Raw genomic sequence first — 57,671 nt, forward strand, 5'->3', positions numbered from 1 at the left:
GGCCGGGTGGGGGCGGGCGTTCGGTCCTGACGCCGGTTTTCTTCCCAGGACACGCCCAGCCGGTCATCCAGGGTCCGGGTCCAGGTGCGCTCAGCCAGGCGGCGCAGGCGTTGCAGATCAGCGTCGGCCATGGCTTCGCCACCGAGATTGCAGCGGGCAACGAAGGCGAAATCATCATCCAGCCCGGCCAGGCTGGCATTGCGCAGTTCTGCCAGCGATTGTTCGTCACCGCCCAGGGCAATGGCCTGCCAGTAGCTGATCCAGACATCGCGCTTGAGTACCTCGAAGCGGGTACGGATTTCGTGGATGCGATCGGTCAGGGTTTCCAGCTTCGTGGCTTTGTCTACGACGTATTCCGGCGTGGTGACCTTGCCGCAATCGTGCAGCCAGGCGGCGATGTGCAGTGCCTCCCATTCATCGTCGGTCGGCTGATAGGCGCTGAAGGCGGGTTCCTGGCTGGCTGCCGCCGCCCGGGCAAGCATCAGGGTCAGTTCCGGCACGCGCTGGCAATGGCCGCCGGTATAGGGGCTTTTGGCGTCGATGGCACCGGCCAGCAGTTGAATGAAGGCGTCCAGCAGCTGTTTTTGCCGGGCTTGCAGGCGCTGGCTTTCGATGCACACGGCAGCTGCGCCGGACACTGCCTGGAGAAACGCAATGCGGTCCGGCCGCAGTTTGTCCAGATCGCTCTGATCGCCGCTGTCGGCCAATAGCAACACCAGCAGGCCCACGGTTTCGTTGTGACGATTGTGCAGGCGGATTCCGATCAGATGGACCCGAGGACTTTTCAGCGCGAGCAGGATTTTCTGCAGATCACCCGCCTGCTCGAAACCCAGATTGCTGACGACATTGTCGACGTTTGCCAATTGGTGCAGCCATGGGGGGCTTTGTGCGTTATCGAGCGAGTGTCCGCGGATGTCGAAGGATTGCAGGTTTTCGGCGGCGTTATTGATGACCAGCCCGTGGGGTTTCATGTGCTGGCCATCACCTTCGCGCAGATAGATCAGGCCGGCCTGGGCCTGGCCGATTTTCACGGTTTCAAACAACACCCGCTCCAGCAGCGGGGCGAAACGGGTTTCGGCACTGAGGCTGTCTGTGATCTGGAAGAAGCTCGCCAGTGTGTCTTTCATCCGTGCCATCGACACACTCAGTTGGTCGACTTCGAGCACCAGCGAGCGACGGGAAAGCGGAAAATTGAAATCGAAACTGCGAATCGCATCGGACTCCTGCACCAGGGCGCGCAAGGGTTTGACCAGGACTCTTGATGTCAGCCAGCCCAGCGGCACGCATAACAGCAGCGTTGCCAGGGTAATGAGCGCGCCTTGCCAGCGCATCCGGTAAGCGTCGACAAGCAACTCGTCTTCCGGTACCAGCAGAGCCAGTTGCAGGCCTTGGGGGCCACCTTCCTGCATGCTGCTGCGGGCCACGATCCACTGCCGGCCATTGGCGTTCAGGCGACTGCCTTGAGGGGGGGTGTTGAGCAACGCACCCAGGCCGGGGCTCAGATCCGCCGCCTTGATCAGGCGGGACGTCTGATCATCGATGATCAGTCTGCGGCTGTCAGGGTAGGCAATGGCATTGCCTTGGGCATCGAACAGCACGATTTCGGTATTGGGGGTCACGACGTGCTTGGCCAGAGTTGCGCTGAGTTCGGCCAGGGTCAGGTCAGCGGCCATGATTGCCTTGTCGCCATTGCGTCGCGCCAGCGTCGTGCCAATGTTGTGGGTGGAAAAAAAGATATAGGGTTCGGTCGTGATCTGGTCGTTTTCGTTGCGCGCGCTGATAAACCAGGCGCGATTGCGCGGGTCATACGTGTCGTTCAGGTTTTCCAGACGGGCTGCAAGTGCCAGGTTCCGGTCGAAAAACAAGGACTGGGAATGGGCCTGGCCACTGCTGTTGTGCTCGATGCTCCAGACCTGGTAAGCCGCCGTGTCCGGAGCCCCGACCAGGGCTTTGACCTCTGGGGTGCGCAGCGGGCGGACCATGAAAAAGTCTCCATTGTCGTAGCCCAGGTACAGCGAAGCCAGATTGGGGTTGTCCTCGAGTGACTGGCTGAACGGTCCGAGCAGTGCCAGGCGTTGTGCCAGATCAGGGGACTGGCCTGCCGGATTGAGTGCCAGCAGGCTCAACAGATGACGAATGGGTTCATAGGTTGCGTGCAGGTCCAGGCGGACATCCTGCTCAATGCGATTGAACAGTTTTTCACTGCTGGACAGTATGATCTGTGTGGTTTGCTGATAGTTGAACAGACCCAGCACCACCCCGGTCAGCAGCAACAAAAAGGTGAACATCACGCTGATATGGACATGCAGTGGAAACCGGCGTGGATCCGTGCGCAGTGGGTCAGGCATTACGGGTTTCTCCATGATGGTCAACACCCTGCCGAGGGTCCAAGCATAGTTAAGGCTCTGTCACTTTGCCTTCGTCGTACTCCTCGATCTGACGTAGTAACGCGTCCTCCAGCTCCAGCATGGTGCGCTCCATGGATTTGCAGCATTCAGCCAATGTTCCGCGATCGAAACCCCCATGGCAGGCTGCTTCGAGTGCCTCGCAGCGGTCGATCAGGCGGGAGGCCTGCACTATCCGGGCTGCGCCTTTGATTTTGTGGGCAATGTCCTGCAGCGCCTGCGTATCCCCGAAACTGGATAGCGATAGCAGCGTTTGCAGATCCTGGCGGTTGCTGCTCACCAGTTCGTTCAGCAATCGCCGGTTCAACATCGGGTTTCCCCCGGTCAGCAGTTTCAATCCGTGCAGGCTGAACGCCGGGACTGCATGGGTGGGTTCAATGCCCTGCAGCCATTGACTCAAGGCGCCGAGGCTGAGGGGTTTGAACAGGCAGTCGTTCATTCCGGCCTGTTTGCAGCGTTGCACTTCTTCCGGCTGGGCGTTGGCGGTAAAGCCGAGAATAGTGCAGGGAGGACGATGGTTTTGTCTTTCATGCTGGCGAATGGCACGGGCCAGCTCGTAACCGTTCATGACCGGCATGTTGCAATCGGCGATCACCAGATCAAACGGTTGGTCTTTCCATGCCTCCAGTCCTTCCTGGCCATCGGCCGCGACGGAAAATCGATGTCCAAGAAACTCCAGCTGCTGGCACGTGAGCAAACGATTGGCCGAGTGATCGTCGACTACCAGGACATTCAATGGGATTGTGGCGACGACGGTTTGCGTTTCGGCCACCAGGGCTGACTGTTGCAGTGGCAACGTTTCCAGTTGCAGCAACAACTCCACTTGAGTGCCGAGGCCCGGCTCGCTGCGTAATTGCAGACTGCCGCCCATCATTTCGCAGAGATTGCGGCTGATCACCAGCCCAAGCCCGGCGCCCCCCCTGGCCGATTGCATGGCGTTGTCTGCCTGGGCAAAGGGTTCGAACAGGCGCTGTTGATCCTGTTCGCTGATCCCGATACCACTGTCGTGAACTTGCACCCGCATTTGCACGTGCTCGGGTTGCGTTGCCGGGTGCAGGTCGACAACGACCCGGACCTGGCCTTGCTCGGTAAATTTGATGGCATTGCTGATCAGGTTGGACAGCACTTGCTTGAAGCGCAAGGGGTCCAGCAACACGTCGAAGGTCGGGTTGGCCGATGAAAACTCCAGCACCAGTTCGAGTTCCTTCTGTCGGGCCAGGCCATCGAAAATCCGCACGACCGAGGCCACGAGTTCACCCGGATTGACGCGCTCCGGGCTCAGGCTCAAGCGTCCCGATTCGATTCTGGCAATGTCGAGAATGTCGCCGATCAGCTCCAGCAACCCTTTCGCCGAGTTGTACGCGACATCGATGGCCGGACGTTCCGGGTGCTGATGATCAAGACGCTTGAGTGTCAATTCAAGCATGCCAATGATTGCATTCATCGGCGTGCGGATCTCATGGCTCATCGTGGCCAGAAATGTGCTTTTGGCCCGGTTGGCGTTATCGGCACGTTCTTTCGCGCAACGCAGGTCGTCGAGCAGTTGCCGCCGTTCGCTGATGTCGATCCAGCCACCGATAATGCCTTGCACTGTTGCGCTGGAATCCCGATAGGGAAGAATCCAGTGATAAATCGTCAGTCGCCGGCCACCAATGTGCAGCTCGCGATCGACAATCAACGGTCTGCCCTCGGCCACCACGCGTTGGTAGTCAGCCTGGTACTCCCGGGCTTCGAATACATTGCTCATCGATCCCTGCATGACGCTTTTGCCGATGACATCTTCACGCCTGGCGCAGAATGCTTGCAGGTAACTGTCGTTGCAACTTTGCAGTAGCCCCTGGCGATCACGTACGTAGATCGGATGGGGCGTGCCATTGACCAGCGATCGCATGAACTCGAACTGATCGTTCAACGCACGCTCTGCGGCCTTGCGCTGCTTGATCTGGCGTCGCATGTAGTCGTTCCACGCAATGGAAATCAGCAATAGCACGCCTGCACCGAAGACGATTTGGTAGAACAGCCTTTGATAATTGCGCCAGGTGCTTTGCGAGGACGCCGAGTAGCCGCGCCAGCGACTGTTGATGATGCCCAGCTCCTCCGGGGAAATGCTCAGTAAAGCCTTGTCGAGGATCGCATTCAGCTCTTTGGCACCCCGAGCGGTGGCAAGGGAAAACGCTGCCTGCTCGGTGCCGATGGTGGTGCTGATTTGCAATGTGTGCTCGAACAGCCGCGACGAAATGAAGTAGTTGGCAATGATCAGTGAGTTCACCGCGCCCTCGGCCTGACCTTGGGCGAGTAACTCTACGGCGCTGAAGGTGTCCGGGGTCTCGATCAATTTGATCCGGGGAAACTCTCTGCGCAGGTAGTCCATGAGTGGATTGCCGCGGGCAATGGCCAGGCGCTTGTCCTGCAACTGCTCGAGGTTGGTCGGGCTGTCGTCGGCTTTGCGGGTCAGCAGGACGTAGGAATTTTCCAGAAAGGGGCGGGTAAAGTTCAGCTGGGTTTGACGTTGGGCGCTGGGGAGCAATGGGGCGATGACATCGGCCTTGTTGTCCTTGATCTGTTTGATCATCTCGTCGTCGCTGCGGCTGTGCTGGATGTCAAAGCGCAAGCCGGTGCGCAGCCTGATCAGCTCAAGCAAATCTGCGGTGACCCCGCGAAAGTTGCCATTGCTATCGAAAAACGTCAGTGGCGCAAAAGCTTCGTTGACGACGACACGCACTGTCGGGTGGTGTGCCAGCCAGCGTTCTTCCCGTTCAGTGAGTTGCAGCTTTTGATCGGTCAGCAGAATGTCGCTACCGGCGCTCCAGCGTTTGGCGATGCTTTCTCGTTCACTGGTGGGGATGGCCCTGATCATTGTATTGATGATGCCAAGCAGTTCGGGGTTGTTCCTGTTAACGGCAAAGCTGAAACCATAGGCTTCATGTTTACCGAAGTTGGCCATCCGGATGTTGTTCAAGTACCCCTTGTTGATCATGTAGTGAGTTGAAATGGTGTCGCCGAGAAACACGTCCGCCTGATCGAAAGCAACAGCGTTGATCGCATTCTGGTAGGACGGATAGGACGTGATGATCGCCTTTGGGTACAACGCCGTGACTTCCGCCAGCGGCAAATAGTGATACACCATGCTCAGGCGCAATCCGGCCAGGCCATCGGTGAGGGAACGGGTTTCCCCTTCACGGGTCACCAATACAGGTTGGTCAACGGCATAGGGTATGGACAGTGCAATGCCGGCATTGCCAGCTTCGAATCCATTGGCGGTGCCTAGCAGATCGACTTCGCCGTTCTCCAGTGCAGCGATCGCGGCTCCTCGGGAATCGAAGCGCTGAACCTTGACGGGCAACCCGGTTGTTTTTTCCAGAAGACCGGCGTAATCGGCGGTAAACCCTTCATAGTCCTGGCCGCTGGTGGTCAGGTCGAAGGGGGGATAGTCCGGGGCTGACGTCCCGAGCGTCAGTTGATTCTTGCGTTTTATCCATTGTCGTTGCGATTCATCCAGTCGAACCTCCAGCGCCCCGGCCTTCGATCGGCTGAGCAGCGTGTAGTGTTCATCGCCCGGTGCCCCGAACAACGAGGTGCTCACGCATAGACCTGCGGTCACTTGAATCAGAAAGACCTTCAAACGGCTGGGCATCCAGGTTCTCACACTAGCGCGTTACGTTTTGCCATCTCGATGAGTTCAACCAGGGATTTGGCTTTGAGTTTCTGCATGAGGCGCTTTTTGTAGGTACTCACGGTCTTGTTGCTCAGAAACATGCCCTTGGCGATTTCCTTGTTTGTGCGACCTTGGGCAAAAAGTTGCAAGACCATCAGTTCCCGGTCGTTTACGGATTTGAACAGTTCCAATTCGATGCAGCGTGTTTCATCTCCACGGACGGGGTTCAAGGCCTCGCTCGGAAAATAGTTGTAACCTGCAAATACCGCTTTTATGGCACTGACCAGTTCACTGATGTCCTCTTGTTTGCAGACATAGCCCGATGCACCGGATTGCATGCAACGAATACCGAAAAGTGTTGGGCATTGTGCTGTCAATACCAGTGTTTTAAGAGGAGTATTCATTGCGTTGAATCGGGATAGTACTTCCAGTCCATCCAGTTTTGGAATGCTGATGTCGAGAATGACCAGGTCCGGCATGCATTCGCGAACCATCTGCATGGCGTCGACCCCGTTATCAGTTTCGCCGACGACTTTGTAACCTTCATGTTCCAGTAACATTCGAACGGCAAGGCGGATAACCGGGTGATCGTCGACAATAAAAACGGAGTTCATAATAAAGTCCCATGCGAGCTCAAATAAAGCGCGCACCTTAGCTCAGATACTTGAGGGGACGCATGAACTCACCGAGCTGTAGCAGCAATATAGGAGAATTCCTACAAACTTAAAGGAAAAGGACTACGTATTAACTAGGTTTTCTGTTAGGAAGGGTGAGGAAGTTTGGCGCTTGGAGGTACTTTAGAAAGAAGTTGTTTGTAAGTTTTACGCCGTGTATTTGTCGGATGTTATAGGTGTTTTTTCTACATGTGTACCGAGGTCAACAGGTCTCTAAATTCAGATTGTTTCAATGGCTTTATCAAGTAGCCCAATAATGGTAGCCCGTGTTCAGTGGCCGTTTTTACAAGTTCATCCAGTTCAGACGTCGTCAGGCTACTCAGAATGATCGCCTGTCTGATCAGTCCCAGCTGGCTGGCGAACCGGACCAGATCGAGCCCCGTCAGATCGGGCAGGCATTGATCGCATAAAAGGATGTCGAACGGCTGGTCGGCCCCGAGCATTTGCTGCATGGCGTCTTTGGCGCTGTCGGTGGTCGCCAGTCGGGTAAAGCCATAGCTTTCCAGCAGGTATCGAGTGGCTAAAAGTTGGAAGGGGTGGTCCTCCACCACGAGGATGCGTAGATCGTTTTCGGCCATGGGGCGCACTTCATCTGTTGAACAGAAAGGAGGGCGATTGTTTCGCGAGCGTGCCGGACATGCGATCAGTTTGCTCGCCATATGTTGTAGGGCGATTCGACGAAGCTTGAGTGCTGTTGGAAGTTGAAGGGGGATCAGCCATAACGAATGCCGTAATGGCTGATCAGTCGATACGCCTCAGTGGCTGGCGCGTCCGGTCATTTCCAGGGCCATGTCACTGGCATAGCTGTCGGTCATGCCGGCGATGAAATCGATCATGCGCAAAAACGACGTGTGCAATGGGCCGTGAGGGTCGGGTGCATTGTTGCCCAGCAGGTCAAGGATGCGGCGGCTTTTGAACGAAGGGGTCCGACCGTTGTGCTGCTCAAGCGCTGCTCCGCAAAAGGCGTTGAGCAGGATTTCCAGCGTGGTGTAGGCGCCGATCTCGTGCAGGGTCTTGCGCTTGTCCTGGAAGATTTTCTTGCGGGCCATGTCCTTGGCGTTCAGCACGCAACGCTTGGCGGGCCCGTGCATGTGTTCCACCAGGTCGCCGGGTAATGTACCGGCCAGCAGTGCGTCCTGTTGCTCGACGAAGGCGCGGGCCGCGGCATTGGTCAAGTGCTCGATGGCTTTGCCGCGCAGGATCGCCAGTTTGCGTCGGCGCGAATCGCCGGGACCGAGCTGGCGGTAGGTCTCCGGCAAGTCATCGCCCACCAGACCGAGCAGCAGTGACTCGACTTCGGCGTATTCCAGCAACTCCATTTCCAGACCGTCTTCCAGGTCGATCAGCGCGTAGCATATGTCGTCGGCGGCCTCCATCAGGTACACCAGTGGATGCCTTGCCCAGCGTTGCTCCTCCAGTTGCGGCAGGCCGAGCTTATGGGCGATCTGCTCCAGTAGCGGCAGCTCGCTCTGATAACAGCCGAACTTGTGTTTCTTGTATCCCAGCGAGTCGGCGTGCTTGGCCGTCCATGGATACTTCAGGTACGTGCCCAGCGTTGCATAGGTCAGGCGGGTGCCGCCGTCGAACTGGTGATACTCCAGTTGAGTGAGTACCCGAAAGCCCTGGGCATTGCCTTCGAAATTCAGGAAGTCATTGCGCTCGGCTTCACTCATTGCATCCAGCCAGCCACGGCCGGCAGCTTGCTGGAACCAGTGACGGATCGCGTCTTCACCGGAATGGCCGAAAGGCGGGTTACCGATGTCGTGTGCCAGGCAAGCCGATTGCACCACCATCCCCAGGTCGCTGGGTTCGCACCAGTCGGGCAGGGCATTGCGGATGGTTTCGCCGACCCGCATGCCCAGTGAGCGACCCACGCAACTGACTTCCAGCGAGTGGGTCAGGCGCGTATGAATGTGATCATTGCTGGACACGGGATGGACCTGGGTCTTGCGCCCGAGGCGGCGGAAAGCCCCCGAGAAAATGATGCGGTCGTGGTCTTTGTGAAAAGGGCTGCGGCCGAGCTCTTCAGGGCTGTGCAGCGGTTTTCCGAGACGTTCGCGAGTAAGCAGGGTGTGCCAATCCAAGGCGGGGGCTCTCCGTCGGGTGACTGATGGCCTAGCTTCCCGTTTCGCGCCATGACCTGCAAGCGGAACTACAACTCGGCGGCTCCGATATCGATGAGCAGCACACGTGCAGGATGGCGCCCCTCGATAGAGAGGCGCATCCCGTCGACGTCGCAGGAATGCAGCCGGAAAGATACTGATCAGTCTTTGCGTGAAGAGCCCTGCAGGATCAGTGTGATCAGCGGCCCCAGCGTGGTGCCGAGGCGGATCAGCCGGGTCAGGCCGCTGAGGCCGCCGCCGTTTTTTGCCCCCTTGCCGGTCAGAAAACCCAGCAAGGTGACGGCGGCCACGCCCCAGAGGGGGGCGTGTTTGATGCCGAAACCGTCCTGCAGGTTTTTCGTCATCCCGCGCACGCGTTTCAAGGGTTGCAGCAGTTGCGCGGATTCGTGGCGGATTTCCTGACGATGCATTTCCATGCGCAGGCGGATCAGGGCTTTGCGCATTTCCGTGCGTGAGCTGTTGTGTGGCAATTCAGGCAGGCTCATGGCAGCAGACGCTCCCGGTCGTTGGCCAGCTCTTCGAGCGTGCCGTGGAAGGGCGAGGACTCATCGAAAATCGCCGCTCTCAAGCGCATTCCACAAAATATGGCAGCGAGGGTGTAGAACACGCAGAGACCGATGATGGCGGTCAGGCGATACGTGTCCCAGAACACGATAAGCACCAGCGTCGACAGCCCTACCAGCAGCAGCAACGCAAACACCAGCGCCAGGCCGGCAAACAGCAACAGGCTGACGGTGCGGGCTTTTTGTTCCTGCAATTCGATGCCGAACAGTTCGACATGGCTGTGCAGCAACCCAAGGAAGGCCGCACCCAGGCGCCGCGAAGAGGAGCTGGTTCCCGTTTCAGACGGGCCGGATTCACCGATCGACATATCAGCGCCGGCTAGCCAGCAGGCCAATCAGGAAACCCACGCCGGCCGCGATCCCGACCGATTGCCAAGGGTTGGCCTGGACATAGTCCTCCGTGGCGGTGACCGCAGCCTTGCCGTGTTCGCGCAGGGAGTCTTCGGTCAGTTTGAGGGTTTCACGGGCACGCAAGAGACTGTCGTGAATCTGCTCGCGCAACTCGTCGGCCTGATCGCCTGCCAGGGTCGCGGTGTGCTCCAGCAACCGTTCGGTGTCACTGACCAGTGTCTGAAAGTCGTTCATCAGGATTTCTTGAGCAGTCTTTGCCTGGGTGCGGGCCATGGGGGATCTCCATAAGTGGCTTTCTGATGCGTTCGAGTATGAGCCTTCGGCGAAGGTTCAGTACAAATGACTGGTACAACTTTTGCTGTGTCGTGGTGCGCCGGTCCGCACCATTGCGCTATAGCCGGGCATGATTTCAGTAAAACCGCAGGACCAACAATCAAAAACTCGCGTAAACGTCCGGGGCGCGTTTTTCCTGGACGGTATCCGTGCGCCAAAGCGGTTCAAACGAGATCAGTCCGCTGATGCTTCGAAGCCGCAAATTGGTGCGTGAGCGGTCATCGCGAACTGCTTTGGTGCTTTTTTTCTGCCATAAGGTCTGCCCATCCCATGGAAAATCTGCAAAGCGCTGTGGACACCCTGGTCCATAGCTCCAACACGCTGTTCATTCTGATCGGTGCGGTCATGGTTCTGGCCATGCACGCCGGTTTTGCCTTTCTCGAAGTCGGAACCGTGCGACAGAAAAACCAGGTCAATGCGTTGTCGAAAATCCTCAGCGACTTCGCTGTTTCGACACTGGCTTACTTCTTTATAGGCTATTGGGTTTCCTATGGCGTGACGTTCATGCAACCAGCGGCCGTGCTCAATGCCGACCATGGCTATGGACTGGTGAAGTTTTTCTTCCTGCTGACCTTTGCCGCGGCGATCCCGGCGATCATTTCCGGGGGGATCGCCGAGCGCGCCCGGTTTGTCCCGCAATTGTGCGCAACCGCGTTGATTGTCGCGTTCGTCTATCCGTTCTTCGAAGGCATGGTCTGGAACGGCAACTTCGGTTTGCAAGCCTGGTTGCTGGAGCGCTTTGGCGCCGGTTTCCATGATTTCGCCGGTTCAGTGGTAGTGCATGCCATGGGCGGTTGGCTGGCACTGGCGGCGGTGCTGTTACTAGGGCCGCGTAATGGCCGTTATCGCGACGGTCGGCTGGTCGCATTCGCGCCATCGAGCATCCCGTTTCTGGCGTTGGGCTCGTGGATCCTGATTGTTGGCTGGTTCGGCTTCAACGTCATGAGCGCGCAAACCCTGCAAGGTGTCAGCGGACTGGTGGCGGTGAACTCGTTGATGGCCATGGTTGGCGGTACGGTGGCGGCGCTGATTGTCGGGCGCAATGACCCTGGCTTTCTGCATAACGGCCCGTTGGCGGGGCTCGTGGCAATCTGTGCCGGATCCGACCTGATGCATCCTGTGGGGGCGCTGGTCACTGGTGCCATCGCGGGGGCCCTGTTTGTCTGGTGCTTTACCGCGGCCCAGGGCAAATGGCACATCGACGATGTATTGGGTGTGTGGCCGTTACATGGCTTGTGTGGCGTGTGGGGCGGCATTGCCTGCGGCATTTTCGGCCAGAGCGCCTTGGGCGGGCTCGGTGGGGTCAGTCTGATCAGCCAGTTGATCGGCACTGCGCTGGGCGTCACTGTGGCACTGGCCGGCGGGTTTGCGGTGTACGGAGTGATCAAGGCGTTGCATGGATTGCGCCTGAGCCAGGAAGAGGAGTATTACGGCGCGGACCTGTCGATCCACAAGATCGGCGCCGTGAGCCAGGACTGACTCGGGTCACTTCATGGGCGACGGCATCAAGGGCAGGGGGCTCAATGGCTCGACGGTTTTTCGGGGCAGGCCTAGAATGGTCACTTCATTTTCTGGTTGAGCGCTCATGCTTCCCGAATGTCAGCTGTTCGGCACCCTTGGATGCCATCTCTGTGAAGTAGCCGAAGCCATGCTGATGGAGTTTGTCGAGCGCGGTCTGCTGGTGGAACTGGTGGATATCGCCGACGATGAAGCGTGGTTTGCAGCTTACAGCCTGCGAATTCCGGTGCTGCGACGCGTCGATACCGGTGCTGAACTGGGCTGGCCGTTCAGTGCCGATGAGGTGGTGACGTTCCTGCGTTAAGCGTTTTTTGCACTGGCGGCATGTCCCGCCCGTCGAACTTTGCGATTGATCCCCTTGGCTTATCCGGCGTTGATCGGATACTGTATGCGCATACAGTTATTCGCAGTGCCTGCCTTGCCGTTGCCGGTTTTCGGCAGCGAGCAGGCAAGCCCGGGCGTGAGAGGGATGAATCGTGGTCAATGTCGAACAGTTGAAGAACAGCGTGAACAGGATGTGCGCGGACGTCGTGCGCGAGGCCGTCCTTGAGTTGCGTCTGGATGGTCTGGTGACCGAGGGGAAAACGCCTTTCAACAAAACGCATTTCAATACCTGTTTCGCAGAAATCGAAGCCTTGTTTCAACGCGCGGGATATCACCGGCAACTCGATGTCGTGGGTTATCAGGGGTTGTTGTACGCCCTGTATGACCCCGCTCGCTGGGAGGCGGTCGATGTACTGCGCTGGCTCAAGGAGTACACCGAAGCGGCGGCGCGCACGCAGATTCCGGCTTGAGGAATCTTCTCTAGGTTCGTACTCCCTGCTGTTGGATAATGCCGCTCTGCACTGAGGGTTAGAGCTTTCGTATGTCCACTTCTACTTTTTCCGCGGCACACAGCCAGGCCAGTACGCTCTACTTGCCACCTGGCCCGTGGCAGACCGTTATCGATTGCCTGTGTGAGCATTTCAGCGCCATCGGTCGTGAACAATGGCTGGACAGAATCGCCCGCGGCCGGGTCCTCGATGGGCAGGGCATGCCGATTGCCCTCGATCTGGCCTACAGGGAAGGTTTGCGGATTCATTATTTTCGCGAAGTGCCGGATGAAAAACCGATCCCGGTGATCGAGTCGATCCTGTACGCGGACGAGCATCTGGTGGTGGCCGACAAACCGCACTTTCTACCCGTGACGCCGGCTGGCGAATACGTTGAACAGACCCTGCTGAGGCGCTTGATCCGTCGCCTGGACAATCCGCATCTAGTGCCGTTGCATCGCATCGACCGGCATACCGCGGGGCTGGTACTGTTTTCCGCCAATCCGCAGAGTCGTTCAGCTTATCAGTCGTTGTTTCCAACCCGGCAGATAGAAAAGCGCTACGAGGCCATCGCACGGGCGTTGCCTGACCTGGTTTTCCCGTTGGTTCATAAAAGCCGACTGGTCGATGGCGAGCCGTTCTTCCGCATGCAGGAGGGGCCGGGGGCCAGCAACACCGAGACTGCGGTCGAAATCAGGGAAAAACAGGGGGATCTCTGGCGTTATGGTCTTTACCCGGTGACGGGCAAGAAACATCAGCTTCGGGTACATATGGCGGCGTTGGGAGCCGCTATCTGCAACGACCCGTTTTACCCCGAGGTGCTCAAGGATGCGCAGGATGACTATGCCAATCCTTTGAAACTGCTGGCTCAGGGGCTGAAATTCATCGATCCGGTCACGGGCCAGGCGCGAGAGTTCGAGAGTGAAATCACCCTGCAATGGTGATCAGGGGGCGACCCTGAAGCGTTGTACTTCAGGCATGAAAAAGCCCGCATCAAGCGTAATGCTGTTCAGTTAAGCGAGAGTGATCCGTTGTAGGAGCGAGCTTGCTCGCGATGGTCGTTAACGATGCCGCGTGTTTACTGACTAAACGCAGCGCTCTTGAGTCCATCGCGAGCAAGCTCGCTCCTACAGAATCCTTAACTGAACAGCATTACGCATCAAGCGGGCTTTTCCGTATCCGGCGGCGCCAGGATTACAGCTCTTTAACGGTACGAACCTGATCTTTGTTGATGCGGGTCTGTTTGCCGTCGAGCTGTTCGAATTCGTAGAAACCGGAGTCCTTGTCAAACCGAGGCGTGTCGACGGCCTGGATTTCGCGACCGTCATTCAAGGTGATCACCGTAGGCGATGCGCAACCGGCGAGGGTTGCAAGGCCCAGTGCGAGCATGAAAGTGGCGAGGGTCCGTTGAATCATGAGTGTGTCTCCGAATAAGAATTCTTTGGTTGCCGGACTTGAGACGTGCACTGTCCGCGCAAGTTCCTGATGATTGTCAGTCTGACACAGTCTTATTACCGCTTAACAGTTCCGGCGTATTGAGGTTGGCCAGCCGAGGGTCCTTGTCGGGGCATTGCAGCGCGGTCGCACCGAGCGTGTGCATCAACCGGCCTGGGCTACGTTCACCCTCGATCCAGGCTTTTTCAAATGCTGCGCGGTGTACCAGGGGAATCACACACAACAACGGTTCCCAGTGGCCATCATGTCGCACCATCAGCGGCTTGTCCGGATGCAGGTTGGCGGTCTCGCGCATACTGCCGATCAACGTTGCATCAATGCCCGGAACGTCACAGGGCAGGACCAGCAGATGGGTATGGCGAGCAGCTTTCAGGCCTGCTCGAATACCCGCCAGAGGTCCGGGGAAGCCACCTTCATCATCGTGGACCAACTGGTCGGCGTAGGGTGCATACTTCTCAAGGTTGCGATTGCAGGAGATGATCAGGTCATCGGTCAGCGGGCGGGCTTTGCGGTGCAGATGCGCAATCAGGGGGGCGCCTTGCCAGTCCAGCAACCCTTTATCCTGACCCCCCATGCGTTGGCCGCGACCGCCCGCCAGGAGCAGAATGGAGCAGGGTGGCAATTGTGAATTCGAGGTCATGGCAGGTCTCCATGGGAGCGGCGAAAAAACGGAGCGCTGTGATATAACACCGGGCTGTTTCTCCTACAACTGGACGAGCCTATGAAAGCCAAGGCTGATGTACCTTTCGCACCGCTGAATATTGCAGTGCTGACTGTCAGCGATACCCGCACACTGGAAACCGACACCTCGGGCCAGCTCTTTGTCGACCGCTTGACCGCTGCCGGTCATTTCCTGGCAGCCCGGGTATTGCTCAAAGATGATCTCTACAAAATTCGCGCGCAAGTCGCCAACTGGATTGCCGACGATGTCGTGCAGGTTGTGCTGATCACCGGCGGAACCGGTTTTACCGGGCGCGACAGTACGCCGGAAGCCGTCAGTTGCCTGCTGGACAAACAGGTTGATGGATTTGGCGAGCTGTTCCGCCAGATCTCGGTTGCCGATATCGGCACCTCGACCGTTCAGTCCCGGACGTTGGCCGGCCTGGCCAACGGCACGCTGGTTTGCTGTTTGCCGGGCTCGACCAATGCCGTGCGCACCGGTTGGGACGGCATACTGGCCGAGCAGCTGGATTCGCGGCATCGCCCGTGCAATTTCGTGCCTCACCTGAAACAGGCTGCGCCTTGTGACTCCCGTGGGTAAGCCTGGCAAGACTGGCAGCCTGATGCCTGTCGAGCAGGCGCTGGCGCGCTTGCTGGAAATGGCCGAGACCTCAAGGATTGTCGAGCGTGAACGCTTGCCGTTGGCGCAGGTACAGGGGCGTGTATTGGCTGAAGATCTGGTGTCGACGCTGGATCTGCCACCCTGGCCCAACAGTGCCATGGACGGTTATGCCTTGCGTATGGCCGACTGGACGGGAGAGCCGTTGGTGGTCAGTCAGAAGGTGTTTGCCGGCCAGGCCCCCGAACCGTTGCAGCCAGGAACCTGTGCGCGCATTTTCACCGGGGCGCCTGTTCCCGCCGGTGCCGATTGCGTCGAGATGCAGGAAAACGCCGAGGTTCAGGCGGATGAGCGAGTACGTTTCACTGGAACCTTGGCCCAAGGCCAGAACATCCGTCCGCAAGGCCAGGAAACGACCGTCGGCGAGTTGATTCTGCCGGCAGGTACGCGGCTGGGGCCCATCGAGCAAGGATTGGCTGCCTCATTGGGGTGCGCTGAGCTGGAAGTCGTTCGCAAGGTGCGTGTGGCGGTGCTGTCCACTGGCGACGAATTGATTGAGCCGGGGCAGGCGCTGGGGCCGGGACAGATCTACAACAGCAACCGGGTGTTGTTATGTAGCTGGTTGCAGCGTTTGGGGTGTGAGGTCGTCGACGCGGGCATTCTTCCGGACAATCTGGAAACCACGCGTTCCCGATTGGGTGAGTTGAAGGATGTCGACCTGATCCTCTCCACCGGCGGCGTATCGGTGGGTGAAGCCGATTTTCTGGGCATCGCCTTGCGCGAAGAGGGTGAACTGACGCTGTGGAAGCTCGCCATCAAGCCTGGTAAACCGCTGACGTTCGGGCATTTTCGCGGCGTGCCGGTGATTGGCTTGCCGGGCAATCCGGCATCGACCCTCGTGACCTTTGCCTTGTTGACCAGACCCTATCTCCTGCGCCGTCAGGGTGTGAAAGAAGTTGAGCCGCTGAAGGTGCAGGTGCCGGCAGGGTTTAACTGGCTCCAGCCTGGTAATCGGCGTGAGTATTTGCGCGGACGGCTGGAAAACGGCAGGGCGACGATCTACAAAAACCAGAGTTCCGGTGTACTGCGTAGCGCTGCCTGGGCCGATGGACTGGTAGAAGTCCTTGAAGGTCGCACGCTGGTTCAGGGCGATGGCGTTTTTTTCATTCCGTTGAGCGAAGTCCTGGGCTGACAGATACAGCGGATTTGCCACACAAAACCCGGTTGATTGAACCGGGTTTTGTGTTGATGGCAACTCAATGCGCCAGAAACAATGAAATAACCTGTTCGAACCGGCTATTGGCGATCCAGCCAAGGAGGCCAAGGATCACGGCTGTGCCGCAGGCGGAGTAGGCAAGCCTGTGCTTGATGGATTTGACGTCACCCCGGACTTCGTCCATGTCCCTGCGTATGTACTTGAGGTGTGCTTCCAGCTCGGAGACGCGAGGTTCCATATCGATTTCTCCGGTGGCTTTTGTGCTGCTGCATTCAGCTCGATCGCCTGCACTTTTTACAATGGCCGGTGAATCGAGTTTTTGGCTTTGCATGGCACGTCCTTGTGATGTCCTGCGGTAACCCCAAAAGTCTACCAATTCAGATTCCCGGTCAATTGAGCCGATTCCTCACGTGTTGTAAGAAAATTCCTGCCATGTGAGGGATCAAGACTGTCCGACTGGAAATAATTCATTTTCTTGCGACTTTTGACGGGGGGGGCTTCGCGGTCAACATCTCCCGGATGCGATTCAAACCTGGGGTGAACTGATGGGCGATCGCAAGGCACTGTTGATTCTGCATGGTAAACAGGCACTCAACGAAGCAGTTCGCACGGCAGTCGAAAGCCGGCGTGAGTAAGGTTGGGAACTGCCTGTTCGAATGACCTGGGAAGCCGGCGATGCGCAGAGACTGGTGGGCGGGCGTCGTGCCCACAGGCACTGGTAGATGATGGTTTGCTGGATGTCGGTGTTTTGCCGGCACCGCAGGAAGTGGCCGGTACATTGAAAAACCTGCTGACCGAAGGCTTTGGCATCGACAGCATGTTTGTCCGGGCGCGCCTGCCCTGGGTCGAGATCAAGGTCTCGGAAGGGCTTTACATCAACCTTGATGGTGAACCGCTGGAAGGGGACAACCTGTGTTTCTCGATTCGCCCGGCGGCGTTACTCGTGCATCTGCCTGAGGATTCGCCGCTGTTACGTGCCTGTGAAGTGCCTAGTCATCAAGGCTGATGATTTGTTCGCGCACGGCAAACAGCACCAGGCCGGCCACATCGTAGATCTGCAAACGCTTCATGATCTGCGAACGGTGGGTTTCGACGGTCTTGACGCTCAGCCCCAGGCCATTGGCGATCTCTCGAGTGGATTTTCCGCGAACGATCAACCGCAGGATTTCCAGCTGACGCGCCGTCAGGTTATGCGAGTCGGCGGGTTCGGGTTGGTGCCTCTGGTTTCGGGTCAATGCCTGATTGATTACCGTGTGGGCAATGGCCGGACTCAGATAGCGCTCGTTGTTGCGCAAGGCCTCCAGTGCGTGCTCCAGTTCGGTCGCCGTGGTGTCCTTGAGCAGGTAGCCGTGGGCTCCGGACTCCAGCGCCTGCATGATGAGGGCCGGGTCGGTGTGCATCGATAGGATCAGGACCTTGCTCTGCGGGCGCACTCGCTTTAGCTGCTGCAAGGCTTCGAGGCCGCCGGTCTGGCGCATTGAAAGATCCAGCAGGACAATATCCGGGGACAGACGCCCGACCATTTCGAGCAACTGCGAGCCGTCATTGGCCTCGCCGATGACCGCATAGCCGGGCAGATCCATCACCAGGGCGCGCACGCCAGCCCTGATCAGCGAGTGGTCATCCACCAGTAGTAAATTACAAGTCAATGCAGAACCTTATTCGAACTGGCCCGTTCGAGCGCACGGGGCGCCCAGGGAAAAAGAGCTTCGATTTGAGTGCCTTTGCCCGGCTCGCTGGTAACGGTCAGTGTGCCGCCCAGTTGATCGATCCGTTCCGACATTCCGGCCATACCTCGTTGCCCTTCACGACCAGGATCGGTTGCGGGCGAGAAGCCCTGACCGTCATCGCTGATCTGCAACTTCAGGCCTTGGGGCAGGCGTTGCAGGCATACCAGCAGGTTCTTGGCCTGGGCATGTCGCAGGATGTTGGTGACCGCTTCCTGAGTGATACGGAACGCTGCCACGGCCATTTCCTCCGGTATGCCGGTCAGGCGTTGCTGGCATTCCAGGCTCCAGTGCACCGGCGTGTTGGCCAGGGTCTTGAGCAAGTGTGCCCGCAGACTGGCTTCCAGCCCGAGGCTGGTCAACTGCCGGGGGTTGAGAATGGCGGATACGTCACGAACTTTTGTCAGGGTTTCTTCCAGCGTGTCGCAGAGGACCGAGCATTGCCCCTGAAGTTCTTCGGGCATCCGGCGTTTGAGCCAGTCACTTTGCAGTTTTGCGGCGGTCAGCAATTGGCCGATGTCGTCATGCAGTTCCCGGCTCAGTCGGTGACGCTCGTTTTCCTGAACCTGTAACAACCGGTCGGCCAGTTCCTGAGGCTGGAATTTGATGGATTTGCGCGAGAGGCGGTACTGCACAGCAACACTGGTCAGCGCAGCAATGTCGAGTGCCAGCAATGACAGAGGCAAAGGGATAGACAAGCCATAGACCAGCAAACTGCCGAGCGTCGAGCAGGCGCATAACAACAGCGTGAATGTACGCGCATTTTCTCGGGACGGTGGCCACATGGCGATTGACTTGAGGCTGGCGTGCATAACGGATGGAGCCAATGGATGTTCGCTGCGGGCTGACCGGTCATGCTGGCTGACAGGCCCCTGTTTTTTAATGTGGAGCGTCGACTTCAACGGGATGTACTTTTTGTTGGAGACTTCAGCTCCGGACTGGAGCGAGCTGTGTCCGGCCGCAACCACACTGCCATTAATTGGCGTCAACTAATAGGCGGCATAGTAGCACTTAAGATACCGTTGGTCGCGTCTGTATATATGTCCGAAAAGTCAGGAATCCAGCCATTTGGACGATGGTTCCATAATGGAGCAAGTTGGCTGTTGCCGTCGCAAAATACCGACTGTCCCTGGTTTTTTATTGAGACCAGGCAATACCCCGGTCAAGACAGGCGCGCAATTGTCGATGGGCAAATAGTGGTTGTTAAAGCATGTCGCTTATAGCTATGAGATATTAAATTGCGACATGTGCGCACTCAAGTTACAGCGCGGTATTGATAACCAAAACACACCATACGGCATGATTTGGCAAGTTCAGGCCTGTCGTTCCGAATAGGATACGAGGCTGAACGGTCTGGAGTTGACCGGTGGTTGATATCGGCTTTGTCCGACCTGAAAGGCAAAAGCTTCGATAAGGGTAACTTGCTCGCTGTCGTCGAGACTGAGCTGTCCGGTGGTCTGGTCGATGAGTTCGAGTTGCCAGGCAATCAGGGTCAGGCAGTCTTTGAGGGCGCTCAGTGCCTCGTCGTGCAGGCTCATCGTGTGTTGTGCGTGGTTGAGCAGGCCATGAATATGCAGGGAAAACTCAGACACGGCCGCCAACGCCAGGGCATCGGCCTTGTTGGCCAGCTTGAGCAGTGTGCTGAGCATGCAGTCGATGGCGTCCTTGTCATTGCTGATCAGCTGTAGATGACTCAGGCATTCCTCGGTTTTGGCCAGGAGTGTTTCAGCCTCGACGAGAAACTCCGGGAGCCGTCGGGCCCACTCTTTACGGTCGTTCGGCATACTTATCTCCACAACGTCATGTCAAATGAGGGGATATCGTGCGTGTCGACGAGGGCGGTCGGGACCCCGGCATTGCCGAGTCGTCGGGTGAACGAGCTTCGGCTGGCCCGGAGGCAGGCTGGGGAACACGAGAGGGTGGTTGGCCACTTACTTGCGATCGCACACAAAAGCCTGACTCCGTTCATGCAATGAGAATGGCGTCACATTAATGGCTATTGGATATTGCGAATATCAGGTTGCACCTGATTGTTGATAGGGGAATCCCTTACGCAGCGGAACCTTTCGCTAGAACCATGGTCGCGTGGCGCTGAAGTGCGGCAGATGTAATCACGGCGCCAGTAAAGCATGATGTTAATGTGACATCAATGCCTTGGCGTGGCATTTCGGAGAGGGTCAAGCTTCGGCAAAAACAGCCGATAACCTTCTTTAGTGAATTCATCCGAACAAGACCAGGAGTCATTGATGGCCGGCATTCTCGACACGGTAGACCAACGCACGCAACTGGTGGGTGAGAATCGCCTGGAAATTCTCATGTTCCGGCTCGCCGGACGGCAATTGTTCGCAATCAACGTCTTTAAAGTACAGGAAGTCTTGCAGCTGCCAAAGTTGACGCTGATGCCGCAGCGCCACCCTTTCGTGTGCGGCGTGGTCAACCTGCGTGGCCAGACCCTGCCGGTGATCGACCTGTCCCAGGCCATTGGCATGCGCCCATTGGTGCCGGGGCCTGGCAGCACGATTATCGTCACCGAGTACAACCGTTCGGTTCAGGCCTTCCTGGTCGGTGGCGTGGACCGGATCGTCAACATGAACTGGGAAGCCATCCTGCCGCCACCGAGCAGCGCCGGGCGCCAGCACTACCTGACAGCCATCAGCAAAGTCGACGACCAACTGGTGGAAATCATCGACGTCGAAAAAGTCCTGGCCGAAATCGTCCCGTACAACGCCAAAGTCTCCCGTGACAAGCTCGAGGATCCGGTACTGGAACGCGCCCGTGGCCGTGAGGTGCTGCTGGTGGATGACTCGAACGTGGCCCTGGCGCAATTGCGCGATACCTTGGGACAGTTGGGCGTGAAGATGCACATCGCCAGCGACGGATTGAAGGCCTTGAACATGCTCAAGGCCTGGGCCGATACCGGCGTGGACATGACCGAAAAACTGCTGATGGTTTTCACCGATGCGGAAATGCCGGAAATGGATGGCTATCGCCTGACCACCGAAATTCGCAACGATCCACGCCTGCGTGGCTTGTACGTGGTGCTGCACACCTCGCTGTCCGGCAGCTTCAACGACTCGATGGTGAAAAAGGTCGGCTGCGACAATTTCCTCTCCAAATTCCAGCCGGACAAACTCGTCGACGTAGTGCGCCAGCGCCTGATGCTCGACGAAGTACCGGCCTGATCAGACCACCGTCAACCTGTAGGAGCGAGCTTGCTCGCGATGGTCTTGAACGATAACGCGTAAAACCAGATGCCCAGCGGCGTCCTTGGGTTTTTCGCGAGCGAGCTCGCTCCTACAGGGTTTTTTGCACTTTGATTCGCTGACCAAGCTCGTATAGGGTGGCATTTTTGCCCACAGGGAGCTGGCCATGTTGCGTCTGAGCGCGCTTTATCGTTATCCGTTGAAATCCGGCAAGGGCGAGGTCTTGCAGCAAGTCGGCCTCGACAAGCTGGGGCTGGACGGCGATCGCCGCTGGATGCTGGTGGACGAGGCCAGCGGGCGCTTCCTGACCCAGCGGGCGGTGGCGCAGATGAGCCAGTTGTCGGCACTGTGGAATGCCGAAGGCGGCTTGACCCTCAGTGCGCCTGGTCATTCGCCGATCGACATTGCCCTGCCCGGCAGTGATGCAGAACTGCGTGGCGTGACGATCTGGCGCGACACCTTGCGTGTACCCGATGCTGGCGACGAGGCAGGTGCCTGGGTCAGTGAGTTCATCGGAAAACCGACGCGTCTGGCGCAAGTGCCACTGGAGCGTGCGCGTACGACCGAGGCCGGTTACGGCAAGGACGACGATCAGGTGGCGTTCGCCGACGGCTTCCCGCTGCTGCTGATCGGCCAGGCATCGCTGGAAGACCTGTCGCGGCGAGTCGGTCGCCCGCTGGAGATGCTGCGCTTCCGGCCAAACCTGGTGATCGAAGGCAGTGAAGCGTTCGCCGAGGACGGCTGGAAGCGTATCCGTATCGGCGAGGTCGAGTTCCGCGTGGTCAAGTCGTGCTCGCGCTGCATCCTCACGACCATCGACCCGCAAACCGGCGAACGTAGCGAAGATCGCGAACCGTTGGCGACCTTGCAGAAGTACCGTGCCGAGGCTGATGGTGCGATGTTCGGGCAGAATCTGGTCAATGACGGCAATGGACGGCTGGAAGTCGGTATGCCGGTGACCGTTCTCGAGTAAAAACCCGTGAATGAAAAATGCCCGTGTCCAGGAACACGGGCATTTTTTTTCGCTGTAAAAACGCGGGATTTTAGCCGCGGTATTCGCACAGGTAAGCGGTGTCGACGGCCACTTTCAGCTGGAACTTGCTGTTGGCCGGCACGTTGAACTGGCTGCCGGCGGCGAAGGTTTCCCAGTCGCTGCTGTCTGGCAGTTTGACGGTCAATGCGCCGCTGACCACGTGCATGATTTCACGCTGGCTGGTGCCGAATTCGTACTCGCCCGGAGCCATGACGCCGATGGTTGCCGGACCTTCTGCGGTGCCAAAGGCGATCGACTTGACGGTGCCGTCGAAGTACTCGTTGACTTTAAACATTGGCGATTCCTCGAAAAGGGCTAAAAAGGGCCGGCCAGTATGCACAAGGGGGCCGATGCCGTCACCTCTCCAGAGGGGGGAGAATCTGCGGTAACAGGCGCGCCGTATTACGCGCATCTTCCAGGGCCCGGTGTTGCTGCCCGGTAAATTGCAGGCCTGCAAGTTGCAGCGCGCCGTTGAGCCCCAGCGGGCGCTCCAGGCGGCGGGCTTTGGCAAAGCGCTGTTTGAGGTTGATATGCGGTGTACGGCTCAGGACGCTGTCGAGTTGCAGGCGCTGCCATTCCTGAAGGAACTGCTGGCGATCGTAATCACCCCAGCTGACCCAGCTTTCCAGGGATGAATATTGTCCCAGCCATTGTTCGAATGAGGGCCAGATCTCGCTCAGTGTCTGGGCCGAATCGACATCGGCCTGGGTGATGTGCGTCAGCTCCCGACAAAACGGTGTAAGCAGCGGCCGTCGCAGTGGCCGCACAAAGCACTGGAAGTGATCCACTTCGCGCCCTTTGCGGTCCACCAGGGTGGCGCCGATTTCAATGATTTCCATATCTGTTACGGGCCAACCACCCTCATCGGTGGTGGCCTCCAGATCAATGACCAGCCAGTGAGGCATTGCAGGGTTCCTGGTATCCGCGTCCTGTAGGGTTTGAGCGTAGCCAAACCCGACGGTTCCGCCTAGCGGCTTATTCGACCTCCAACAGAATCTGCCGGTTTTTCACCTGATCCCCGACTTTGACTTGCAGGCGTTTGAGCACACCGTCGATGCCCGATTTCAACGGGTGCTCCATTTTCATCGCCTCCAGTACCACCAGCAACTGGCCCTGGGTGACCGGGCTGCCTTCGTTGACCAGCACGTCGACAATCGCCCCGTCCATCGGTGCCTTGAGGGTGCCGGAGCTTACATTGGTCACGCTGCAGACCGGCGCCTGGGTGCGATCCACGAACTGCAGGCTGCCGGGCCGGGTAAACAGCCAGAGACGCCCGGTCTCCAGGCGGTAAGCGTGGCGCTGGCGGATGCCTTCGATTTCGAGGGTGGCCCAGCGTCCGTCGCAGTGGATGATCTTCAGTTCGAGGTTGTGCCCGGCGACCTGAATGCGCAACGGCTCGCCCGGGATGGCCTGCAACCCGACCGGCCAATCCTGGTCCTCAAGGCCGATGCGATAGTGCAGTGGAACACTGGCGTTGTTGCGCCAACCGCAAAGCGGGGCCGGATGAGCCTGCGCTTGAGCCTGATAGAAGAGGGCGGTCGCGATGGCCAGGTGTTGTGCGCCTGGGGCATGGGACCGCAGGCAGGCATGCTCGGAAAAGTGCTGCGCGATGAACCCGGTGCTGAAATCCGCGCAGGCGAACTGTGGGTGATCCAGCAAACTGGCGAGCAAGCGCTGATTGCTTTGCACGCCCAGCAGCACACTGTCTTGCACCGCCCGCAGCAATTTGCGCCGGGCTTCTTCGCGGGTGGCGCCGTGGGCAATGAGCTTGCCGAGCATCGGGTCGTAGAACGGGCTGATGACCTGGCCTTCAATCAGGCCGTGGTCGATCCGCACGCCGTCCTGCAATCCCGGTTCCCAGGCCACGACGTGCCCGGTTTGCGGCAGGAAACCCTGAGCCGGATCTTCGGCATACAGGCGCACTTCCATGGCGTGCCCATGGAGCTGCACCTGCTCCTGACGCAATGGCAGCGGTTGCCCCTCGGCGATGTGCAGCTGCCAGGCCACCAGGTCCAGCCCGGTGATCAGTTCGGTAACCGGGTGTTCCACTTGCAACCGGGTGTTCATTTCCAGGAAGTAAAACTGCCCGCGCGCATCCAGCAAAAACTCCACGGTGCCCGCGCCGACGTATTGCACTGCCCGCCCGGCCTTGAGCGCCGCTTCGCCCATGGCCTGGCGCAGTTCAGGCGTCATCACCGGGCAGGGTGCTTCTTCGATGACTTTCTGATGCCGGCGCTGTACCGAACAATCGCGCTCGCCGAGGTAAATCAGGTTGCCGTGGCGGTCGCCGAACAGTTGAACCTCGACATGACGTGGTTCGACCAGTGCCTGTTCGAGAATCAGTTCGCTGCTGCCAAAACCGTTCAGGGCTTCGGAGCGCGCGGTACGGATCTGCTCCAGCAAATGGCCGGCGTCGTGCACCAGGCGCATACCGCGTCCACCGCCGCCAGCGCTGGCTTTGATCATCAACGGATAGCCGATGCGCCCGGCTTCGCGGCTCAGGGTCGCGTCGTCCTGCCCGTCGCCTTGATAACCATCGATGCAGGGCACGCCGGCTTCGATCATGGCGATCTTCGAAAGGCGCTTGCTGCCCATCAATTCGATTGCCTCGGGGCTGGGGCCGATGAAGGTGATGCCGGCGTCCTGGCAAGCGCGGGCAAACCCGGCGTTTTCCGAGAGGAAGCCGTAGCCCGGATGGATCGCATCCGCGCCCGTACGCCGGGCTGCGTCGAGGATGGCCGGGATATTCAAATAAGACTGTTGCACCGCGGCCGGCCCGATGTTGACTGCCTCGTCGGCCATCTGCACGTGCAATGCGTCGGCGTCGGCGTCGCTGAATACGGCGACCGTGCGATAGCCCAGCGCCTGGGCCGTGCGCTGGATGCGACAGGCAATTTCACCGCGGTTGGCGATGAGGATTTTTTTGAGTCCGGGCATGGGTTGGCTCTCTGTATTTTGCTGTGTCTGGTCGGGCCTCATCGCGAGCAAGCCCGCTCCCACATTTGAAATGCGTTCCAATGTGGGAGCGGGCTTGCTCGCGAAGCTTTTAAGAGGCCCACCCCGGTTTGCGTTTCTGCACGAAAGCCATCGTTCCCTCGACGCCTTCGGCCCCGGTCACCGCTTCGCCGAACCATTCGGCTGCCTGATCCAGCAGGGCATCCGACGGTTGTCCGGCACTCGCCAGCAGGAGTTTCTTGGTCATCGCATTCGCTTCGGGCGCACAACACAACACATGCGCCAACACCTCATCGAGACGTTCAGCCAGGGCCTGCGGATCATGCTCGACAAAATGCACCAGCCCCATGCGCCGTGCCTGGTGGCCATCAAAACGCGCCGCGGTCAGGGCCAGGCGCCGGGCTTCGGTCAGGCCGATGCGCTGGACCACGAATGGCGCGATTTGCGCCGGCAGCAGGCCGAGGCTGGTTTCCGGCAGGCCGAACTGCGCCTGATGATCGGCCAAAGCGATATCGCTGACACAGGCCAGGCCGAAACCACCGCCGAGCACCGCGCCTTGCAGCACCGTGATCACCACTTGCGGAGCCTGTTGCACCTCTTGCAGCAGTGCACCGAATACCCGATTCAAGTCGCGGTGCGCGCTCGAACCCTGGGCACGGGCACTGGCCATGTCCTTGAGATCGCCGCCGGCGCAGAAGTGGCCGCCGGCACCGCCGATCACCAGCGCCCGAACGCCTCGGTCATCGCGCACGGCTGCCAGTACCGAGCGCAACTCGCTGACCATCTGCAAGCTCATCGCGTTGCGGCTGTCCGGGCGATTGAGGGTGATGTGCAACACGCCGCTGTGCAGTTCCAGCAGCAAGGTCTGGCATGCCGGCAGGCTGCTCATTTGTTTTTCCCCGGCAGAATGCCCATCAGTTTGCAGATGATCCCCAGCATGATTTCGTCGGCACCGCCGCCAATCGATACCAGCCGGACATCGCGGTAGGCCCGGGCCACCGGGTTGTCCCACATGAAGCCCATGCCGCCCCAATATTGCAGGCAACTGTCGCTGACTTCGCGCCCCAGCCGCCCGGCCTTGAGCTTGGCCATGGACGCCAGGCGCGTCACGTCCTGGCCTTTGACGTATTGCTCGGTGGCCTGATAGACCAGCGCCCGCAGGCATTCGATCTCGGTTTGCAGTTCAGCCAGGCGGAAGTGGATCACCTGATTGTCGATCAGCGCATTGCCGAAGGTTTTGCGCTCCTTGCAGTATTCGATGGTGCTGTCGACACAGTACTCCAGGCCCTTGATCATGTTGGCCGCACCGAACAGGCGCTCCTCCTGGAACTGCAGCATCTGCATCATGAACCCCGCGCCTTCATGACCGATGCGGTTGCGCTGCGGTACACGCACATTGTCGAAAAACACCTGGGCGGTTTCCGAGCTGCGCATGCCGAGCTTGTCCAGGTGTGAACTCAAGCTGATGCCCGGAGTGTTCATCGGCACCATGATCAGCGATTTGTTGATGTGCGGTTTGTCGTCCGAGGTGTTGGCCAGCAGGCAGATGAAGTCGGCGCTCGGCGAGTTGGTGATCCACATCTTGCTGCCGTTGATCACGTAGTCGTCGCCGTCCTTGCGCGCCGTGGTTTTCAGCCCGGCGACGTCGGAGCCGGCGCCGACTTCGGAGACGCCGATGCAGCCGACCTGCTCACCGCTGATGGCCGGGCGCAGGAATTCCTCGCGCAGTTCATCGGAACCGAAACGTGCCAACGCAGGCGTGCACATGTCAGTCTGCACGCCGATGGACATCGGAATGCCGCCGCAATGGATGGTGCCGAACTCTTCGGCCGCGACGATCGAATAGCTGTAGTCGAGCCCCATGCCGCCGAATTTCTCCGGTTTCGAAATGCCCAGCAAGCCGAGGTCGCCGGCCTTGCGGAAGATTTCGTGGATGGGGAAACGCCCGGCCTTTTCCCATTCCTCGACGTGCGGGTTGATTTCGTGCTCGACGAATTGGCGCACGGTGCGGCGCAGTGCTTCGTGTTCCTGGGTGAAGATCATTTTTATTGTTCTCCTGATAGTCGGCTTAGAACCGCGCCACACCGAAACTGTTGGCCTGCAATGGCCGCACCTCGGCCTCGTGACAGATATCCAGCAAGTAACCCAGCAACGTCCGGGTATCGCGCGGGTCGATCAAACCATCGTCCCAGAGGTTGGCGCTGCCATAGAGCGCCGTGGACTGGCTGTCGAGTTTCTGCGCGGTGACCTGTTCCAGCATGTCGAGCATTTTCGGATCGGGCACCAGGCCGTCCTTGGCCTGTTTGGCCTCGGTGACGATGCGCAGCACCTTGCCCGCTTGCGCGCCGCCCATCACTGCTGTGCGGCTGTTGGGCCAGGCGAAGATGAATCGCGGGTCGAGGCCGCGGCCGCACATTGCATAGTTGCCGGCGCCATAGGAGCCACCGACGACGATGGTCAGTTTCGGCACGCGGGCGTTGGCCACCGCTTGAATCATCTTCGCGCCGTGCTTGATCACGCCTTGTTGTTCCGACTCGGTGCCGACCATGAACCCGGTGGTGTTGTGGAAAAACAGCAACGGCGTCTGGCTCTGATCGCACAGCTGGATGAACTGAGCGGCCTTGCTCGCGCCTTTTGGCGTGATGGGGCCGTTGTTGCCGATGAAGCCGCAGGCGCGCCCCTGAATTTTCAGGTGACCGCAGACGGTCTGCTGATCGAACTCGCCCTTGAATTCAAGAAAGTTCGAAGCGTCGGCGAGACGGGCGATGATTTCGCGTACGTCGTAGGGTTTTTTCGGGTCATCCGGGATCAGGCCCAGCAGTTCGTCGATGGGGTAGAGCGGCTCCTCCCAGCGACGTTCGGGGAGTCGGGGCAACTGCTCGTTCCACGGCAGCAGGCTGACAATCTCGCGTACCTGGCGCACACCGTCGGCATCGTTTTCAGCCAGGTATTCGGCGGTACCGGCGGTTTGTGCGTGCATCTCGGCGCCGCCCAACTCTTCATCGGTGGCGACTTCGCCGGTGGCGGCCTTGAGCAGTGGCGGGCCGGCGAGAAACAGCTTGGCCTTGCCGCGCACCACCACTACGTAATCCGACAAGCCCGGCTGATAGGCACCGCCCGCCGTGGCCGAACCGTGGACCACGGTGACCTGCGGCAAGCCCATGGCCGACATCCGCGCCTGATTGGCAAAGCTGCGCGCGCCTTCGACGAAAATTTCCGCCGCGTAATTGAGGTTGGCGCCGCCACTTTCGGCGAGGGTGATCACCGGCAGTTTGTTTTCCATGGCGATCTGTTGCAGGCGCAGGGATTTTTTCAAACCGCTGGGGGAAATGGTCCCGCCCTTGATTGCGCTGTTGTTCGCCACCACCAGCACGCGCACGCCGCAGACATAGCCGATGCCGGCGATCAAGCCGCCACCGGCGGAGCTGCCGTCCTTATCGTCGTGCAGCTTGTAGCCGGCCAGGCTCGCCAGTTCGAGAAACGGCGCACCGGGGTCCAGCAGCAGGTTGAGGCGCTCGCGGGGTAACAACTGACCGCGTTTTTCGAACCTGGGTTTGGCTTCGGCAGCCTTGTTCAGCAAGTTCTGTTCGAGCGCGCGCACTTGTTCGATGGCGCCAAGCATCGCCGCACGGTTGCGGGCGAACTGCTCGCTGTGGGGATCGAGTTGCGACTGAATCACCGGCATGGGTTATTCCTTGTCCTTCAACACGTCTGGTATGTAGGCGCGGTGGAAGCCGTTGTACGACTCGCTGTTGGTAGCCTTGTGGATAGGCCAGGCGCGCCCGCCGAGACTGGCGGCACCGTCGATGCGCAAGGTGCTGCCGCTGACGAACGCCGCTGCCGGGCTGAGCAGGAAAACAATCGCCGCGCTGACCTCCGATTCGGTGCCGATGCGCTTGAGTGGTACGTGTTCGCGCAAGGTCGGAATCACCGCCTTGAAGGCGCCTTCGTAGGTGTCCATGCCGCTGGAGGCAATCCAGCCCGGCGCCACGGCGTTGACCCGCACTCCGGCATGGCCCCATTCGTACGCGGCGGTCTTGGTCAGGTTGTCCATGCCCGAACGCGCCGCGCCGGAGTGACCCATGCCGGGCATGCCCCCCCACATGTCGGCGAGCATGTTGACGATGGCGCCGCCGTGCTTGCTCATGGACTGGTTGAACACTTCCCGGGCCATCAGGAACCCGCCCACCAGATTGGTGCGCATCACGGTTTCGAAACCCTTCTGATTGATCGAGGCCAAGGGTGACGGATACTGCCCGCCCGCATTGTTGACCAGGCCATGAATGGGGCCATGCTTGCGGATCAATTCGCTGACCAGGTGCTGCACCGGTTCTTCCTCGCGGATGTCGCACACCGCCCAATCGGCCGTGCCGCCGTCTTCGGCAATCTCTGCGGCAACGGTTTTGAGCTTGTCGGCCTTGCGCCCGACCAGCAGCACATGGGCGCCGAGGGCTGCCAGTTCATGGGCGGTGCAGCGGCCAATGCCACTGCCACCACCGGTGACGATGATGTTTTGGCCGGCAAACAGATCGGCTCTGAAAATCGAATCGTAGGTCATGGCGGCGATCCTCTAGTTGAACTGGTCGGCGATGCGTTGCGGCACCGGGATCTGGATTTCCAGCAGTTGCTGGGCGAAGGCTTTGCCTTGCGGATCGATCCGCAGGCTGGCGACACCGCCGCCGCCGAGGGCGTTTTCCAGCAGGAAATTCAGGCTGTGGCTGGCGGGCAAGTACCAGCGTTCAACCCGTCCGTGGATTGGATCGAGGACGTGGCCCATCCAGTCGACGATCACTTCAGGGGTCAACGCTTCGGCGATCCATGGCAGGAATTCGGGCTCGCGGGCCATGACGCCGATGTTGCTGTGGTTGCCCTTGTCGCCAGAACGGGCAACCGCCAGTTTGACCAGGGCCACGCTGGCGTCGGCCAGGCCATTCGGTTTCGGTGGCGCGAGCAGGGCTGGCAGGTCCAGCGGGTCGAGCACATCGAGCGCGGGCAGGGCACACGGGTGGCGCTGACCCATGAAATCAATGTCCAGCGTGCAGGCGGTTTTGTCGATCAGGAATGAGAACAGCCGGATCAGCGGATACACCGTCGGCCGGCCACCGACAATGCCGGTCAGCCCTGGCGCCATGCCGGTGGCGGCCTGGGCGATCTCCCGGGAGAACACGACCAATGCCTCCTTGTCCGGATGGCGCACCGCGAGTTTGATCACCACTTCGCGGCTGTCCTGACGCTGGCCATGGGGGCCATAGGTGGCCTCGCTGCCCAGCAACTCGACATTCACCTCGCTGTACGGTGCCCAGCCGCGTTGGCGGAACATTTCCGAGGTCTTGTTGATGATCGCCGCGCTGACTCGTCGCGCCTTGTCGACGGCATCGATGCCGGCAATCAGGCAACTGGCGGTGCAGCGAAAACCATCGGGGTACGTGGCGCTGACCTTGTATTGAGCCGTCGGCGGCAGGCCTTTGGCGCCGTGCACCTGTACCGCGTTCCGGCCTTGTTGCAGCAGTTTGACCTGAGTGAAATCGCACACCACGTCGGGCAACAGATAGGCGCGCGGGTCACCGATTTCGTACAGCATCTGTTCGCCCACCGTCAGCGGCGTGACCAGCCCGCCGGTGCCTTCGGGTTTGCTGACGATGAACTGGCTGTCGGCGCTGACTTCGACGATGGGAAAACCAATGTGTTCGTAGTCGGGCACGTCGCGCCAATCGGTGAAGTTGCCGCCCGTGCACTGCGCGCCGCATTCGATGATGTGCCCGGCCAGCGCCGCCTGGGCGAGCTTGTCGTAGTCGTGCCACGACCAGCCGAACTCATGCACCAGCGCTGCGCTGACCACCGCACTGTCGACCACGCGCCCGGTGATCACGATGTCCGCGCCCAGACGCAGGGCTTCGACGATGCCGGGTGCGCCGAGGTAGGCATTGGTCGAGACGCACATCGGTGGCAGTGGCGCGCCGCTGAACATTTCATGAATGCCCAGGCTGCCCAGTTGTTTGAATTGCGGTTGCAGGTCATCACCCAGCAGCACGGCGATCTTCAAGGCCACCCCGGCCTTGTCGCAGGCCGCTTGCAGGGCGGCGGCGCAGGCCTGGGGATTAACGCCCCCGGCATTACTGACGACCCGGATGTTGCGCTGCGCGAGCTGCGGCAGCAAGGGGGCGAGCACTTCGATGAAGTCGCCCGCATAGCCGGCCTGGGGATCTTTCATCCGCGCGCCGGCCATGATCGACAGGGTGATTTCGGCCAGGTAATCGAAGACCAGATAGTCCAGATGCCCGTGTTCCACGAGTTGCGCGGCAGCGGTCGAGGTATCGCCCCAGAAGGCGCTGGCGCAACCGATGCGAATTGTTTTGGGCGCAGTCCATTCCATAGCCACCTCCAGCCGAAGTGCGTTGACATTACCAAGCAAGCGCTTGGTTTGTAAATGACTTGATTTTCTTCTGCCCAAGCGCTTGCTTGGTGCCATCCGTCAGCTTAAATTGCCGGCGCAACTCCGGTGTTTTCGGGGGATCGGCGTTATTGATAGATCGACTGTAGGAGAGAACGGGTGGACGAGCAAAAAGCCCTGAGGGTCATGCGCGAATTGGTCAACGACGGCCAATTGACCGACCCGGACAGCGCCCGTGGCAAGCTGCTGCAAGTGGCGGCCCACCTGTTCCGCAATAAAGGCTATGAACGCACGACCGTGCGCGATCTGGCCGGCGCCGTGGGCATTCAGTCCGGGAGCATTTTCCACCACTTCAAAAGCAAGGACGAAATCCTGCGCGCCGTGATGGAAGAAACCATTCGCTACAACACCGCGCTGATGCGTGCGGCCATCGCCGACGCCGGCAATGTTCGCGAGCGGGTGCTGGCGCTGATCCGCTGTGAATTGCAGTCGATCATGGGTGGCAGCGGCGAGGCCATGGCGGTGCTGGTCTACGAATGGCGCTCGCTGTCCGAAGAGGGCCAGGCCAGGGTCCTGGCGCTGCGCGATATCTATGAAGACATCTGGCTGCAAGTACTGGGCGAAGCCAAGGCCGCCGGGTTTATCCGCGGCGATGTGTTCATCACGCGGCGGTTCCTGACCGGCGCATTGTCATGGACCACCACCTGGTTTCGCGCCGGGGGCAGCATGACCCTCGATCAGTTGGCCGATGAGGCGTTGATTCTGGTGCTGGAAGACCGGTAATAAAGTGGTGTTGGCCAACTTTAAACTGGCTAACTGGACGAAACCGCCTAGCTTGATAGCATTGATGCCGTTTTATTGGGGAGTGGGGTTATTTTGATGGGTTCGCCAATTCGAAAAGCCTCGCGGCTTTTGCTGGCAATGCTTGCAGCGTCAGCGATGGTGCCGTCCCAGGCTGCACAACTGGTGCGCATTGGTGCCGCGCACTTTCCTCCCTACACCGTGCGCCCGGAATCCGGGATCGATACCGGGTTGCTGCCGCAACTGGTCGAGGCGATGAACGCATCGCAAAGCGACTACCAGTTTGTCCTGGTGCCCACTTCCATTCCCCGGCGCTTCGGTGACTTCAAGCAGGGCCGGGTCGACATGGCCATCTTCGAAAACCCGGCCTGGGGTTGGAAAGACATTCCCCATACCGCCGTCGACATGGGGCTGGAGGACGCCGAGATTTTTGTCGCGCAACGCCTGCCCGATCGGCAGCAGAGCTATTTCGCCGACCTGGGCGGCAAGCGTCTGGCACTGTTCAGCGGCTATCACTACGAGTTCGCCAACTTCAATGCCGATCCCAAGTACCTGGAGAAAAACTACAACGCCACGCTGACCTATTCCCATGACAGCAATCTGCTGATGGTGTTGCGCGGCCGGGCCGACATTGCCCTGGTCACGCGTTCGTACCTGAGCGACTACTTCCTGCGCAATGAAAAAGTTGCCAGCGAGTTGCTGGCGTCCCAACGCATCGATCAGGTCTATCACCATTACGCCATCCTGCGCCCGACGGCTCCCATCAGCGGCGAGGCATTCGCCAGGGTGCTGCAAGGCTTGCGGGACAACGGCCAGATGCTGAAGATTTTCGATCCGTACAAGATTGCGCTTGTGCCGGTCCCGCACAACGAACCGGCACCACAAGTCGCCAATTGATGGTCTTTTCCTAAATTTCCCGCTGTGGCTGACGTCACCTCGTTGAACTGTCGACGATTATCGTGAGCCCGACCCATGTCCAATCTGAATGACCTGACTGCCCTGTGTCTGCCGACAGGCAGTCGTCTTGCCGCTGATGAAACGCAAAGCCACCTGAGCCTCAGCCTGGAAGGGCAACCATTGCTCACCCTGCGGTTGATTCGTGGCCCCGAGTTGCACGTGCAATTGCCAGAGCGTTCAAGTTGCCCTGAAGGGCAAGCGTTGTGGGCGGCCTGTTACTGGCTGTTCGCTCGCAACCCCGACTGTCAGCGCCTGATCTGGCAACTGCAGGAAGTGCCGAACGAAGCCGTGTCCAGCGGCTTGCTGATTGCGACCCCCATCAGCGGCCAGTATCACTGCGAGCGCACCTTGTTCTGGCAGTTGCCGCAGCCGTGGCTGAGGCATTCCCTGACCGGCAGCTACCCACAGCAAATGGTCATCACCGACGGCAAACGTCATCCTCGACGACCGGTGAAACCCCGGGGTGAAGTGTATCGACGCTTCGATGCGCGGCTGGGGGCCTGGGTTTCCCTGCGCACTCTGGACATCGAGCAGGACCTGGCACGCTTCAACCGATGGCAGAACAGCCCGCGCGTCGCGAGTTTCTGGCAGGAGGAGGGCAGCCTCGAACAGCATCGCCAATATCTGAGCAAACTTGAGGCTGACCCGCACGCCCTGACCTTGATCGGGTGTTTCGACGATCGGCCGTTCGCTTACTTCGAAGCCTACTGGGTCAAGGAAGATCGCATCGCACCGTTCTATGAGGCCAACGATTACGACCGTGGCATTCACATGCTGGTGGGCGAAGAAAATCATCGCGGTCCGCACAAGGTGGCGAGCTGGTTATCGGCGCTGGTGCATTACCTGTTTCTCGATGATCCGCGCACGCAACGCGTGGTTGCCGAGCCGCGTGCCGATAACGCGAAGATGATCGGGTATATGCAGGACCAATGCTTTCACTGCGAGAAAGAGTTCGACTTCCCGCACAAACGCGCGGCCTTGATGGTGTTGGGGCGGGAGCGGTTTTTTGATCGGTGCCGGTTGGCCTGATGTTCAAGGCTCAAGTGCTTCTTTTATCTTGAGTCCGCTTTCGCGAGCAAGCCCGCTCCCACAGGTTCCTGCGAACACAGGTCAAATGTGGGAGCGCGAAGGGCGCGACACGGATTTCAGCTCTTAATGCCGAGCAGCCGCATCCCCACGCTTGCCCGACACCTTGCGGCAGTGCACCAGCGCATCACGGATCATGAAGTTCACCAGGGTCGGCGAGACGCCGAGTTCCCTGGCGATGTCTTTTTGCGGTACGCCGTGCAGGCGATACATCTCGAAGGCGTAGCGGGTGCGGCTCGGCAACTCGGTCAACGCATCGGCGATGTGCTCCAGCGTCGAGAAATTGATGTGCGACGTTTCCGGTGACGCTCCCTGGATCACCACATTCAGTCCTTCCTCTTCAGGACCGGAATATTTCTGCTCCAGCGCCTGCTTGCGGTAATGGTCGATCGCCAGGTTGCGCACGATCTGGAACAGATAGCTGAGCTGAGCCTTGATCGAACTGGTGATGGGTGGGGCCGATTGCAGCCGGAAGAATGCGTCCTGCACAACATCTTCGGCACGCGAGCGGCAACCGGTAATTCTGGCGGCGATCTTCACCAGAATCAGTCGATTGTCGACGAATGCCTGAAGTAGAGGTGTATCGCACCTGCTTGTGGATACTGGTTCCATCATGGAAATCACCCTGCTGCCAAAAGGTTAGTGGGGCGGCGAATGAATCGGGGGGGCCGTCCTACACATCGAGCGACAAACTAGGCTTAATGATAATGATTGTCAAATGAGAAAAATAATTAATGCTTTAAAAAATGCAGAGTGAGCACTGCGACAAGCTGACCTGCTTCAGTGCGCTTGGTGGTCCAGCCGGCACCTAATTATTTCAAGACGTCATCCGTTCTCCTTGGTGAATGACACAGCGCAATCCTCATAACCCTGTAGGAGCGAGCTCGCTCGCGATGGTCGTCAACGATCACGCGTAAAACCAGATGCCCAGCGGCGTCCTTGGGTTTTTCGCGAGCAAGCTCGCTCCTACAGCCGAAATCAGGCAGGAAACCTCATGACCGACGCGTTCGAACTCCCCAGCACAATGGTCCAAGCCCTTCAGCGCCGCGCGGCTCTGACGCCGGATCGGGTGGCCTTGCGCTTTCTCGCCGAGACCCCGGATCAGGCTGTGGTGCTCAGTTATCGCGAGCTGGATCAGCGGGCGCGGACGATTGCCGGCGCGTTGCAGGCTCAGGCGGATTTCGGTGACCGCGCCGTGCTGCTGTTTCCCAGTGGCCCTGATTACGTCGCGGCGTTCTTCGGTTGCCTGTACGCGGGCGTGATCGCGGTGCCGGCCTACCCGCCGGAATCGACACGGCGTCATCATCAGGAACGCCTGTTGTCGATCATCAGCGATGCCCAGCCGCGCTTGCTGCTGACCAGCGCCGGGTTGCGCGATGCGTTACAGCAAATCGACGGGGCGCCGCCGATGCTGTGTGTCGATTCCCTCGACGCTGCGCTGGCCGAGCGCTGGGTCGCGGCGGACTTGCAGGACGATCACATCGCCTTCCTGCAATACACCTCCGGCTCTACCGCGCTGCCCAAAGGCGTGCAAGTCAGCCACGGCAATCTGGTGGCCAACGAATTGCTGATTCGCCACGGTTTCGGCATTGATCTGAACCCCGACGACGTGATCGTCAGCTGGCTGCCGCTGTACCACGACATGGGCCTGATCGGTGGCCTGCTGCAGCCGATTTTCAGTGGCGTGCCTTGCGTGTTGATGTCGCCGGCGTACTTCCTCGGCCGGCCGTTGCGCTGGTTGGAGGCGATCAGCGAATACGGCGGCACCATCAGCGGCGGGCCGGATTTTGCCTATCGCTTGTGCAGCGAGCGGGTCAGTGAGTCAGCCCTGGAACGGCTCGACCTGAGTGGTTGGCGCGTGGCGTACTCCGGTTCCGAACCGATTCGCCTCGACACGCTGGAACGCTTCGCCGGGAAGTTCGCGACCTGCGGCTTCACCGCAGACAGTTTCATGGCTTCCTACGGTCTGGCCGAAGCCACATTGTTCGTAGCCGGCACACCGCGCGGCCAAGGCATCGGCAACCTGCGGGTAGACGATCAGGCTCTGGCACAAAACCGTGTCGAAGCGGGCGAGGGCAGCCCGATCATGAGTTGTGGTGTCAGCCAACCGGGTCACGCCGTGCTGATCATCGAGCCTGTCTCGCTCAACGAACAGGCCGACAACGCCGTCGGTGAAATCTGGGCCAGCGGGCCGAGCATCGCCCTCGGTTACTGGCGCAATCCCGAGGCATCCGCCAGGACCTTCGTCCGGCACGCCGGCCAGACTTGGCTGCGAACCGGTGACCTGGGTTTCATGCGCAACGGTGAACTGTTCATCACCGGCCGCCTGAAGGACATGCTGATCGTGCGTGGGCACAACCTGTACCCGCAGGACATCGAGCAGGCTGTCGAACGCGAAGTGGAAGTGGTGCGCAAAGGCCGGGTTGCCGCCTTCGCCGTCACGGTTGATGGTCAGGAAGGCATCGGCATCGGCATCGCCGCCGAAATCAGCCGCAGCGTGCAGAAAATCCTGCCGCCCGAATCCTTGATCAAAGCCATTCGCCAGGCCGTCGCCGAGGCGTATCAGGAAGCACCGAGCGTGGTGGTGCTGCTCAATCCGGGCGCGCTGCCCAAGACATCCAGCGGCAAATTGCAACGCTCGGCGTGCCGCAGTCGCCTGGCGGACAGCAGCCTCGACAGCTACGCGGTGTTCCCGTCGGCCACCACCGAAAGTGCAGGCCCGATCGAGTCGGGCTCCGGGCTGCAAAGCCTGATCGGTCGCCTCTGGTGCGAGCAGTTGCAGGTCGGGCAGGTGGGCGCCGACGATCATTTCTTCCTGCTTGGCGGCAACTCCATTGCCGCGACGCAAGTCGTGGCGCGTCTGCGTGAAGAGCTGGGGCTGGAGTTGAGCCTGCGCCTGCTGTTCGAAGCGCCGACGCTCGGTGCATTCGCCGAAGCGGTGGCCCGCCAGCAACAGGACGGAGGCCTGGCCCAGGGCGCGATCACTGCGCTGTCGCGCCAGCAACCGATGCCGCAATCCCTGGCACAAAACCGCCTGTGGATCACCTGGCAACTGGAACCCCACAGCAGCGCCTACAACATTCCCGGTGCCTTGCGCCTGCGCGGTGAACTGGATGAGGACGCCTTGCGCACCAGTTTCCAGCAGTTGATCGAGCGCCACGAATCCCTGCGCACGCGATTCTTCGAGCGTGATGGCGTGGCGTTGCAACAGGTCGACCCGGCCGCCGGGTTCAATCTGCAAATGATCGACATCAGCGACCTGCCGGCTGCCGAGCGTGAAGCCCGGGCGCTGCAAATCCGTGAGGACCAGGCGCGTACCCGGTTCGATCTGGAAAAAGGTCCGCTGCTGTGGGTGACACTCGTACGCCTCGACGACGAAGATCACCAATTGCTGGTGACCCTGCACCACATCATTGCGGACGGCTGGTCGCTGAATGTACTGATCGACGAGTTCTCGCGCCTGTATGCGGCGGCCTCCCAGGGGCAGCACACGCAGTTAGCGCCATTGCCGACGCAGTACGCCGATTACGGCAGCTGGCAGCGTCAATGGCTGGCGCAAGGGGAGGGCGAGCGGCAACTGGCTTACTGGAAAACGCAGTTGGGCGACGAACACCCGACCTTGTCCCTGGCCACCGACCATCCCCGTTCGGCACAACAACTGCGCAGTGCTGCGCGCCACACGGTGCGCCTGGAGGCGCCCCTCAGCGAAGCCATCCGCCAGACCGCCCAAGCCCATGAGTCCACGTCGTTCATGCTGCTGCTCGCAGCATTTCAGGGCCTGTTGCACCGCTACAGCGGCCAGCGTGAAATCCGTATCGGCGTACCCAATGCCAACCGCCCGCGCCTGGAAACCCAAGGGCTGATGGGCTTCTTCATCAATACCCAAGTGCTGCGTGCCGAGGTGGACTCACGCCAGCCATTCGCTGAGTTGCTGGCGCAAACCCGGCGCGCCGCATTGGGCGCCCAGGCCCATCAGGACCTGCCATTCGAGCAACTGCTGGAGGCTTTCCCGCAGGCCCGCGAGCAGGGCCTGTTCCAGGTCATGTTCAATCATCAGCAACGGGACCTGAGTGCCTTGCGCCGCCTGCCGGGGCTGTTGGCCGAAGAGCTGCCGTGGCATAGCCCAGAAGCCAAGTTCGATTTGCAGTTGCACAGCGAAGAAGACCGCAACGGTCGCCTGACCTTGTCGTTCGACTACGCCAGCGAGTTGTTCGACGCCGCGACCATCGAGTGCCTGGCCGAGCATTTCAGCAATCTGTTGCGGGCTGTCTGCGAGCAACCGGACATCGCCATCGGCGACCTGCCACTGTTGACGGCTGCCGAGCACCGTCAGCAATCGGGCTGGGCCACCGCAGTGTGCGCACCCGCCAGCCAATGGCTGCCTGAATGGCTCAACGAGCAGGCGCACCGAGCGCCGCAACGCACCGCGCTGGTGTGGGACGGCGGTAGCCTGGACTTCGCCGAACTGCACACCCGGGCCAACCGTTTGGCTCATTACCTGCGCGACAAAGGCGTTGGCCCGGACGTCTGTGTGGCCATCGCCTGCGAGCGTTCGCCGCAAATGCTGATCGGCCTGCTGGCGATCATCAAGGCGGGTGGTGCCTATGTGCCGCTGGATGCGGATTACCCGGCCGAACGCCTGGCCTACATGCTCAACGACAGCGGCGTCGAGTTGCTGCTGACCCAGACCCAATTGCTTGATCGTCTGCCAGCCACCGAGGGTGTCAGCGTAATAGCCATGGACGCGCTCCATCTGGAGAACTGGCCTAGCCATGCGCCGGGCCTGCATCTGCATGGCGACAACCTCGCCTACGTGATTTACACCTCCGGTTCCACCGGCCAGCCCAAAGGCGTCGGCAACACCCACGCGGCACTGGCCGAGCGCTTGCAATGGATGCAGCAAACCTATCGCCTGAACGAAACCGATGTGCTGATGCAAAAGGCACCGATCAGTTTTGACGTGTCGGTGTGGGAATGCTTCTGGCCACTGATTACCGGTGCGCGCTTGTTGATCGCTGGCCCCGGTGAACACCGCGATCCGCATCGCATCGCGCAGCTTGTTAAAGAGCATGGCGTGACCACGCTGCACTTCGTGCCGCCGTTGCTTTCGCTGTTCATCGAGGAACCGTTGAGCGCTGAATGCACCAGCCTGCGCCGCGTGTTCTCCGGGGGCGAAGCGTTGCCCGCTGAACTGCGCAATCGCGTGCTGGAACAGTTGCCGGCAGTGCAACTGCACAACCGCTACGGCCCCACCGAAACCGCAATCAACGTGACCCATTGGCACTGCTCCCGCGCTGATGGCGAGCGTTCGCCGATTGGCCGTCCGCTGGGTAACGTCGTCTGCCGTGTACTCGACAACGATCTCAATCCGGTTCCGGCTGGCGTGCCGGGTGAGCTGTGCATCAGCGGCGTGGGTTTGGCCCGTGGTTATCTCGGTCGTCCGGCGTTGACCGCTGAACGCTTCGTGGTCGATCCCTTGGGCGAGCCGGGCGCACGCCTGTACCGCACCGGCGACCGTGCACGCTGGACGGCCGATGGCGTGATTGAATACCTCGGCCGTCTCGATCAGCAGGTCAAACTGCGCGGGTTCCGGGTCGAGCCACAGGAAATCGAAGCACGGCTGCTGGCCCAGGTCGGCGTTGCGCAAGCCGTGGTGCTGGTGCGCGAAACCGTGGCCGGTGCACAGCTGATCGGTTACTACACCGCTGCGGACAGTGCCGGGGACGAAGCCGATCAAACCGCGTACCTGAAAAGCGCTTTGGCCGCCGAGCTGCCGGAGTACATGGTCCCGGCGCAACTGATGCGCCTGCGGGAAATGCCCCTCGGCCCGAGCGGCAAACTCGACCGTCGCGCCTTGCCGGAACCACAGTGGCAGGTGCGCGAGCACGTTGAACCAGTGACTGAACTGGAACGACAAATCGCCGGTATCTGGCGCGAGGTGCTGGGCTTGGCACAGGTCGGCCTGCACGATGATTTCTTTGCCTTGGGCGGTCACTCGCTGCTGGCCACGCAAATCATCTCCCGTACCCGTCAGGCCTGCGACGTCGAGTTGCCGCTGCGGGTGCTGTTCGAACACAGTGAACTGGGTGCATTTGCCGAACAGGTTCGCTTGATCCAGGCCAGCGGCAGCACCAACGAACAGCCACCCATCGAGAAAGTCGACCGCCGCCAGGCGGTACCGCTGTCCTATTCCCAGCAGCGCATGTGGTTCCTCTGGCAGATGGAGCCGGACAGCCCGGCCTACAACGTCGGTGGCATGGCACGACTGCGCGGTGTGCTCGATGTCGCGCGTTTCGAAGCCGCATTGCAAGCCCTGATCCTGCGTCACGAAACCCTGCGCACCACGTTCCCGAGCATCGACGGTGTCGCCCGTCAACTCGTGCACACGGAAGCCGGCGTGCGCATGGCGTGGAAGGATTTCACCGCGCTGGATGCCGACGGTCGCGAGTGGCAGGTCCAGCAACTGGCCGACGATGAAGCGCACCAGCCGTTCGATCTGGAAACCGGACCGCTGTTGCGCGCCTGTCTGGTCAAGACCGCCGAACAAGAACACTACTTCGTACTGACCTTGCACCACATCGTCACCGAAGGCTGGGCGATGGACATCTTTGCCCGGGAACTCAGCGCACTCTACGAAGCCTTTGTCGACGACCGCGAGTCGCCGCTCGCGCCGTTGCCGGTGCAGTACCTGGACTACAGCGTGTGGCAGCGTCAGTGGCTGGAGTCCGGCGAGCGCCAGCGCCAGCTCGATTACTGGACCACGCAACTGGGCCGCGAACATCCGCTGCTGGAGTTGCCGGCCGACCGCCCGCGTCCGCCGGTGCAAAGCCATCAGGGTGAGTTGTACCGTTTCGATTTGAGCGACGACCTCGCGGCACGGGTCCGTGCCTTCAATGCACAACATGGCCTGACGTTGTTCATGACCATGACTGCCACCCTGGCTACGCTGCTGTACCGCTACAGCGGTCAGAGCGATCTGCGCATCGGCGCGCCAGTCGCCAACCGCATTCGTCCGGAAAGCGAAGGGCTGATCGGCGCATTCCTCAACACCCAGGTGCTGCGTTGCCGGCTCGACGGGCAGATGTCTGTCGGCGAACTGTTCGAGCAGGTGCGCCATACGGTGATCGAGGGCCAGTCCCATCAGGACTTGCCTTTCGATCATCTGGTGGAAGCCTTGCAACCGCCACGTAGCGCGGCCTACAACCCGTTGTTCCAGGTGATGTGCAACGTGCAGCGCTGGGAGTTCCAGCAAAGCCGCACCCTGGCCGGCATGACGGTCGAGTACCTGGCCAACGATGCCCGCGCGACCAAGTTCGACCTCAACCTGGAAGTCACCGACCTCGACCATCGCCTCGGTTGCTGCCTGACCTACAGCACCGATCTGTTCGACGAACCGCGCATCGCCCGCATGGCCGGGCATTGGTGCAATCTGCTGGAGGCGCTGATTGCCGATCCGCAACAACGCTTGAGCGAGCTGCCGCTGCTGACGAGCGGCGAACAACAACGTCTGCTCGACAGCCTCGGTGTCGAGGCGGGCGAACATCGGCTGGATCAGTGCATCCATCACCTGTTCGCCGAGCAAGCCTCGATGCGCCAGGACGCTCCGGCCCTGACTTTCGCCGGGCAGACCCTGAGCTACGCCGAGCTCGACAGCCGCTCCAATCGCCTGGCCTGGATGCTGCTCGAGCGTGGCGTCGGACCGCAGGTGCGTGTGGGGCTGGCACTGGAGCGCTCGCTGGAGATGGTTGTCGGCTTGCTGGCGATCCTCAAGGCCGGCGGCGCCTATGTGCCGCTGGACCCGGAATACCCGCTGGACCGCTTGCATTACATGATCGAAGACAGCGGCCTCGGTTTGCTGCTCAGCGATGCGGCGATGTTCAAGGCCCTGGGCGAGCTGCCAGCGACCGTTGGCCGCTGGTGTCTTGAAGAGGACGCCGTGGCACTGTCCAACTACCCGGCCACCGGGCTGCCGCTGATCAGCCTGCCGCAGCATCAGGCCTACCTGATCTACACCTCGGGCTCGACCGGTAAACCGAAAGGCGTGGTGGTGTCCCACGGCGAAATCGCCATGCACTGTCGCGCCGTGATCGAGCATTTCGGCATGCGCCCCGATGACTGCGAACTGCACTTTTATTCGATCAACTTCGACGCCGCGACCGAGCGATTGCTGGTGCCGCTGCTCAGTGGCGCGCAAGTCGTGTTGCGCGCTCAAGGGCAGTGGGACGCGGAAGAAATCTGTGGCCTGATCCGTCGTCATCACATCAACGTCCTCGGTTTCACGCCGAGCTACGGCAGTCAGTTGGCGCAATGGCTGGCGACCCAGGACCAGACTTTGCCGGTGCGCATGATCATCACTGGAGGCGAAGCGCTGACCGGTGAGCACCTGGCGCGCATTCGCGCAGCGTTCAAGCCGAGTCTGTTCTTCAACGCCTACGGTCCGACCGAAACCGTGGTCATGCCGCTGGCCAGCCTGGCGCCTGAAGTGTTGGAAGAGGGCGTCGGCAGCGTGCCGATCGGCAGTGTGATCGGCGACCGCGTGGCCTACATTCTCGACGCCGATCTGGCGTTGGTGCCGCAAGGCGCGACCGGCGAGTTGTACGTTGGTGGCGCTGGTCTGGCCCAGGGTTATCACCAGCGTCCGGGCATGACCGCGGAGCGCTTCGTGGCTGATCCGTTTGTCGCCGGCGGCGGGCGCATCTACCGCACCGGCGATCTGGTGCGTCAGCGCGCTGATGGCCTGGTGGAATACCTTGGCCGGATCGACCATCAGGTGAAGATTCGCGGATTCCGCATAGAATTGGGTGAAATCGAAACCCGTTTGCTGGAGCACGAGTCGATTCGTGAAGCGGTGGTGCTGGCCCTGGATGCACCGAGCGGCAAGCAACTGGTGGGTTACCTCGCCACTGACGTCGCCGAACAGAGCGAAGCGCAACACGCCGCATTGCGCGAAGCGCTCAAGGCACACTTGAAGTCGCACCTGCCGGATTACATGGTGCCCACGCACCTGATCCTGCTGGCGAGCATGCCGTTGACCGCCAACGGCAAACTCGACCGCCGTGCGCTCCCGGCGCCGGACCCGGAGTCGGGTCGCCAACATTACGTGGCGCCCGTCAACGAGCTTGAAGTCACGCTGGCGCAGATCTGGTGCGAAGTGCTGAACGTCGCTCAGGTTGGCCTCAACGACAACTTCTTCGAGTTGGGCGGTGACTCGATTCTATCGATCCAGGTGGTCAGCCGGGCGCGCCAGCAGGGCATCCACTTCAGCCCTCGCGACCTGTTCCAGCATCAGACCGTGCAGACTCTCGCCGCCGTGGCCACCTGCAGCGAGCAGGTCAGCGCCGAGCAGGGCTTGATCATGGGCGAGTCGCGACTGACGCCGATCCAGCACTGGTTCTTCGACACCGACATCCCGCAGCGCCAGCACTGGAACCAGGCGTTGTTGCTGCAGCCGACTGTCGCCCTGGAACCTCATCGTCTTGAGCAAGCACTGCTGGCGGTGATCGAACAGCACGACGCCCTGCGCCTGCGTTTCAGCAAGGTTACCGGCCAATGGCAGGCCACACACCAGCCGATTTCCGATGCGCCGGTGCTGTGGCAGGTGCGCGTTGCGTCCATGGACAAATGCGCCGCCTTGTTCGCCGATGCCCAGCGCAGCCTCGACCTTGAAGAGGGGCCGTTGCTGCGCGTGTTGCTGGTCGATGGCCCTGAAGGCCAGCAACGCTTGTTTATCGCCATTCACCACTTGGTGGTGGACGGTGTGTCGTGGCGGGTGCTGCTGGATGACTTGCAGACCGTGTATCGCCAACTGGACGCCCGGCAGTCGGTGAAACTGCCGGCGAAAACCAGCGCCTTCAAGGACTGGGCCGCACGCTTGCAGGCCTACGCGGGTAGCGAATCCCTACGCGAAGAACTGGCTTGGTGGCAGGCGCATCTGGCCGGGCCAGGTGCAGATCTGCCCTGCGATCACCCCAATGGCGGACGGCAGAACCGTCATGCGCAAACCGTCAGCGTGCGCCTCGACAGCGAGCACACGCGGCAGTTGCTGCAACAGGCGCCGAGCGCCTATCGCACCCAGGTCAACGACTTGCTGTTGACCGCTTTGGCTCGCGTGCTGTGCCGCTGGAGCGGTCAGTCATCGGCGCTGATTCAACTGGAAGGCCACGGCCGCGAAGCGCTGTTCGACGAGATCGACCTGACCCGTACCGTAGGCTGGTTCACCAGCGCCTATCCGCTGCGCCTGACGCCGTCGAACATCGAAGAAGCCGCCGGTCAGGGCGCGTCGATCAAGGCGATCAAGGAGCAATTGCGCGCCGTGCCGCACAAGGGCCTGGGTTATGGCGTGCTGCGTTACCTCGCCGATGAGCAGAGCCGCCACCGCATGACGGCGTTGCCGCAGGCGCCGATCACCTTCAACTACCTCGGCCAGTTCGACCAGAGCTTCGGTGCCGATGCGCTGTTCCGTCCACTGGATGAAGCCATCGGTGCGGCCCACGATGCCAATGCCCCGCTGCCCAACGAGCTGAGCGTCGACGGTCAGGTGTATGGCGGTGAGTTGGTACTGCGCTGGACCTTCAGCGCCGAACGATTCGATCCGTCAACCATCGGCGAGCTGGCCGATGCCTACCTTGGTGAGTTGAGCAGCCTGATCGAGCATTGCCTGCGCGACGACGCGGGTGGCCTGACGCCGTCGGACTTCCCGCTGGCGCAGCTCAATCAGACGCAACTGGATGCGCTGCCGGTCCCGGCCGCCGAAATTGAAGACGTCTACCCGTTGACCCCCATGCAGGAAGGCATGCTCTTGCACACCTTGCTGGAGCCGGGCACCGGCCTGTACTACATGCAGGACCGCTACCGCATCAACAGCGAACTCGATCCGCAGCGTTTTGCCCAGGCCTGGCAAGCGGTGATCGCCCGCCACGAAGCGTTGCGTGCCTCATTCTGCTGGAACGTCGGCAAAAATATGCTGCAAGTGATTCACAAACCGGGCAGCACGCCGATCGAATACCTCGACTGGAGTGACATCGCGCAAGCGGAGCAAGAGCCGAAGCTGCAAACCTTGCTCAAGACCGAACGCGAGGCCGGGTTCGACCTGCTCAACCAGGCACCGTTCCACTTGCGCCTGATCCGGGTCGGCGCGGCGCGCTACTGGTTCATGATGAGCAACCACCACATCCTCATCGATGCCTGGTGCCGTTCGCTGCTGATGAATGACTTCTTCGAGATCTACAGCGCCCTCGGCGAAGACCGGGAAGCGCAGCTTGGGCTTGTGTCGCGTTATCGCGACTACATCGGCTGGCTGCAGCATCAGAACCTCGCCGAAGCGCGGCAGTGGTGGAAAACCAGCCTGCAGGGTTTCGAACGCACCACACCGATCCCGAGCGACCGGCCGTTCCTGCGCGAACATGCCGGCGACAGCGGCGGCATGATCGTCGGCGACCGCTACACAAGGCTCGATGCCCGTGACGGCGTGCAATTGCGTGAACTGGCCCAGGCCCATCAGTTGACCATCAACACCTTCGCCCAGGCGGCGTGGGCGCTGGTGCTGCGGCGCTTGAGCGGTGATCGCGACGTGCTGTTCGGTGTCACTGTGGCCGGGCGTCCGGTGGACATGCCGCAGATGCAGCGCACCGTCGGCCTGTTCATCAACAGCATCGCGCTGCGGGTAAAAATGCCCGAGGACGGCCAGCGTTGCAGCGTGCGCCAGTGGCTTAGCGGTCTGCTCGACAACAACATGCAACTGCGTGAATACGAATACCTGCCGCTGGTGAACATCCAGGAACAGAGCGAACTGCCCAAAGGCCAGCCTCTGTTCGACAGCCTGTTCGTGTTCGAAAACGCCCCGGTGGAAGTCTCGGTGCTGGACCGCGCGCAGAGCCTCAACGCGACCTCGGATTCGGGTCGCACGCACACCAACTTCCCGCTGACGGCGGTGTGCTATCCGGGTGATGACCTGGGCTTGCATCTGTCCTACGACCAGCGCTATTTCGATGAGACCACGGTCGAACGCATGCTCGGTGAGTTCAAGCGTTTGCTGCTGGCATTGATGGACGGGTTCCATGGCGACATGGCCGACTTGCCGTTGCTGGGGGCCGAGGAGCAGGACTTCCTCATCCATGGCTGCAACCAGAGCGAACACGAGTACCCGCTGGAGCAGAGCTACGTTTCATTGTTCGAAAGCCAGGTCGCCCGGCACCCGCAGCGCATTGCCGCCAGCTGTATTGACCGGCAGTACAGCTACCTCGAACTGAACCAGCGCAGTAACCGTCTGGGTCATGCGTTGATCGCCGCAGGTGTCGGGTGCGATCAACCGGTGGCGTTGCTGGCCGAACGCAACCTCGATTTGCTGGGCATGATCATCGGCAGCTTCAAGGCCGGTGCGGGTTACTTGCCGCTGGACCCGGGGCTGCCGAGCCAGCGTCTGAGCCGGATCATCGAATTGAGTCGCACGCCTTTGCTGGTGTGCACGCAAGCGTGCCGTGAACAGGCGCAGACCCTGCTCGACGAGTTCGCCTGCGCCAATCGGCCACGGCTGCTGGTCTGGGAGGAAGTTCAGGCCCTCGCGCTGTCGGCGGATAACCCTGGCCTGTACAGCGCCCCGGACAATCTGGCCTATGTGATCTATACCTCTGGCTCCACCGGTTTGCCGAAGGGCGTGATGGTCGAACAGCGCGGCATGCTCAACAATCAGTTGAGCAAGGTGCCGTACCTGAACCTGAGCGACGCCGATGTGATCGCCCAGACGGCGTCGCAAAGCTTCGACATTTCCGTGTGGCAGTTCCTCGCCGCGCCGTTGTTCGGCGCACGGGTGGACATTGTGCCGAACGCCATTGCCCACGATCCGCAAGGCTTGTTGGCCCATGTGCAGAGCCAGGGCATTACTGTGCTGGAGAGCGTGCCGTCGCTGATCCATGGCATGCTCGCCCAGGAGCGCATGAGCCTCGACGGCTTGCGCTGGATGCTGCCAACCGGTGAGGCGATGCCACCGGAACTGGCGCATCAATGGCTGTTGCGCTATCCGCAGATCGGTCTGGTGAATGCCTACGGTCCGGCTGAGTGCTCGGACGACGTGGCGTTCTTCCGCGTTGACATGGCTTCGACTCGCGGCAGCTACCTGCCGATCGGCACGCCGACCGACAACAACCATCTGTACCTGCTCGATGGAGCGCTGGAACTGGTGCCGCTGGGCGCGGTGGGTGAATTGTGCGTGGCGGGCACCGGGGTCGGCCGCGGTTATGTCAGCGATCCGCTGCGCACCGCACCGGTGTTTGTGCCGAACCCGTTCGGTGCCCCTGGCGAGCGTTTGTATCGAACTGGCGACCTGGCACGCCGTCGCAGCGACGGTGTTCTGGAATACGTCGGTCGCATCGACCATCAGGTGAAGATTCGCGGTTACCGCATCGAGTTGGGTGAAATCGAGGCTCGCCTGCATGAGCAACCGGAAGTCCGCGATGCGGCGGTGGGTGTGCAGGAAGGGGCGAACGGCAAGCATCTGGTGGGCTACCTGGTGGCTGTCGATTCAGCGCTCGATCCTGCCAAATGCCTGGAGCACATCAAGCAACGCCTGCGTGCCGAGCTACCGGAATACATGGTGCCGCTGCATTGGTTGTGGCTGGACAAACTGCCGCTCAACGCCAACGGCAAACTGGATCGCAAGGCGTTGCCGGCGCTGGAAATCGGCCAGATGCAAAGCCAGGCCTATCAGGCGCCGCGCAATGAACTTGAGCAGACCCTGGCGGATATTTGGGCAGAGGTGTTGAAGGTCGAGCGAGTGGGTATTCACGACAACTTCTTCGAGCTCGGCGGACACTCATTGCTGGCCACGCAAATCGCTTCGCGGGTGCAGAAAACCCTGCAACGGGACGTGCCGCTGCGGGCGATGTTCGAGTGCAGCACGGTGGAGGAACTGGCCGGGCATATAGCCGGGCTGGCGGCGAGTGAGATCACCGAGGAGAAAGTGGATCGCTTGAATGACTTGATGGCCGAATTGGAGGGGCTTTGATTCTCTAGCGTCTATAGAGGCCTTCTCGCGGGCAGGCCAGCTCCCACAAGGATTTGCAGTGGCTACAGATTTTGTGAGCGACAAAAATCCGATGTGGGAGATTCTATGGTTGAGGGGAAACCCTCAACTGACTTTTGGCTGGTATTCGCTTTGCCCCTTCAGCAGGGCGCTACAACCTTTTCGACGCTCATCGAGTTATCTGTGCAACCGCTGGATGAAGTTCGGCCTCTCCCTCCAAATGGATCATTCCCATTTCCAGCGCTTTGATCAGTGCCAGCCAGCGCGAGCTGACGCCGAATTTTCGGCGGATATTGCAAAAGTGATAGTTCACTCCTGCCTCAGAGCAATTGAGGATCCGCCCGATCTCCCAGGACGATTTGCCAATGGCACACCACTTCAGGATTTCCTGCTCTTTGGCAGAGAGGTTCGGCGGGATTTGAGCTGTATCCGCATAGCTGTGGGGCTTGGCAGGTAGCGTCCCGGGTTGGAATTGGGTTGGGCTCGCAGTGTACATGGCTGGTCTCCCGGGGTAGGGGCGCCCCGGAGGGCAGTGAGTAACTCCAGGAGTCTTTTATAGCGCGATTCAGCGTCGTTGGAACCTGTAAGAAATAACAGGTCGGTGCGCTTTTTTCGTAGGCTGGTTGCGGGTGTAAGTGGAGGGGAGTGTGTGCTGACTGAGTGGATAGTGTTTTGTCTTGTTTTTAGTTGAGAATTAAAATTTTTTATTGTGTTGGGTGCGAATTGAAAAAAGTTGCGATGAAACTGTTGTCAGTAAGTTGATGCTGATGGAGGGATAAGTGTTAAGTTGGTGAAAAGTAAAGGATTTACGCGAGCTGGAAGTGATTTGTATGGTGTCCTAGCAGTTCTGTTAGTGTGCTGGCAGATTTTTTTATGGATTAATACAGGTGCGGAGTGTTTTTATGGAAAACACTGTGATTGTAAAATTACTTCTGGTGGAGATGGTAAATGAATAAGCCATGTTTCGATGAGTCAGTTCTTTCCTTGGATTTCGATGAGTCACATCTTTCCTATAAAGTTGAATATGAGTCAAGAAACACTATCGGGCTGTCGTGGGAGAAGCGCGAAGGTGTAGTAAAGTATCTTCTTACTTCCGCAAACGGGAACCCAGGTGGAACAGTTTATGAAGGGCCAGATACTGCATTTACTCACTCTTCGCTTAAGTCAAATACCGAATATTCTTATTTTCTCAGCGGAGAAAGTGCCGGTGGGAAGTCGACTAAGCCGATCTTGATCCACGCACGTACGGCCGTTAGAGAAGTTCCGGTTGCACCAACATTTTTTGAAGCATTTGGTCAAACGCCCACAGAAGTATCTTTTTATTGGGATGCAGGGGTAGTAGATGGTGGCCAGCCTGGTTATGAAATACGACGAGACGGGGTTTTGCTCGATACGCCTTCACGCCCCCCCTATACAGATAAAAATCCTCAGCAGGGAAAGGACCATGTTTACTGCATACGTACCTTTGATGATGAGTTTTATTTTTCTGAGCCTCATTGTATAACCGTCCCCATCAAGGACGAAACCGCACCCACAGCCCCTACGAATTTGCGTACCAGCAATCTAGGCCTGATATTGAGTTGGGAGGAGTCGTACGACAGTTCCGGTGATATTACTTATACAATTGATCAGGGCCAGGGTACTCAATTGGGGACGACAAAGGAAACGGAGTTTGCCATTACCGGATTGCAACCGGGGCAGCGATATGAATTTGGAGTGACGGCCTCCGATAAAACCGGTCATAAGTCGGAGAGGGTGACCATTCAATATCCGGCACTGGGTGTTTCCCTTCAGAGGAAATAGTCGTTTCCCTGTGTCGCTGACTATGTGTGCATAAAAAAGTCCCGATGCCTTGCATCGGGACTTTTTTATGTGCGTAGCACAGGCTTCATCACGAGAGGATTTTCCGGGTGGCACTCACCCATGTGATCTGTCCATTTCAGCCTGACTTCCGTAAACGGCCGACTGACTGTTTCGTCAACACAGGCTGCCAACACCCTATCCCTTATCCGTTGCCACCGGCCATGCGCACGCTTACGGTTCCGTTTTCCACATCCTGATGACTCCCTACGTCCTGAAAATACGGTTTTAGACAGCTGGGTCTGGCCAGTCATTTCAAAAAAATGATTCCTGCAAACGATAGGAAATGACTGCATTTCTGTTTCAGGGGTGCGGGATAAATCCTACAGATACTGCAGATTGTTCTTGCATACCGGTCCTACAGAAAGCGCGAAGATGTGCGCCGTTCAAACGCAACGACTCATTTCGTCATTGCTTGATCAACAACCCAGTGCCGGACTTTCGTCAGCTTGGCTGAAGCTTGCACTATTACTTAGATGTTCTAAAAGATGGTGAATTTAATGTTCAAGAAAATTGCGATGTCTTCTTCTGTGCTTGCCCTGGCTTTTGCTTCTTCCGCTGCACTGGCTGTTCCTCAGACTCACGATATCCAGGTGATTGCTGACGTGCCGAGCACCGATTTTTATGTGCAGCCAGTAGATCACGGCACTGTTACTCAGCCGCAGCGCCTGGTATGGAATGACACTACTTCTGAACTGGAAGGCATCAGCCGTGATTTCAAGGCAAAAAGTGCTGCTGTCGGTGGGACTGGTAACCCGGCCATCAAGGCAACGTTGCTGGATCCGGTTGGCATGACCTCCGGTGGAGAGACTATCGATTTGCAGGTTCGTTTTAATAATATTGCATTGGTAAAAGATACTGCCGTAGATGTTGTTAATGCTGATGCTGCAGTGACTGAAATCATTGCGCCTATGCAAATTACCCCGGTCAAACCAGGCGCTGGCTATAAAGAAGGTAACTACGCCGGTATCGTTCGTGTGATGTTCGACGCGCCATAACGTTTGCTGGTTAAGTTCCAGCTATCACTGTGTTGTCTGTGTGGCCGACGAGTAAAGTTGGCCACACTCTTTCTTGCACTCGCAAGCGCTAACTTGAGATACGTTTCCATGTTTTCGAAGACTCCTATCGCGGGAGCGCTTGCGCTTATTGTTTGCGCAGGCGCGCTCGCCAATGAAACCAGACCAGCGGATAAGTCTGTTAGTTTGCTTCAGCAGGCTGAAGGCTTGCCTGCGGATTTTCATGAATTCTTTTTTGATGTCCCAGTCGCGGTTCGAATCGAAGTCGACCAACAGTTTCTGGGCGAAGCCATGATCCTGTTAAGTCGTGATGAGCGCGTGACATTGATCAACTTCACCGATACTCGGAACAGTGACCTGACCTCCAGTGAGCGAGACGAGTGGTCCGCTTTCCTGACTCCGGGTGTTGCGCTGGGCGCATGTAAAAGCGGATGCCCCCGGCAGTTGCTGTCGGTTCACTACAGCCTTGAAGATTCCATGGTGTCGCTGGTGACGGCTAACGCCGAGCGCGACCCGCAAACCCGATTGTTTCACGATCAACCCGAGGGCGGCAGCCTTGGTCTGATTGTGCGCAATCAGCTGAATGTCAGCGGCGGTCAGCAGCAGAACATGGCCGGTCGATATGGCCTGGAGGCAAGTGCGAGCCTGGGCAACTGGACTAACACGTTCAATGCTCAACTTTCGCGCATGTCCGGGGTAGATACCGGCATCAAGCATGCTGTTTATGAGTTGCATATGCAGCGCGAACTGGAGGGTACTTTCATCCGTGCCGGGTACTTTACGCCCAGTGCCCAAGGTCTGACGCGACCAGCACGCACAATGGGGCTTGGTCCCGATACGGTAATGGGAATGATGTACGGCAGTTCGGATAGCCTGGCGGTCGACAACGTCAAACCCAGTCTCTATCCCATAACGGTGACCGCCAATCGACAAGCGATGGTGGAAATCTATCGCAACGGCGTGTTGATCAACAGTCAGCAGGTGGCGAGCGGCCTTCAGACCCTCGACACGCGACCGTTGCCGGGCGGAATTTACGAAGTGGAAGTACGCCTGGTCGAGGACGGTCAAGTGATTACTACCACTCCGGAGCTTGTTTATAAGCCCACCAATTGGCGCAACCCGGAAAATCGCTGGCGCTACAACCTGTTTGCCGGTCGCGAATCCAAATTACTGAGTAATTGGCAGGAGCGCGATGACGGCGACATGACGGCGGGGGCTGCCTTTAATTTCCTTCTGCATCCGCGAATTGTCCTGGGGCTTTCCGCTCGTCAGGTCAAGGAGCAGATGCAGTTGGGCACCTCCGCCGAATGGACGGTGGGCGAGAAAACGTCCCTTTACAGCAGCCTCTCCCAGACCAAGGGCGAAGGCACGGGGGTCGAGGTGCAAGGTGTGCATCACTACGACGGCGGCAGTGTGGTGTTGCGTCACCAGCGTAGCTGGCTGGATACCCGCAACAGTTACGAAGTGCTGCCAGACGGGACACACATCCGTCAACGCAACACGTACAACGGTCAAACCAGCAATACGTCGCTGTCTTTGAATCAGCGTTTGAACAGCAAGAGCTCGGTCAGCGCGCAAGTCTCTCAAAGCCAGGGGTATTCCGAAGGCTTGGGCCTCGACCTGAGTTGGAGCCGCAACGCCCAGTTGTTCGGCAATAACGCTGACTGGCGCGTGTCGTTGTTTGATCGACCAGGCACGGTTGGCACTGCTGACCAGCGCAATCGCGGGATCGATATCAGCCTGCGCCTGGCGCTGGGGGCGGACGGTCATCAAGTGTCCGGAAGCGTCGGTTCGCGCACATCGCGTGACGGTGGGCGGGATGCCAATGCGTCCGTGACCTATCGCCGCGACCTCAAGGATCACGTTCTGCAAAGTGTTTCTGCAACCGTCAGCAAGGATGTGTACGGGACAGGTCAGGCGGGCACGGCGGATTTCAAGACTGACCAGGTCAACGGCTCGATGCATGCGCAACGTTCTTCCTTCAACGGTCAGATCAGTGGAGGCCTGAATCTGGACAGCACCCTGGCCGTCAGTGGCAAAAACGTGGTCTTGAGCAGCCAGGCGACTAACGGGGAGGCGGGAATGATCATTGATGTCGAGAGCGACGTGGATGATATCCAGCTGCGGGCCGACGATTTTTCCGGCACCCATGCCTCGTTGCGGCCAGGACGAAACTTCATTCCTGTTTCAGCGTACAAGAACGGCACGGTCAATTTTGATTTCAACGGGACTGATGTCCCTGCGGCGGCAATCCAGCCTGCGCGTACGACCTATCACTTGAACAAGGGTGGGGTGGATTATCGCCAGGTGCGTATCCTGAAGACCGTGACGGTGATGGGGCGCCTGCTGGATGCGGGTGGAAAGCCTTTGAAAGGCCATCACGTTATCAACCACGCCAGTCGTGGCGTCAGCGAAGTCGATGGGTTCTTCTCCATGGAACTTAGCGAGAACTCTCCTACACTCGAAGTGCGGCACGACAGTCAGTTGTTATGCCAGTTCAGGCTCGATCCGGCCTCCCAGCGTCGAGAGAATGATGTGCTGATGGTAGGGGATCTGCGGTGTCATCCCGACACCTTGGCCGAAGCTGCTTATAAGTCTGAGAAAGCCAGTTGACAGGCACTTATCGAACAGCAGTCAGAACATGGCGTACACAGGACAGTCAAATGAACAAGTTAATGAGCCGCCTGGTGTTGGTATCGGCACTCGGCGGGTTTTATGCAGGTTTATCCAATGCCGCTGTATTGGAGGTCCAGGCCGAAATAAGGCCGGATCCGAGTAATCCGGGAAGCGCGCAGATTATCAATAACACTCCAGTTACCGGATACTGTACGGAGTTTCCTGCTGAATGTAACAGCAGAAAGATTCGAAGCGACAGCTTTAACATCAGTTTCCAGTCGTCAGGGAGCATTCCCGTTGATCAAGCGATCCCGTTTGGTTTTCCGGCGAGATGGCGCACATTTACTGTTTCTCATTCGAGTATTCCTGGCGAAACGGCAGAGATTCAAATTCGCATTGCCGGAGTGGGAACCCGTTATCGCTTGAGTAAAAAAGCGCAAGAAATAACGGGCATGCCGATAGGTTTTCCGGTGTTTGATTATCATGCTTTTCTCTGGTCTCCCTCATGGGCTGAAGCAATTGCTCCTTGCCTGGGAGTGAACGGTACCTCCCAAGGTGCGGATGCCAATGGAACGGATTTTACCGCCTTCTGGTTGACACCTGAGCACGTTACCTCCTGCCCAAGGAGGCCAAAATTTGAAGTCCCAGGCATTTCCTTGCAAAGACTTGACGTGCACTACGAGTTGCGGGCTGTTCGACCGGAAAAATTAATGACTGGTAACTATCAGGGGTCGTATACCTATTCCATGGGTAGCGACTTCGATATGGGCAATCTGAATGCCAATGACCCTTCAATGACATTCAATTTGAACCTGGCGGTAAAACAAGACGTGAAAGTCGAAATGTCCGCCGACCGGGTCTACCTGACACCCAAGGGCGGCTGGATGGAGTGGATCACCCACGGGCGAAAACCCGAGAAGTTATTGGGAGACCTGCGGTTTTTCATTCTGAGTTCCGCGCCGTTCAAAATGGATCTCAGTTGCGAGCGTCTGGGAATTGATACTTGTTTGATCTCTAACGGTTCACATCAAGTACCGGTCGACATCAGTGTCAGCCTGCCAAGTCCCTGGGTGGATGATACGGGCCGGCCAATAGAGCGGCGTCCGCTGATATTGGGTGGCGAGGGCTTGAAAAATATAAAGGCTACAGGCTCGCCCAATCAATCGCCCAGCCTGTTGCACTTTGAAGTGCCGCAAGATTCAGTGAAGGATATGCAATCCGGCAGCCGTTATCGTGGAACCGTCTATGTGACTTTCGATTCGGATATCTAATAGCAGTAGCAAAGCCTGAGGCTTACTCAGGCTGATTTTACAGTGCGAGGCTTTTCTCATGAAATATATTTATATGTCGCTGTGCACACTTTTATTCAGTATGTGCGCTCAAGCCGGACCCAGTCTGCAAATTGGTACGTTCTATGATTTTATGGGCGCTAATCAGAGTAGCTTTTTAAAGCGAATTCATAATGGCGGAACGTCGACGGCATTTGTCAAAATCGAGATCAAGGAGATTTTTTACGAAAAAAATGCCGACTCCCGTGAAGAGCCCTTGAAGATTGTCGAAGGCAGTACCCGTGATGGTCTGGTTGCCAGCCCGGCCCGACTAATCGTGCCAGCCAAGGGTACCCAGGGAACACGTCTGCTCTATACCGGTGATCGTAGTAAAGAGCGGTATTTTCGGGTTCGATTTTTACCCGTCGTCCCCGAAAAAGAAGACAAGTTTGCCGTCTCGGACACTGAGCGTGAAATTTATGAAAAAGACATGTCTGCCGGTTTCAACGTAATGGCCGGTTATGGCATGGTGTTTTTCGTTCGTCCGGCCAATACCCGTTTTGATACCAAAATAGACAACACTGCTGATCGCTACCAGTTGAAAAACAATGGCAATAGCGTCGTCGTAATCGACTCCTTCAAGGACTGTGCGGCCAAGAATGAAGATGATTGCAAGCCGACCAAAAAAGTACACTTGATTCCAGGTAATGATTTCGCGTTCGAAAAACAAGCGGGTCGAGTCTATCGCTACAACCTGATCGAAGACGAAAAGAATACACCTGTGGTAGTGAGGAGGTAGTTAGCGCTCATGAGTCATGTTTCCCAAACCAGACGTGCAGGCAAGTGGGACATGGATTAGCGGTGGGATAGTTCGTTTTGCGTGGCCACTGTCATTTTGACTGTGGCCACGCTTGCTTTCGGGGTCTGATTACCAGTTCATGTGGCCGCTCAACCTGTGCGGATCAAGCAGCGTCATTTCGGTCCGAGAATCTTCACCAGCTTGTCCGGCGACGGCGCACCTTGCTGCTGTTGCAGATTACCCTTGTCGTCCATGTAGAAAATCGCCGGTGTCGCCTGCAGCTCCAGATCTTCCATCAACTGCATGTTGGCCGCGAGTTTTGCCTGAATCACTGGTGGCACTTCCTTCAGGGCCTTGAGCGAGCTGCCCTTGCCAGCGGCTTCGTGGTCCTGCAGGGCTTTTTCCGGGTCTTTGGCCGCGAGCAGTGCGGCGGATTTCCCCGGGCTGTCTTCGCGGATGATGCCCACCATGATGTGGCGCAACTGCACCTTGCCGGCCTTGACCCACGGCCGCGCCTGTTCCCAGAACATGTTGCAGTACGGGCAGTTCGGGTCACTGAACAGGTACACCACGCGCGGCGCATCCTTCTTGCCGTCACCGATCCAGTTGCTTGTTTCGAACTTGGCCCAGACTTCCTTGGCCATCGGTGCGTACACCAGTTTCTGCAATGGCGCGCTGCTCAGGTCATTGCCCTCGGCGTCATACAAATTGCCCAGCAACACGTGTTTGCCATCCGGGGTCAGGTACAGCGCCATGCCGCGGCTCTGGTATTGCGCGGCATAACCGCGCAAGCCGTCGGGGGCGTCGAACTGACCGACGATTTTCGCGCCCTTGGCCTCGATTTTCTTGATCGCATCGGGCAACTCTTCAGCCTGCACCGATGGCAGGTGCAGCAGGGCGGCGCCGAGGCTCAGGGTCAGCAGGTGGCGGAGGCGGGGCATGGCAATTTCCTTGAAGAGGTGGCGGGTACAGTGTCGAAGTTTTCCAGTGCGCGGGCCAGGCTGGCGTCCGACAACTCGCCCAGATGGCTGCCCAGCAGGCGACCTTCGGGGCTGTAGAACAGCGTAGTCGGCAATGCCATGGAACCGACGGCCTGGCTCAGACGTCCACCGCCGTCGAACAGCACGTTGGACAGGCTCAGGCCCTGGGTTTCGAGGAAGGTCGCGACGCTTTGCATGCTTTCCGCCTGATTGACGAACAGGAACGTCAGGTCCGGCCGGTGTTGCTGGGCGTTTTCCAGCACCGGCATTTCCCGGCGGCACGGCGGGCACCAGGTGGCCCAGAGGTTGATCACCAACGGGCCGCCCTTGTAGTCGGTCAATTGCACGGTTTCGCCGGCGGCATTGCGCAGGGCGATTTCCGGCAGGCGTGTGCCTTGTTCATAAATCGACAGGGAGAACGTCGCCAACAACCAGAACGCCAGGCCACTGGCCACGCCAAAGCCCAATGGTCGGCGCAAACCCGGGCGACGCCAGCCGCGATAAAGTGTGGCGAGCAAAACGACAATCACCCCCGGCCAGGCGAGGAAACCGCCATCGCGCAGGTCGATGATCTGCCA

43 protein-coding genes and 1 pseudogene (1 of these 44 running past the window's edge) are annotated in these 57,671 nt (G+C 59.2%); 18 read left to right on the forward strand and 26 right to left on the reverse strand.

Annotated features, from left to right (window positions below; translation table 11 throughout):
• From ACCD00_RS08870 to ACCD00_RS08905, 8 genes are all read right to left on the reverse strand, one after another.
• Positions 1-2,348 (reverse strand): hypothetical protein (locus tag ACCD00_RS08870; protein WP_413423697.1); only part of this gene is annotated, 2,348 nt, incomplete at its 3' end.
• A 49-nt stretch (positions 2,349-2,397) separates the two neighbouring features.
• Entirely contained in the window at positions 2,398-6,039 is a 3,642-nt protein-coding gene (locus ACCD00_RS08875) for a transporter substrate-binding domain-containing protein (RefSeq protein ID WP_413423699.1), read from the reverse strand.
• Between the two features lie 8 nt (positions 6,040-6,047).
• Positions 6,048-6,674, reverse strand: a complete 627-nt coding sequence (locus ACCD00_RS08880; protein ID WP_413423701.1) for a response regulator — start codon at positions 6,672-6,674, stop codon at positions 6,048-6,050.
• A 245-nt stretch (positions 6,675-6,919) separates the two neighbouring features.
• Positions 6,920-7,312 carry a response regulator gene (locus tag ACCD00_RS08885; protein WP_413423703.1) on the reverse strand — a complete coding sequence of 131 codons (393 nt, stop codon included), beginning with the start codon at positions 7,310-7,312 and terminating at the stop codon, positions 6,920-6,922.
• A 177-nt stretch (positions 7,313-7,489) separates the two neighbouring features.
• A complete protein-coding gene (locus ACCD00_RS08890) occupies positions 7,490-8,818 on the reverse strand; it encodes a deoxyguanosinetriphosphate triphosphohydrolase (protein ID WP_008020358.1) in 1,329 nt (442 codons plus the stop codon).
• Positions 8,819-8,997: 179 nt separating this feature from the next.
• Positions 8,998-9,342, reverse strand: coding sequence for a hypothetical protein (locus ACCD00_RS08895; RefSeq protein WP_413423705.1), 345 nt, complete (start codon positions 9,340-9,342; stop codon positions 8,998-9,000).
• The gene (locus ACCD00_RS08900) at positions 9,339-9,728 is read right to left on the reverse strand and encodes a phage holin family protein (RefSeq protein WP_008020360.1); all 390 of its coding nucleotides are present in this window, start codon (positions 9,726-9,728) and stop codon (positions 9,339-9,341) included. Before ACCD00_RS08900 ends, ACCD00_RS08895 begins: the two co-directional genes overlap by 4 nt.
• 1 nt (position 9,729) lies before the next feature.
• The gene (locus ACCD00_RS08905) at positions 9,730-10,044 is read right to left on the reverse strand and encodes a DUF883 family protein (RefSeq protein WP_046040614.1); all 315 of its coding nucleotides are present in this window, start codon (positions 10,042-10,044) and stop codon (positions 9,730-9,732) included.
• A 330-nt stretch (positions 10,045-10,374) separates the two neighbouring features.
• Here ACCD00_RS08905 and ACCD00_RS08910 point away from each other — a divergent pair, with 330 nt between their 5' ends.
• From ACCD00_RS08910 to ACCD00_RS08925, 4 genes are all read left to right on the forward strand, one after another.
• Positions 10,375-11,583, forward strand: a complete 1,209-nt coding sequence (locus ACCD00_RS08910; protein WP_413423707.1) for an ammonium transporter — start codon at positions 10,375-10,377, stop codon at positions 11,581-11,583.
• Positions 11,584-11,689: 106 nt separating this feature from the next.
• Positions 11,690-11,926 (forward strand): glutaredoxin family protein, encoded by a 237-nt coding sequence (locus ACCD00_RS08915; protein ID WP_085715299.1) that lies wholly within the window; start codon positions 11,690-11,692, stop codon positions 11,924-11,926.
• A 172-nt stretch (positions 11,927-12,098) separates the two neighbouring features.
• The gene (locus ACCD00_RS08920; RefSeq protein WP_413423709.1) at positions 12,099-12,416 is read left to right on the forward strand and encodes a transcriptional regulator; all 318 of its coding nucleotides are present in this window, start codon (positions 12,099-12,101) and stop codon (positions 12,414-12,416) included.
• 71 nt (positions 12,417-12,487) lie between these two features.
• Positions 12,488-13,378: a pseudouridine synthase gene (locus ACCD00_RS08925; protein WP_413423711.1), complete on the forward strand. Its 891-nt coding sequence runs from the start codon at positions 12,488-12,490 to the stop codon at positions 13,376-13,378.
• A 250-nt stretch (positions 13,379-13,628) separates the two neighbouring features.
• Here ACCD00_RS08925 and ACCD00_RS08930 read toward each other — a convergent pair whose 3' ends face one another.
• Together ACCD00_RS08930 and mobA are read right to left on the reverse strand one after the other, a co-directional pair.
• A complete protein-coding gene (locus ACCD00_RS08930) occupies positions 13,629-13,850 on the reverse strand; it encodes a YgdI/YgdR family lipoprotein (RefSeq protein WP_413423713.1) in 222 nt (73 codons plus the stop codon).
• A 76-nt stretch (positions 13,851-13,926) separates the two neighbouring features.
• Complete coding sequence (gene mobA, locus ACCD00_RS08935; protein ID WP_413423715.1) at positions 13,927-14,529, reverse strand: molybdenum cofactor guanylyltransferase MobA; 603 nt, start codon at positions 14,527-14,529, stop codon at positions 13,927-13,929.
• Positions 14,530-14,610: 81 nt separating this feature from the next.
• On the opposite strand from mobA, the gene moaB reads away from it, so the two are divergent.
• Positions 14,611-15,150 carry a molybdenum cofactor biosynthesis protein B gene (moaB, locus tag ACCD00_RS08940; protein ID WP_413423717.1) on the forward strand — a complete coding sequence of 180 codons (540 nt, stop codon included), beginning with the start codon at positions 14,611-14,613 and terminating at the stop codon, positions 15,148-15,150.
• Entirely contained in the window at positions 15,134-16,360 is a 1,227-nt protein-coding gene (glp, locus tag ACCD00_RS08945; RefSeq protein WP_413423719.1) for a gephyrin-like molybdotransferase Glp, read from the forward strand. Before moaB ends, glp begins: the two co-directional genes overlap by 17 nt.
• Before the next feature lie 64 nt (positions 16,361-16,424).
• Here glp and ACCD00_RS08950 read toward each other — a convergent pair whose 3' ends face one another.
• Positions 16,425-16,715 (reverse strand): hypothetical protein, encoded by a 291-nt coding sequence (locus tag ACCD00_RS08950; protein WP_413423721.1) that lies wholly within the window; start codon positions 16,713-16,715, stop codon positions 16,425-16,427.
• Between the two features lie 357 nt (positions 16,716-17,072).
• On the opposite strand from ACCD00_RS08950, the pseudogene ACCD00_RS08955 reads away from it, so the two are divergent.
• A pseudogene (locus ACCD00_RS08955) lies at positions 17,073-17,390 on the forward strand (lipid kinase YegS); the annotation flags it as partial.
• Here ACCD00_RS08955 and ACCD00_RS08960 read toward each other — a convergent pair.
• The 3 genes from ACCD00_RS08960 to ACCD00_RS08970 form a co-directional block, all read right to left on the reverse strand.
• A complete protein-coding gene (locus ACCD00_RS08960; RefSeq protein WP_413423723.1) occupies positions 17,374-18,033 on the reverse strand; it encodes a response regulator in 660 nt (219 codons plus the stop codon). The pseudogene ACCD00_RS08955 and the gene ACCD00_RS08960 overlap by 17 nt on opposite strands.
• Positions 18,030-18,923 carry a sensor histidine kinase gene (locus ACCD00_RS08965; RefSeq protein ID WP_413423810.1) on the reverse strand — a complete coding sequence of 298 codons (894 nt, stop codon included), beginning with the start codon at positions 18,921-18,923 and terminating at the stop codon, positions 18,030-18,032. Before ACCD00_RS08965 ends, ACCD00_RS08960 begins: the two co-directional genes overlap by 4 nt.
• 501 nt (positions 18,924-19,424) lie before the next feature.
• Positions 19,425-19,895, reverse strand: coding sequence for a hypothetical protein (locus tag ACCD00_RS08970; protein ID WP_413423725.1), 471 nt, complete (start codon positions 19,893-19,895; stop codon positions 19,425-19,427).
• Between the two features lie 462 nt (positions 19,896-20,357).
• On the opposite strand from ACCD00_RS08970, the gene ACCD00_RS08975 reads away from it, so the two are divergent.
• Both ACCD00_RS08975 and ACCD00_RS08980 read left to right on the forward strand, forming a co-directional pair.
• Positions 20,358-21,293 carry a chemotaxis protein CheV gene (locus ACCD00_RS08975; protein WP_007973464.1) on the forward strand — a complete coding sequence of 312 codons (936 nt, stop codon included), beginning with the start codon at positions 20,358-20,360 and terminating at the stop codon, positions 21,291-21,293.
• 187 nt (positions 21,294-21,480) lie between these two features.
• Positions 21,481-22,287, forward strand: a complete 807-nt coding sequence (locus ACCD00_RS08980) for an MOSC domain-containing protein (RefSeq protein WP_413423727.1) — start codon at positions 21,481-21,483, stop codon at positions 22,285-22,287.
• A gap of 70 nt (positions 22,288-22,357) precedes the next feature.
• On the opposite strand, the gene ACCD00_RS08985 is transcribed toward ACCD00_RS08980, so the two are convergent.
• The 8 genes from ACCD00_RS08985 to ACCD00_RS09020 form a co-directional block, all read right to left on the reverse strand.
• Positions 22,358-22,642, reverse strand: a complete 285-nt coding sequence (locus ACCD00_RS08985) for a pyrimidine/purine nucleoside phosphorylase (RefSeq protein WP_007940055.1) — start codon at positions 22,640-22,642, stop codon at positions 22,358-22,360.
• Between the two features lie 61 nt (positions 22,643-22,703).
• Positions 22,704-23,252 carry an exonuclease domain-containing protein gene (locus tag ACCD00_RS08990; protein WP_413423729.1) on the reverse strand — a complete coding sequence of 183 codons (549 nt, stop codon included), beginning with the start codon at positions 23,250-23,252 and terminating at the stop codon, positions 22,704-22,706.
• 70 nt (positions 23,253-23,322) lie between these two features.
• Positions 23,323-25,284: an acetyl/propionyl/methylcrotonyl-CoA carboxylase subunit alpha gene (locus ACCD00_RS08995; protein ID WP_413423731.1), complete on the reverse strand. Its 1,962-nt coding sequence runs from the start codon at positions 25,282-25,284 to the stop codon at positions 23,323-23,325.
• Between the two features lie 109 nt (positions 25,285-25,393).
• Positions 25,394-26,191 (reverse strand): enoyl-CoA hydratase/isomerase family protein, encoded by a 798-nt coding sequence (locus tag ACCD00_RS09000; protein ID WP_413423733.1) that lies wholly within the window; start codon positions 26,189-26,191, stop codon positions 25,394-25,396.
• Positions 26,188-27,345, reverse strand: coding sequence for a citronellyl-CoA dehydrogenase (gene atuD, locus ACCD00_RS09005; protein WP_413423735.1), 1,158 nt, complete (start codon positions 27,343-27,345; stop codon positions 26,188-26,190). The genes ACCD00_RS09000 and atuD overlap by 4 nt, the downstream gene beginning before the upstream one ends.
• Before the next feature lie 25 nt (positions 27,346-27,370).
• A complete protein-coding gene (gene atuC / locus ACCD00_RS09010) occupies positions 27,371-28,987 on the reverse strand; it encodes a geranyl-CoA carboxylase subunit beta (RefSeq protein ID WP_413423737.1) in 1,617 nt (538 codons plus the stop codon).
• Between the two features lie 3 nt (positions 28,988-28,990).
• Positions 28,991-29,860: an SDR family oxidoreductase gene (locus ACCD00_RS09015; protein ID WP_008020381.1), complete on the reverse strand. Its 870-nt coding sequence runs from the start codon at positions 29,858-29,860 to the stop codon at positions 28,991-28,993.
• Positions 29,861-29,872: 12 nt separating this feature from the next.
• A complete protein-coding gene (locus tag ACCD00_RS09020; RefSeq protein WP_413423739.1) occupies positions 29,873-31,675 on the reverse strand; it encodes an acyclic terpene utilization AtuA family protein in 1,803 nt (600 codons plus the stop codon).
• 177 nt (positions 31,676-31,852) lie between these two features.
• Here ACCD00_RS09020 and ACCD00_RS09025 point away from each other — a divergent pair, with 177 nt between their 5' ends.
• The 3 genes from ACCD00_RS09025 (at position 31,853) to ACCD00_RS09035 (ending at position 34,480) form a co-directional block, all read left to right on the forward strand.
• Positions 31,853-32,476 carry a TetR/AcrR family transcriptional regulator gene (locus tag ACCD00_RS09025; RefSeq protein ID WP_413423741.1) on the forward strand — a complete coding sequence of 208 codons (624 nt, stop codon included), beginning with the start codon at positions 31,853-31,855 and terminating at the stop codon, positions 32,474-32,476.
• Positions 32,477-32,572: 96 nt separating this feature from the next.
• Positions 32,573-33,391 carry a substrate-binding periplasmic protein gene (locus ACCD00_RS09030; protein WP_413423743.1) on the forward strand — a complete coding sequence of 273 codons (819 nt, stop codon included), beginning with the start codon at positions 32,573-32,575 and terminating at the stop codon, positions 33,389-33,391.
• Between the two features lie 75 nt (positions 33,392-33,466).
• Positions 33,467-34,480: a GNAT family N-acetyltransferase gene (locus ACCD00_RS09035; RefSeq protein ID WP_413423745.1), complete on the forward strand. Its 1,014-nt coding sequence runs from the start codon at positions 33,467-33,469 to the stop codon at positions 34,478-34,480.
• A gap of 123 nt (positions 34,481-34,603) precedes the next feature.
• Here ACCD00_RS09035 and ACCD00_RS09040 read toward each other — a convergent pair whose 3' ends face one another.
• Entirely contained in the window at positions 34,604-35,152 is a 549-nt protein-coding gene (locus tag ACCD00_RS09040; protein WP_116264816.1) for an RNA polymerase factor sigma-70, read from the reverse strand.
• A 379-nt stretch (positions 35,153-35,531) separates the two neighbouring features.
• Here ACCD00_RS09040 and ACCD00_RS09045 point away from each other — a divergent pair, with 379 nt between their 5' ends.
• Positions 35,532-48,536: a non-ribosomal peptide synthetase gene (locus ACCD00_RS09045; RefSeq protein WP_413423747.1), complete on the forward strand. Its 13,005-nt coding sequence runs from the start codon at positions 35,532-35,534 to the stop codon at positions 48,534-48,536.
• 187 nt (positions 48,537-48,723) lie between these two features.
• Here the strand turns inward: ACCD00_RS09045 and ACCD00_RS09050 are convergent, their stop codons facing one another.
• Positions 48,724-49,050, reverse strand: a complete 327-nt coding sequence (locus tag ACCD00_RS09050) for a helix-turn-helix transcriptional regulator (RefSeq protein WP_413423749.1) — start codon at positions 49,048-49,050, stop codon at positions 48,724-48,726.
• 452 nt (positions 49,051-49,502) lie between these two features.
• Here ACCD00_RS09050 and ACCD00_RS09055 point away from each other — a divergent pair, with 452 nt between their 5' ends.
• The 5 genes from ACCD00_RS09055 to ACCD00_RS09075 all read left to right on the forward strand — a co-directional run bounded on the left by ACCD00_RS09055 (position 49,503) and on the right by ACCD00_RS09075 (position 56,113).
• Positions 49,503-50,357 (forward strand): fibronectin type III domain-containing protein, encoded by an 855-nt coding sequence (locus ACCD00_RS09055; protein WP_413423751.1) that lies wholly within the window; start codon positions 49,503-49,505, stop codon positions 50,355-50,357.
• Positions 50,358-50,914: 557 nt separating this feature from the next.
• The gene (locus ACCD00_RS09060) at positions 50,915-51,412 is read left to right on the forward strand and encodes a CS1 type fimbrial major subunit (protein ID WP_413423753.1); all 498 of its coding nucleotides are present in this window, start codon (positions 50,915-50,917) and stop codon (positions 51,410-51,412) included.
• 108 nt (positions 51,413-51,520) lie between these two features.
• Positions 51,521-54,043 carry a TcfC E-set like domain-containing protein gene (locus tag ACCD00_RS09065; RefSeq protein ID WP_413423754.1) on the forward strand — a complete coding sequence of 841 codons (2,523 nt, stop codon included), beginning with the start codon at positions 51,521-51,523 and terminating at the stop codon, positions 54,041-54,043.
• Positions 54,044-54,093: 50 nt separating this feature from the next.
• Positions 54,094-55,317, forward strand: coding sequence for a hypothetical protein (locus ACCD00_RS09070; RefSeq protein ID WP_413423756.1), 1,224 nt, complete (start codon positions 54,094-54,096; stop codon positions 55,315-55,317).
• 58 nt (positions 55,318-55,375) lie between these two features.
• Positions 55,376-56,113, forward strand: coding sequence for a molecular chaperone (locus tag ACCD00_RS09075; protein ID WP_413423758.1), 738 nt, complete (start codon positions 55,376-55,378; stop codon positions 56,111-56,113).
• A gap of 173 nt (positions 56,114-56,286) precedes the next feature.
• Here the strand turns inward: ACCD00_RS09075 and dsbG are convergent, their stop codons facing one another.
• Together dsbG and ACCD00_RS09085 are read right to left on the reverse strand one after the other, a co-directional pair.
• The gene (gene dsbG, locus ACCD00_RS09080; RefSeq protein WP_413423760.1) at positions 56,287-57,054 is read right to left on the reverse strand and encodes a thiol:disulfide interchange protein DsbG; all 768 of its coding nucleotides are present in this window, start codon (positions 57,052-57,054) and stop codon (positions 56,287-56,289) included.
• A protein-coding gene (locus tag ACCD00_RS09085; protein ID WP_413423762.1) for a prolipoprotein diacylglyceryl transferase family protein crosses the window boundary here: on the reverse strand, positions 57,030-57,671 show its 3' portion. Its footprint extends 213 nt past the window's final position; the window shows 642 of its 855 coding nt (coding positions 214-855); its start codon lies off the right edge, out of view; it ends in the stop codon at positions 57,030-57,032. Before ACCD00_RS09085 ends, dsbG begins: the two co-directional genes overlap by 25 nt.

Origin of the sequence: Pseudomonas sp. Pseusp3 (assembly GCF_047304225.1) — a bacterium.
Lineage (GTDB): Bacteria > Pseudomonadota > Gammaproteobacteria > Pseudomonadales > Pseudomonadaceae > Aquipseudomonas > Aquipseudomonas fluorescens_CD.

What these genes read in the sequence shown, in the direction of transcription:
- ACCD00_RS09075 (WP_413423758.1), top strand. Translation starts at nt 55,376, where the DNA reads ATGAAATATATTTATATGTCGCTGTGCACACTTTTATTCAGTATGTGC.
- ACCD00_RS09015 (WP_008020381.1), bottom strand. Translation starts at nt 29,860, where the DNA reads ATGACCTACGATTCGATTTTCAGAGCCGATCTGTTTGCCGGCCAAAAC.
- ACCD00_RS09030 (WP_413423743.1), top strand. Translation starts at nt 32,573, where the DNA reads ATGGGTTCGCCAATTCGAAAAGCCTCGCGGCTTTTGCTGGCAATGCTT.
- ACCD00_RS09045 (WP_413423747.1), top strand. Translation starts at nt 35,532, where the DNA reads ATGACCGACGCGTTCGAACTCCCCAGCACAATGGTCCAAGCCCTTCAG.
- ACCD00_RS08995 (WP_413423731.1), bottom strand. Translation starts at nt 25,284, where the DNA reads ATGCCCGGACTCAAAAAAATCCTCATCGCCAACCGCGGTGAAATTGCC.
- ACCD00_RS08895 (WP_413423705.1), bottom strand. Translation starts at nt 9,342, where the DNA reads ATGAGCCTGCCTGAATTGCCACACAACAGCTCACGCACGGAAATGCGC.
- ACCD00_RS09035 (WP_413423745.1), top strand. Translation starts at nt 33,467, where the DNA reads ATGTCCAATCTGAATGACCTGACTGCCCTGTGTCTGCCGACAGGCAGT.
- ACCD00_RS08975 (WP_007973464.1), top strand. Translation starts at nt 20,358, where the DNA reads ATGGCCGGCATTCTCGACACGGTAGACCAACGCACGCAACTGGTGGGT.
- ACCD00_RS08930 (WP_413423713.1), bottom strand. Translation starts at nt 13,850, where the DNA reads ATGATTCAACGGACCCTCGCCACTTTCATGCTCGCACTGGGCCTTGCA.
- ACCD00_RS08925 (WP_413423711.1), top strand. Translation starts at nt 12,488, where the DNA reads ATGTCCACTTCTACTTTTTCCGCGGCACACAGCCAGGCCAGTACGCTC.
- ACCD00_RS09000 (WP_413423733.1), bottom strand. Translation starts at nt 26,191, where the DNA reads ATGAGCAGCCTGCCGGCATGCCAGACCTTGCTGCTGGAACTGCACAGC.
- ACCD00_RS08965 (WP_413423810.1), bottom strand. Translation starts at nt 18,923, where the DNA reads ATGCACGCCAGCCTCAAGTCAATCGCCATGTGGCCACCGTCCCGAGAA.
- ACCD00_RS08880 (WP_413423701.1), bottom strand. Translation starts at nt 6,674, where the DNA reads ATGAACTCCGTTTTTATTGTCGACGATCACCCGGTTATCCGCCTTGCC.
- ACCD00_RS08910 (WP_413423707.1), top strand. Translation starts at nt 10,375, where the DNA reads ATGGAAAATCTGCAAAGCGCTGTGGACACCCTGGTCCATAGCTCCAAC.
- ACCD00_RS09040 (WP_116264816.1), bottom strand. Translation starts at nt 35,152, where the DNA reads ATGATGGAACCAGTATCCACAAGCAGGTGCGATACACCTCTACTTCAG.
- dsbG (WP_413423760.1), bottom strand. Translation starts at nt 57,054, where the DNA reads ATGCCCCGCCTCCGCCACCTGCTGACCCTGAGCCTCGGCGCCGCCCTG.
- ACCD00_RS08980 (WP_413423727.1), top strand. Translation starts at nt 21,481, where the DNA reads ATGTTGCGTCTGAGCGCGCTTTATCGTTATCCGTTGAAATCCGGCAAG.
- ACCD00_RS08915 (WP_085715299.1), top strand. Translation starts at nt 11,690, where the DNA reads ATGCTTCCCGAATGTCAGCTGTTCGGCACCCTTGGATGCCATCTCTGT.
- ACCD00_RS08970 (WP_413423725.1), bottom strand. Translation starts at nt 19,895, where the DNA reads ATGCCGAACGACCGTAAAGAGTGGGCCCGACGGCTCCCGGAGTTTCTC.
- ACCD00_RS08985 (WP_007940055.1), bottom strand. Translation starts at nt 22,642, where the DNA reads ATGTTTAAAGTCAACGAGTACTTCGACGGCACCGTCAAGTCGATCGCC.
- ACCD00_RS08950 (WP_413423721.1), bottom strand. Translation starts at nt 16,715, where the DNA reads ATGCAAAGCCAAAAACTCGATTCACCGGCCATTGTAAAAAGTGCAGGC.
- ACCD00_RS09020 (WP_413423739.1), bottom strand. Translation starts at nt 31,675, where the DNA reads ATGGAATGGACTGCGCCCAAAACAATTCGCATCGGTTGCGCCAGCGCC.
- ACCD00_RS09055 (WP_413423751.1), top strand. Translation starts at nt 49,503, where the DNA reads ATGAATAAGCCATGTTTCGATGAGTCAGTTCTTTCCTTGGATTTCGAT.
- atuC (WP_413423737.1), bottom strand. Translation starts at nt 28,987, where the DNA reads ATGCCGGTGATTCAGTCGCAACTCGATCCCCACAGCGAGCAGTTCGCC.
- ACCD00_RS09050 (WP_413423749.1), bottom strand. Translation starts at nt 49,050, where the DNA reads ATGTACACTGCGAGCCCAACCCAATTCCAACCCGGGACGCTACCTGCC.
- ACCD00_RS08885 (WP_413423703.1), bottom strand. Translation starts at nt 7,312, where the DNA reads ATGGCCGAAAACGATCTACGCATCCTCGTGGTGGAGGACCACCCCTTC.
- atuD (WP_413423735.1), bottom strand. Translation starts at nt 27,345, where the DNA reads ATGATCTTCACCCAGGAACACGAAGCACTGCGCCGCACCGTGCGCCAA.
- ACCD00_RS08990 (WP_413423729.1), bottom strand. Translation starts at nt 23,252, where the DNA reads ATGCCTCACTGGCTGGTCATTGATCTGGAGGCCACCACCGATGAGGGT.
- mobA (WP_413423715.1), bottom strand. Translation starts at nt 14,529, where the DNA reads ATGACCTCGAATTCACAATTGCCACCCTGCTCCATTCTGCTCCTGGCG.
- ACCD00_RS08900 (WP_008020360.1), bottom strand. Translation starts at nt 9,728, where the DNA reads ATGTCGATCGGTGAATCCGGCCCGTCTGAAACGGGAACCAGCTCCTCT.
- ACCD00_RS09060 (WP_413423753.1), top strand. Translation starts at nt 50,915, where the DNA reads ATGTTCAAGAAAATTGCGATGTCTTCTTCTGTGCTTGCCCTGGCTTTT.
- ACCD00_RS09070 (WP_413423756.1), top strand. Translation starts at nt 54,094, where the DNA reads ATGAACAAGTTAATGAGCCGCCTGGTGTTGGTATCGGCACTCGGCGGG.
- ACCD00_RS08875 (WP_413423699.1), bottom strand. Translation starts at nt 6,039, where the DNA reads ATGCCCAGCCGTTTGAAGGTCTTTCTGATTCAAGTGACCGCAGGTCTA.
- moaB (WP_413423717.1), top strand. Translation starts at nt 14,611, where the DNA reads ATGAAAGCCAAGGCTGATGTACCTTTCGCACCGCTGAATATTGCAGTG.
- ACCD00_RS08905 (WP_046040614.1), bottom strand. Translation starts at nt 10,044, where the DNA reads ATGGCCCGCACCCAGGCAAAGACTGCTCAAGAAATCCTGATGAACGAC.
- ACCD00_RS09065 (WP_413423754.1), top strand. Translation starts at nt 51,521, where the DNA reads ATGTTTTCGAAGACTCCTATCGCGGGAGCGCTTGCGCTTATTGTTTGC.